The sequence below is a fragment of the Agrobacterium sp. M50-1 genome (assembly GCF_049843495.1).
GTDB classification, from domain to species: Bacteria; Pseudomonadota; Alphaproteobacteria; order Rhizobiales; family Rhizobiaceae; genus Agrobacterium; species Agrobacterium radiobacter.
On the sequence record NZ_JBBHZH010000004.1, the window covers coordinates 498,670 to 555,838 of the forward strand.

52 protein-coding genes, 1 tRNA gene and 1 other annotated feature (2 of these 54 running past the window's edge) are annotated in these 57,169 nt (G+C 59.9%); of the genes, 37 read left to right on the forward strand and 16 right to left on the reverse strand.

What is annotated here, in order from left to right:
- The 3 genes from purN to WDZ78_RS12930 all read right to left on the reverse strand — a co-directional run.
- Nucleotides 1-241, reverse strand: partial view of a phosphoribosylglycinamide formyltransferase gene (gene purN / locus WDZ78_RS12920; protein WP_425673217.1) — the 5' portion only. Its footprint begins 434 nt before the window's first position; the window shows 241 of its 675 coding nt (coding positions 1-241); the start codon lies at nt 239-241; the stop codon falls past the left edge of the window.
- The gene (gene purM, locus WDZ78_RS12925; protein WP_425673218.1) at nt 238-1,311 is read right to left on the reverse strand and encodes a phosphoribosylformylglycinamidine cyclo-ligase; all 1,074 of its coding nucleotides are present in this window, start codon (nt 1,309-1,311) and stop codon (nt 238-240) included. The genes purN and purM overlap by 4 nt, the downstream gene beginning before the upstream one ends.
- A 123-nt stretch (nt 1,312-1,434) precedes the next feature.
- Nucleotides 1,435-2,229, reverse strand: a complete 795-nt coding sequence (locus tag WDZ78_RS12930) for a class I SAM-dependent DNA methyltransferase (protein ID WP_425673219.1) — start codon at nt 2,227-2,229, stop codon at nt 1,435-1,437.
- 241 nt (nt 2,230-2,470) lie between these two features.
- Here WDZ78_RS12930 and WDZ78_RS12935 point away from each other — a divergent pair, with 241 nt between their 5' ends.
- The 4 genes from WDZ78_RS12935 to ppx are packed head-to-tail and all read left to right on the forward strand — an operon-like array spanning nt 2,471 to nt 8,179.
- Nucleotides 2,471-3,628, forward strand: coding sequence for an AI-2E family transporter (locus tag WDZ78_RS12935; RefSeq protein ID WP_425673221.1), 1,158 nt, complete (start codon nt 2,471-2,473; stop codon nt 3,626-3,628).
- 2 nt (nt 3,629-3,630) lie between these two features.
- Complete coding sequence (gene hdaA, locus WDZ78_RS12940) at nt 3,631-4,359, forward strand: DnaA regulatory inactivator HdaA (protein ID WP_020009457.1); 729 nt, start codon at nt 3,631-3,633, stop codon at nt 4,357-4,359.
- Complete coding sequence (locus WDZ78_RS12945) at nt 4,356-6,659, forward strand: RNA degradosome polyphosphate kinase (protein WP_425673222.1); 2,304 nt, start codon at nt 4,356-4,358, stop codon at nt 6,657-6,659. Before hdaA ends, WDZ78_RS12945 begins: the two co-directional genes overlap by 4 nt.
- Nucleotides 6,656-8,179, forward strand: coding sequence for an exopolyphosphatase (gene ppx / locus WDZ78_RS12950; protein ID WP_425673223.1), 1,524 nt, complete (start codon nt 6,656-6,658; stop codon nt 8,177-8,179). Before WDZ78_RS12945 ends, ppx begins: the two co-directional genes overlap by 4 nt.
- 31 nt (nt 8,180-8,210) lie before the next feature.
- Here ppx and WDZ78_RS12955 read toward each other — a convergent pair whose 3' ends face one another.
- From WDZ78_RS12955 to WDZ78_RS12990, 8 genes are all read right to left on the reverse strand, one after another.
- Nucleotides 8,211-8,843: a DapH/DapD/GlmU-related protein gene (locus WDZ78_RS12955; RefSeq protein WP_425673224.1), complete on the reverse strand. Its 633-nt coding sequence runs from the start codon at nt 8,841-8,843 to the stop codon at nt 8,211-8,213.
- 150 nt (nt 8,844-8,993) lie between these two features.
- Nucleotides 8,994-9,341: a hypothetical protein gene (locus WDZ78_RS12960; protein WP_425673225.1), complete on the reverse strand. Its 348-nt coding sequence runs from the start codon at nt 9,339-9,341 to the stop codon at nt 8,994-8,996.
- 174 nt (nt 9,342-9,515) lie between these two features.
- Complete coding sequence (locus WDZ78_RS12965; protein WP_020009451.1) at nt 9,516-9,863, reverse strand: YunG family protein; 348 nt, start codon at nt 9,861-9,863, stop codon at nt 9,516-9,518.
- A gap of 138 nt (nt 9,864-10,001) precedes the next feature.
- Complete coding sequence (locus tag WDZ78_RS12970; protein WP_425673226.1) at nt 10,002-11,360, reverse strand: esterase-like activity of phytase family protein; 1,359 nt, start codon at nt 11,358-11,360, stop codon at nt 10,002-10,004.
- Nucleotides 11,361-11,514: 154 nt separating this feature from the next.
- Complete coding sequence (locus tag WDZ78_RS12975; RefSeq protein ID WP_425673227.1) at nt 11,515-12,543, reverse strand: adenylate/guanylate cyclase domain-containing protein; 1,029 nt, start codon at nt 12,541-12,543, stop codon at nt 11,515-11,517.
- Between the two features lie 184 nt (nt 12,544-12,727).
- Nucleotides 12,728-13,333 (reverse strand): hypothetical protein, encoded by a 606-nt coding sequence (locus WDZ78_RS12980; RefSeq protein ID WP_026363449.1) that lies wholly within the window; start codon nt 13,331-13,333, stop codon nt 12,728-12,730.
- Nucleotides 13,334-13,413: 80 nt separating this feature from the next.
- Entirely contained in the window at nt 13,414-14,574 is a 1,161-nt protein-coding gene (gene rnd, locus WDZ78_RS12985; protein ID WP_003502177.1) for a ribonuclease D, read from the reverse strand.
- Nucleotides 14,575-14,656: 82 nt separating this feature from the next.
- Nucleotides 14,657-15,928, reverse strand: coding sequence for an MFS transporter (locus WDZ78_RS12990; RefSeq protein ID WP_111793932.1), 1,272 nt, complete (start codon nt 15,926-15,928; stop codon nt 14,657-14,659).
- A 191-nt stretch (nt 15,929-16,119) separates the two neighbouring features.
- Here WDZ78_RS12990 and aspS point away from each other — a divergent pair, with 191 nt between their 5' ends.
- The 4 genes from aspS to WDZ78_RS13010 all read left to right on the forward strand — a co-directional run bounded on the left by aspS (nt 16,120) and on the right by WDZ78_RS13010 (nt 22,283).
- Nucleotides 16,120-17,907 carry an aspartate--tRNA ligase gene (aspS, locus tag WDZ78_RS12995; protein WP_020009446.1) on the forward strand — a complete coding sequence of 596 codons (1,788 nt, stop codon included), beginning with the start codon at nt 16,120-16,122 and terminating at the stop codon, nt 17,905-17,907.
- A 1-nt stretch (nt 17,908) separates the two neighbouring features.
- A complete protein-coding gene (locus tag WDZ78_RS13000; protein WP_003502188.1) occupies nt 17,909-18,385 on the forward strand; it encodes an FUSC family protein in 477 nt (158 codons plus the stop codon).
- Between the two features lie 103 nt (nt 18,386-18,488).
- Nucleotides 18,489-20,594, forward strand: coding sequence for a methyl-accepting chemotaxis protein (locus WDZ78_RS13005; RefSeq protein WP_425673228.1), 2,106 nt, complete (start codon nt 18,489-18,491; stop codon nt 20,592-20,594).
- A 77-nt stretch (nt 20,595-20,671) separates the two neighbouring features.
- Nucleotides 20,672-20,727: a sequence feature (sul1 is cis-regulatory element that is thought to sense ions involved in sulfur or methionine metabolism; They are found in Alphaproteobacteria), on the forward strand.
- Nucleotides 20,728-20,801: 74 nt separating this feature from the next.
- Nucleotides 20,802-22,283 carry a SulP family inorganic anion transporter gene (locus WDZ78_RS13010; RefSeq protein ID WP_425673229.1) on the forward strand — a complete coding sequence of 494 codons (1,482 nt, stop codon included), beginning with the start codon at nt 20,802-20,804 and terminating at the stop codon, nt 22,281-22,283.
- A gap of 42 nt (nt 22,284-22,325) precedes the next feature.
- Here WDZ78_RS13010 and WDZ78_RS13015 read toward each other — a convergent pair whose 3' ends face one another.
- The gene (locus WDZ78_RS13015; protein ID WP_020009443.1) at nt 22,326-23,516 is read right to left on the reverse strand and encodes a hypothetical protein; all 1,191 of its coding nucleotides are present in this window, start codon (nt 23,514-23,516) and stop codon (nt 22,326-22,328) included.
- Between the two features lie 229 nt (nt 23,517-23,745).
- On the opposite strand from WDZ78_RS13015, the gene parC reads away from it, so the two are divergent.
- Nucleotides 23,746-25,998, forward strand: a complete 2,253-nt coding sequence (parC, locus tag WDZ78_RS13020; protein WP_020009442.1) for a DNA topoisomerase IV subunit A — start codon at nt 23,746-23,748, stop codon at nt 25,996-25,998.
- Nucleotides 25,999-26,095: 97 nt separating this feature from the next.
- Here parC and WDZ78_RS13025 read toward each other — a convergent pair whose 3' ends face one another.
- The 3 genes from WDZ78_RS13025 to hemB all read right to left on the reverse strand — a co-directional run bounded on the left by WDZ78_RS13025 (nt 26,096) and on the right by hemB (nt 28,602).
- Nucleotides 26,096-26,854 (reverse strand): arginyltransferase, encoded by a 759-nt coding sequence (locus tag WDZ78_RS13025; RefSeq protein ID WP_003502198.1) that lies wholly within the window; start codon nt 26,852-26,854, stop codon nt 26,096-26,098.
- A 177-nt stretch (nt 26,855-27,031) separates the two neighbouring features.
- Nucleotides 27,032-27,490, reverse strand: a complete 459-nt coding sequence (locus WDZ78_RS13030) for an RDD family protein (RefSeq protein WP_020009441.1) — start codon at nt 27,488-27,490, stop codon at nt 27,032-27,034.
- A 98-nt stretch (nt 27,491-27,588) separates the two neighbouring features.
- Complete coding sequence (gene hemB / locus WDZ78_RS13035; RefSeq protein WP_425673230.1) at nt 27,589-28,602, reverse strand: porphobilinogen synthase; 1,014 nt, start codon at nt 28,600-28,602, stop codon at nt 27,589-27,591.
- Between the two features lie 173 nt (nt 28,603-28,775).
- On the opposite strand from hemB, the gene WDZ78_RS13040 reads away from it, so the two are divergent.
- The 12 genes from WDZ78_RS13040 (at nt 28,776) to WDZ78_RS13095 (ending at nt 41,310) form a co-directional block, all read left to right on the forward strand.
- Nucleotides 28,776-29,213, forward strand: coding sequence for a DUF6163 family protein (locus WDZ78_RS13040; RefSeq protein WP_003502204.1), 438 nt, complete (start codon nt 28,776-28,778; stop codon nt 29,211-29,213).
- Between the two features lie 234 nt (nt 29,214-29,447).
- Nucleotides 29,448-29,957 (forward strand): transcriptional regulator LdtR, encoded by a 510-nt coding sequence (gene ldtR, locus WDZ78_RS13045; RefSeq protein ID WP_026363448.1) that lies wholly within the window; start codon nt 29,448-29,450, stop codon nt 29,955-29,957.
- Nucleotides 29,958-30,342: 385 nt separating this feature from the next.
- Complete coding sequence (locus tag WDZ78_RS13050; protein ID WP_020009439.1) at nt 30,343-31,674, forward strand: L,D-transpeptidase family protein; 1,332 nt, start codon at nt 30,343-30,345, stop codon at nt 31,672-31,674.
- 351 nt (nt 31,675-32,025) lie between these two features.
- The gene (gene glyA, locus WDZ78_RS13055) at nt 32,026-33,315 is read left to right on the forward strand and encodes a serine hydroxymethyltransferase (RefSeq protein WP_425673231.1); all 1,290 of its coding nucleotides are present in this window, start codon (nt 32,026-32,028) and stop codon (nt 33,313-33,315) included.
- Nucleotides 33,316-33,327: 12 nt separating this feature from the next.
- Nucleotides 33,328-33,807, forward strand: a complete 480-nt coding sequence (gene nrdR / locus WDZ78_RS13060) for a transcriptional regulator NrdR (protein ID WP_003502218.1) — start codon at nt 33,328-33,330, stop codon at nt 33,805-33,807.
- 2 nt (nt 33,808-33,809) lie between these two features.
- Nucleotides 33,810-35,054: a bifunctional diaminohydroxyphosphoribosylaminopyrimidine deaminase/5-amino-6-(5-phosphoribosylamino)uracil reductase RibD gene (gene ribD / locus WDZ78_RS13065; RefSeq protein WP_425673232.1), complete on the forward strand. Its 1,245-nt coding sequence runs from the start codon at nt 33,810-33,812 to the stop codon at nt 35,052-35,054.
- Complete coding sequence (locus tag WDZ78_RS13070) at nt 35,054-35,665, forward strand: riboflavin synthase (protein ID WP_425673234.1); 612 nt, start codon at nt 35,054-35,056, stop codon at nt 35,663-35,665. Before ribD ends, WDZ78_RS13070 begins: the two co-directional genes overlap by 1 nt.
- A gap of 284 nt (nt 35,666-35,949) precedes the next feature.
- On the forward strand, nt 35,950-36,582 hold the full coding sequence (locus WDZ78_RS13075; protein WP_020009434.1) for a LysE family translocator: 633 nt from the start codon (nt 35,950-35,952) through the stop codon (nt 36,580-36,582).
- Nucleotides 36,583-36,759: 177 nt separating this feature from the next.
- Nucleotides 36,760-37,206 (forward strand): 6,7-dimethyl-8-ribityllumazine synthase, encoded by a 447-nt coding sequence (ribH, locus tag WDZ78_RS13080; RefSeq protein ID WP_020009433.1) that lies wholly within the window; start codon nt 36,760-36,762, stop codon nt 37,204-37,206.
- 4 nt (nt 37,207-37,210) lie between these two features.
- Nucleotides 37,211-37,708, forward strand: a complete 498-nt coding sequence (gene nusB / locus WDZ78_RS13085) for a transcription antitermination factor NusB (RefSeq protein ID WP_020009432.1) — start codon at nt 37,211-37,213, stop codon at nt 37,706-37,708.
- A 21-nt stretch (nt 37,709-37,729) separates the two neighbouring features.
- Nucleotides 37,730-38,953: an MFS transporter gene (locus WDZ78_RS13090; RefSeq protein WP_425673236.1), complete on the forward strand. Its 1,224-nt coding sequence runs from the start codon at nt 37,730-37,732 to the stop codon at nt 38,951-38,953.
- A 218-nt stretch (nt 38,954-39,171) separates the two neighbouring features.
- Entirely contained in the window at nt 39,172-41,310 is a 2,139-nt protein-coding gene (locus WDZ78_RS13095) for a sodium-translocating pyrophosphatase (protein WP_026363447.1), read from the forward strand.
- Nucleotides 41,311-41,385: 75 nt separating this feature from the next.
- Here the strand turns inward: WDZ78_RS13095 and WDZ78_RS13100 are convergent, their stop codons facing one another.
- Nucleotides 41,386-41,916 carry an outer membrane protein assembly factor BamE gene (locus tag WDZ78_RS13100; protein WP_003502231.1) on the reverse strand — a complete coding sequence of 177 codons (531 nt, stop codon included), beginning with the start codon at nt 41,914-41,916 and terminating at the stop codon, nt 41,386-41,388.
- A gap of 270 nt (nt 41,917-42,186) precedes the next feature.
- Here WDZ78_RS13100 and WDZ78_RS13105 point away from each other — a divergent pair, with 270 nt between their 5' ends.
- The 16 genes from WDZ78_RS13105 to WDZ78_RS13180 form a co-directional block, all read left to right on the forward strand.
- Nucleotides 42,187-42,726 (forward strand): ubiquinol-cytochrome C chaperone family protein, encoded by a 540-nt coding sequence (locus WDZ78_RS13105; RefSeq protein WP_425673238.1) that lies wholly within the window; start codon nt 42,187-42,189, stop codon nt 42,724-42,726.
- 8 nt (nt 42,727-42,734) lie between these two features.
- Nucleotides 42,735-43,298 carry a YceD family protein gene (locus WDZ78_RS13110; RefSeq protein ID WP_425673239.1) on the forward strand — a complete coding sequence of 188 codons (564 nt, stop codon included), beginning with the start codon at nt 42,735-42,737 and terminating at the stop codon, nt 43,296-43,298.
- A 99-nt stretch (nt 43,299-43,397) separates the two neighbouring features.
- Nucleotides 43,398-44,459: a phosphate acyltransferase PlsX gene (plsX, locus tag WDZ78_RS13115; protein ID WP_367727976.1), complete on the forward strand. Its 1,062-nt coding sequence runs from the start codon at nt 43,398-43,400 to the stop codon at nt 44,457-44,459.
- Nucleotides 44,460-44,463: 4 nt separating this feature from the next.
- Nucleotides 44,464-45,435: a beta-ketoacyl-ACP synthase III gene (locus WDZ78_RS13120; protein ID WP_026363444.1), complete on the forward strand. Its 972-nt coding sequence runs from the start codon at nt 44,464-44,466 to the stop codon at nt 45,433-45,435.
- Nucleotides 45,436-45,679: 244 nt separating this feature from the next.
- Nucleotides 45,680-46,018, forward strand: a complete 339-nt coding sequence (locus WDZ78_RS13125) for an integration host factor subunit alpha (protein ID WP_003502236.1) — start codon at nt 45,680-45,682, stop codon at nt 46,016-46,018.
- 274 nt (nt 46,019-46,292) lie between these two features.
- Nucleotides 46,293-46,826: a MerR family transcriptional regulator gene (locus WDZ78_RS13130; RefSeq protein ID WP_026363443.1), complete on the forward strand. Its 534-nt coding sequence runs from the start codon at nt 46,293-46,295 to the stop codon at nt 46,824-46,826.
- Between the two features lie 163 nt (nt 46,827-46,989).
- Nucleotides 46,990-47,718 (forward strand): nuclease, encoded by a 729-nt coding sequence (locus tag WDZ78_RS13135; protein WP_425673241.1) that lies wholly within the window; start codon nt 46,990-46,992, stop codon nt 47,716-47,718.
- 135 nt (nt 47,719-47,853) lie between these two features.
- A tRNA-Leu gene (locus WDZ78_RS13140) sits at nt 47,854-47,939 on the forward strand.
- Nucleotides 47,940-48,092: 153 nt separating this feature from the next.
- Nucleotides 48,093-50,597 (forward strand): heavy metal translocating P-type ATPase, encoded by a 2,505-nt coding sequence (locus tag WDZ78_RS13145; protein WP_425673242.1) that lies wholly within the window; start codon nt 48,093-48,095, stop codon nt 50,595-50,597.
- A 12-nt stretch (nt 50,598-50,609) separates the two neighbouring features.
- The gene (locus tag WDZ78_RS13150; RefSeq protein ID WP_425673244.1) at nt 50,610-51,620 is read left to right on the forward strand and encodes a 2Fe-2S iron-sulfur cluster-binding protein; all 1,011 of its coding nucleotides are present in this window, start codon (nt 50,610-50,612) and stop codon (nt 51,618-51,620) included.
- Nucleotides 51,621-51,631: 11 nt separating this feature from the next.
- Nucleotides 51,632-52,120 (forward strand): Cu(I)-responsive transcriptional regulator, encoded by a 489-nt coding sequence (gene cueR, locus WDZ78_RS13155; protein ID WP_020009421.1) that lies wholly within the window; start codon nt 51,632-51,634, stop codon nt 52,118-52,120.
- A gap of 70 nt (nt 52,121-52,190) precedes the next feature.
- The gene (locus WDZ78_RS13160; protein WP_026363441.1) at nt 52,191-53,135 is read left to right on the forward strand and encodes an ABC transporter permease; all 945 of its coding nucleotides are present in this window, start codon (nt 52,191-52,193) and stop codon (nt 53,133-53,135) included.
- The gene (locus WDZ78_RS13165; protein WP_026363440.1) at nt 53,125-54,030 is read left to right on the forward strand and encodes an ABC transporter permease; all 906 of its coding nucleotides are present in this window, start codon (nt 53,125-53,127) and stop codon (nt 54,028-54,030) included. Before WDZ78_RS13160 ends, WDZ78_RS13165 begins: the two co-directional genes overlap by 11 nt.
- A 138-nt stretch (nt 54,031-54,168) precedes the next feature.
- Entirely contained in the window at nt 54,169-55,236 is a 1,068-nt protein-coding gene (locus WDZ78_RS13170; protein WP_425673246.1) for an ABC transporter ATP-binding protein, read from the forward strand.
- Between the two features lie 12 nt (nt 55,237-55,248).
- The gene (locus tag WDZ78_RS13175; RefSeq protein ID WP_425673247.1) at nt 55,249-56,259 is read left to right on the forward strand and encodes an ABC transporter ATP-binding protein; all 1,011 of its coding nucleotides are present in this window, start codon (nt 55,249-55,251) and stop codon (nt 56,257-56,259) included.
- Nucleotides 56,260-56,490: 231 nt separating this feature from the next.
- A protein-coding gene (locus WDZ78_RS13180) for an ABC transporter substrate-binding protein (RefSeq protein WP_425673248.1) crosses the window boundary here: on the forward strand, nt 56,491-57,169 show its start. The gene runs 815 nt beyond the window's last position; the window shows 679 of its 1,494 coding nt (coding positions 1-679); it begins with the start codon at nt 56,491-56,493; its stop codon lies off the right edge, out of view.

Below are 57,169 nucleotides of genomic sequence, written 5' to 3' on the forward strand. Positions count from 1 at the left end.
TGGCACCTTCGTGCTCCGCCTTGCTGGGATAGGTCTTGCGTTCGAAGACCAGCGTCGGAATACCGAGATCCCGTGCCTTTTCCAGCCCGCCCGCAGATGCCTTGTCCGAAATCACGCAGACGATTTCCGCTGGAAAATCCTCTGCCTGACAGGCCTTGGCCAGCGACACCATGTTGGAGCCGCTGCCGGAAATGAAAACGACGACGCGTTTGCGGCCGGACGAGAAGGCGGCGCTCATCATAGGCCGAGAGTGCCCTTGTAGATCGTACCGTGTGCACCTTCTTCACGGGCGACCATGCGGCCGAGCGGGAAAACGGTCTCGCCTTCCGCCGTCAGGGCGTCGGTGACCTTACCGGCATTTTCAGCCGAAACGACCACAATCATGCCGACGCCGCAATTGAAGGTGCGCAGCATTTCCTTCGCTTCAACGCCGCCGGTTTTTGCGAGCCACGAGAAGACGGCCGGAACCTTGATCGCGTCGAGATCAATCTCGGCAGCGAGATGCTTGGGCAGAACGCGCGGAATATTCTCCGGGAAACCACCGCCGGTAATGTGCGCCAGCGCCTTCAGCGCGCCGGTTTCGCGGATCGCCTTCAAAAGCGGCTTCACATAGATGCGGGTCGGCGTCAGCAGCGCTTCGCCAAGCTTCTTGCCATCCGCGAAGGGGGCAGGGGCGTCCCAGCCAAGACCGGAAACCGAAACGATCTTGCGCACCAGCGAGAAGCCGTTCGAATGAACACCGGAGGAAGAGAGCCCGAGAATGACGTCGCCTTCGGAAATATCGCCGGCCGGCAGAAGCTGTCCGCGTTCGGCGGCACCCACGGCAAAGCCCGCGAGATCGTAGTCGCCATCGGAATACATGCCGGGCATTTCGGCGGTTTCGCCGCCGATCAGCGCGCAGCCGGATTCGCGGCAACCGGCGGCAATGCCGGAAACGATGGCGGCGCCCTGATCCGGGTCGAGCTTGCCGGTCGCGAAATAATCGAGGAAGAACAGCGGTTCTGCGCCCTGGACAACGAGATCGTTGACGCACATGGCGACGAGATCGATGCCGACGGTGTCATGGTAGTCAGCGTCGATGGCGATCTTCAGCTTGGTGCCGACGCCGTCATTGGCTGCCACCAGAACCGGATCGGTGAAGCCTGCGGCCTTGAGATCGAACAGGCCGCCGAAGCCGCCGATTTCGCCATCCGCACCGGGACGCCGCGTCGAACGCACCGCCGGTTTGATCTTTTCGACCATCAGGTTGCCGGCGTCGATATCCACACCTGCATCACTATAGGTAAGACCGTTCTTGCCCGACTGGCTCATGGCTCTCGTCTCCGCTGGTTCCTTTGGCGTCGCCATTCGCACGGGACGGGGCCTGATGCAAGGGTTTGAGTGGCAAAAGCTCCGGTTTTTAACGGCTTTGGCGGGGCTTGCCGGATTGAGTGCTCACGATGGCTGCGGAGCGGCGCGACAGACGAGATTGAGCAGGCCGTCATTGGAGGTATCGGAATTTTCCTCTATCGGCCGACCGTTTTCGCCGTAACGCGCGACGATCTCAAAGCCTGCCGCTTCCAGTTGCCGGGTCTGGGCGGCAAGGTCGATGAAATAAAACAGGCCGCTCCAGCGGTGCGCCTGATCCGCGAGAATTGCATATTCCGGCGTCTGCCTTGTCTGAGGCTGCAGGCGCAGATAGTTGATCCAGCTTTGCGGATGCAGCGAATTCACCACCTCGCGCGGGTGCCAGGAACGCCGATGCAGCGGCATGCCGCCAGCCCGCTTCCATTGCCGGTTATGAAACGAAAAGATGAAGTAACCGCCCGGTGACAGAATGCTTCGGACGGCATTGATGATGGCAAGCCGGTCTTCATGGCCGAAGGCGCTTAAGATCGCGAGCGCGCCGAGCACGCAATCGAAACGCTCCGCGCCGAATTGGCCGATCGCCCGTACATCCATGTCCAGAAACGTCGCGGCGGGAAAATTGCGCCGCGCAAGCGCAAGCATGGGCTGCGAGCGGTCAATACCGATATATTCGCCGACCAGCGGCAGAAGCGGTTTCGTCGTTCGGCCGGTGCCGACGCCGAGGTCAAGCAGCCGCTTGCCCGCATAGGCATGGCGGAACTGATCGAGAATGATGCGTTCGGCGGGGTAAAGCTGCTGGTTGTCGTACCATTCGGCGACTTCGGGATTATCGAAGAGGCCGGCATTATAGTCCGCGATGCCATTTTCACTGGTGCTCTGCATCGTGCCCCCGGTCGCCGGTCATGAAGGGCGACGCTGGCCCGTCCGGCAATATTTGATAGTTGTCTAATATTTTCCGCCGGTCAACCTGCCGTTGCGAGAGGTTGACCGGAAATGAGGGGTTTTGTCGCTGTGCGGGCAGTCTCCTTCTGCCGACGCGCCAAAGCGCCGGTCTTGACCATGTGCACATGCCCATCCTATCTCCATCATGGGCAGTGACGGTACGGCGAAAAAGGAAGAACGGATGCAACCCCATGTGAGTGGTATGAACCTGCGCCGGCAGGTGTTTTTCTGGATCGGCGTGCTTGCCGTCTTTATCCTTTTCCTGATGGTCTTCAGCTCCATTCTCCTGCCCTTCGTGGCGGGCATGGCGCTTGCTTATTTTCTCGATCCGGTGGCCGACTGGCTGGAGCGGCGGGGCTTGAGCCGGTTGATGGCGACGGTCGTCATCCTCGTCTCCTTCGTGCTGATCTTCGCACTGTCGCTCATCATCATCATTCCGCTGATTGCCGCCCAGGCCTCGGAATTCATCACGCGCATTCCGCAATATATTTCGTCGCTGCAGCAATTGATCGCTGGCGCGGATACGAACCTCCTGCCGGACTGGGTGAGCAGCCAGATCAACTCGGTAAAGGAGAACTTTTCAAAGCTCCTGACGGAGGGCGCAGGCTTCATCGGGACGCTTTTGACGCAGATATGGAATTCCGGCAAATCGCTGGTCGATGTCATGTCGCTGCTGGTCGTCACGCCCGTCGTCGCCTTCTACCTTCTGCTCGACTGGGACCGGATGATCGACAAGGTCGACAGCTGGATACCGCGCGACTATGTCCATACCGTCCGCCAGATCGCCCGCGACATGGACAAGACCATTGCCGGTTTCGTGCGCGGGCAGGGGTCGCTCTGCATCATTCTCGGGGTTTATTACGCCGTCGGCCTGTCGCTGGTGGGCTTGAATTTCGGCCTGCTGATCGGCCTTTTTTCGGGTCTCATCAGCTTCATTCCCTATATCGGTTCCATGGTCGGCCTCATCCTCGCCGTCGGCGTCGCCATCGTGCAGTTCTGGCCGGACTATATTTATGTCTTCCTGACGCTCGTCGTGTTCTTTTCCGGCCAGTTCATCGAAGGCAACATCCTGCAGCCGAAGCTTGTCGGCAAAAGCGTCGGCCTGCATCCGGTCTGGCTGATGTTCGCCCTCTTTGCTTTCGGTGCGCTTTTCGGTTTCGTCGGGCTTCTCGTGGCGGTGCCGGCTGCGGCGGCGGTCGGCGTGCTTGTCCGCTTCGCCTTGTCGCGGTATCTTGAAAGCGATCTTTACCATGGGCATGCCGCCAACCTTCCCTGGGACACAAATGCGACCCTGGAAGAAGGGGAAACGTCCTCCGGCAAGGTTGACTCTCAGAGCTGACGATGACTGACCAAATCAAAACCGACAATGCCCGGTCGAAGGCCGAGCAGCTGCCGCTCGCATTCTCGCACCAGTCCGCTTCCGGCAGGGACGATCTCCTCGTCTCCGCCTCGCTTGCGGCTGCCGTCAGCCTCATCGATGAGTGGCCGAACTGGCGCTCGCCCGTGGTCGTGCTGGCCGGGCCGCCGGGCTCGGGAAAATCGCATCTCGCCAATATCTGGAAAAATATCAGCGACGCGCGCGACATTCACCCCGAAGCCGGCGCGGATGCCGCGCGTGCGGCCGAAACGGGACCGGTTCTTTTCGAAGATGCCGACCGGCGCGGTTTCGACGAGACCGAGCTTTTCCATGTCATCAACAGCGTGCGTCAGCACGGCACGACGCTTTTGATAACCAGCCGGCAATGGCCGGCGGCATGGCCGGTGACGCTGCCGGACCTGCGTTCGCGCCTTAAAGCCGTGACGGTGGTGGAAACCGGTGAACCGGACGAAGGGCTGCTTGCGCAGGTGCTGGTGAAACTCTTCGCCGACCGGCAGCTTTACATGGATGACAAACTCATAGGTTACATCGTCAATAGAATGGAGCGTTCGCTCGATACGGCGCAGACGATCGTGGACCAAATCGACCGGCTGGCGCTCGCGCGTGGAACGAGAATTACACGTCCGCTGGTAGCTGAGGTCCTCAATGCGATGGACAGCGCGAGAGCGGATAGCGGACTGGACGGCGATTGACTGTCACAGTTCCGTCGTCAAACTGTTATACGGGCAAGAAGGACGATCGCGCGATGCAGCAGGATCACGGGACGGAAATAAGTCAGGGGACGGAACAGGGAATGGACGCTATCGCGCAGGACGACTTCAACAAGGTTCAGCCGGTGACTGAGGGCGAAAGCCTTTGGGACAGCCCGGCGCGTTTCATCAACCGCGAATTTTCCTGGCTCCAGTTCAATCGCCGCGTTCTCGAGGAAACGCTGAACACGGATCACCCGCTTCTGGAGCGTCTGCGTTTCCTTTCCATCTCGGCCGCCAATCTCGATGAATTCTTCATGGTCCGGGTCGCCGGTCTTGAAGGCCAGGTACGTCAGAAGATCACCGTCAAGACGCCCGACGGCAAGACACCGGCCGAGCAGCTCGAAGATATTCTGAAGGAAATCGACAATCTGCAGATGGAGCAGCAGGCTTCGCTTGCCGTTCTGCAGCAATATCTCGCCAAGGAAGAAATCTTCATCGTGCGTCCGGCCGCACTTTCCGATGCGGATCGTACCTGGCTGGGCACCGAATTCGAGGAACGCATTTTTCCGGTGCTGACGCCGCTATCCATCGATCCGGCGCATCCGTTCCCCTTCATTCCGAACCTCGGTTTCTCGATGGGCCTGCAGCTTGACAGCGTTAACGGCCGCGAGCCGATGACGGCGCTCCTGCGCCTGCCGCCGGCGCTCGACCGTTTCGTGCGCCTGCCGGATGACAAGAACGCCATCCGTTACATCACGCTGGAAGATGTGGTCGGCCTGTTCATTCACCGGCTTTATCCCGGTTATAGCGTCAAGGGCTTCGGCACGTTCCGCATCATCCGCGACAGCGATATCGAAGTCGAAGAAGAGGCGGAAGATCTGGTCCGTTTCTTCGAAAGCGCGCTGAAGCGCCGTCGCCGAGGTTCCGTTATCCGCATCGAGACCGACAGCGAAATGCCGCAGTCGCTGCGCCAGTTCGTGGTGCATGAGCTTGGCGTGCCTGATAATCGCGTCGCCGTTCTGCCCGGCCTTCTGGCGCTCAACACCATCTCGGAAATCGTCCGCGCGCCGCGCGACGACCTGAAATTCGAGCCTTATAACGCCCGTTTCCCCGAGCGCGTGCGCGAACATGCGGGCGATTGCCTTGCCGCCATCCGCGAAAAGGACATGGTGGTTCACCACCCATATGAAAGCTTCGACGTGGTCGTGCAGTTCCTGCTGCAGGCGGCGCGCGATCCTGAAGTGCTCGCCATCAAGCAGACGCTTTACCGCACCTCCAATGACAGCCCGATCGTTCGCGCGCTGATCGACGCGGCGGAAGCCGGCAAATCCGTCACCGCGCTGGTGGAACTGAAGGCGCGTTTCGACGAAGAGGCGAACATCCGCTGGGCGCGCGACCTGGAGCGCGCCGGCGTGCAGGTCGTCTTCGGCTTCATCGAGCTCAAGACCCATGCCAAGATGTCGATGGTGGTGCGTCGCGAGGACGGCAAGCTCAGAACCTATTGCCACCTCGGCACCGGCAACTATCACCCGATCACGGCCAAGATTTACACCGACCTGTCCTTCTTCACCTGCAACCCGAAGATCGCCCACGACATGGCGAATATCTTCAACTTCATCACGGGTTACGGCGAGCCGGAAGAGGGTATGAAGCTCGCCATTTCGCCCTATACGCTGCGCGCGCGCATCGTGAAGCACATTAATGAAGAGATCGAGCACGCCAAGCGCGGTGCGCCGGCGGCGATCTGGATGAAGATGAATTCGCTGGTCGATCCTGAAATCATCGATTCCCTTTACCGCGCAAGTGCTGCGGGCGTGGAGATCGATCTCGTCGTGCGCGGCATCTGCTGCCTGCGCCCGCAGGTGGCGGGACTGTCGGACAATATCCGCGTCAAATCCATCGTCGGCCGCTTCCTCGAACACAGCCGCATCTTCTGCTTCGGCAACGGTTTCGGCCTGCCGTCCGACAAGGCGCTGGTCTATATCGGCTCGGCCGACATGATGCCGCGCAACCTTGATCGGCGCGTGGAAACGCTTGTCCCGCTCACCAACCCCACGGTGCACGAGCAGGTTCTTTCACAGATTATGCTGGGCAATCTCATTGACAACCAGCAGAGCTACGAGATACTTGCGGACGGAACGTCGAGGCGCATTGAGGTGCGTAAAGGCGAAGAACCGTTCAACGCGCAGCACTATTTCATGACCAATCCCAGCCTTTCCGGACGTGGTGAAGCCCTGAAATCCAGTGCGCCCAAATTGATTGCCGGGTTGATTTCGTCCCGCAAGAAACAGGCTGAATGACTCGATCAGAAGCACAGGGGCGGCTGACCGGCCTTGCCCCCGTTTCCGTCATAGATATTGGTTCGAACTCCGTTCGTCTTGTTGTATATGAAGGTCTTTCCCGCGCGCCCGCGGTGCTGTTCAACGAAAAGGTCCTGTGCGGCCTTGGCAAGGGACTGGCGCTGACGGGCCGCATGCATGAGGAAGGTGTCAGCCGCGCGCTGATGGCGCTCAGGCGTTTTCATGTACTTTCCGAGCAGGCGCAGGCGCAGAAGCTCTATGTTCTGGCAACAGCCGCGGCGCGTGAGGCGGAAAACGGCCCGGATTTCATTCGTGAGGCCGAAGCCATTCTCGGCTGCGAGATCGAGGTGCTGTCAGGCGAAAAGGAAGCGCTTTATTCCGCCTATGGCGTGATCAGCGGTTTCCATGATCCAGACGGCATTGCGGGTGACCTCGGTGGCGGTTCGCTCGAACTCATCGATATCAAGGGCAAGAGCTGCGGGCAGGGCATCACCCTGCCGCTCGGCGGCCTGCGGCTGTCGGAGCAGTCGGACGGCTCGCTGGAAAAAGCGGCGACGATTGCCAGAAAACACGTCAAATCCTTTGCGAAGCTGTTGGCGGCGGGCGAGGGGCGCACCTTCTATGCAGTCGGCGGCACCTGGCGAAACATTGCCAAACTGCACATGGAAATATCAGGCTATCCGCTGCATATGATGCAGGGTTATGAATTGCCGCTGGAGGAAATGCTGAATTTTCTCGAGGAGGTCATCGTCTCCCGGGATAGCAAGGACCCGGCCTGGCAGGCGGTTTCCAAGAACCGTCGTTCGCTTCTGCCGTTTGGCGCCATCGCCATGCGCGAAGTTCTAAAGGCGATGAAACCCGCAAAGATCGCCTTCTCGGCGCAAGGCGTGCGCGAAGGTTATCTCTATTCGCTGCTGACGGAAGCCGAGCGCGAATCCGATCCGCTTCTGGTTGCTGCCGATGAACTCGCCATTCTGCGCGCCCGCTCGCCGGAACATGCGCGCGAGCTGGCGGACTGGAGCGGCCGCACCTTCCCTGTCTTCGGCATCGACGAGACGGAAGAGGAAAGCCGTTACCGACAGGCGGCCTGCCTTCTCGCCGATATCAGCTGGCGCGCCCATCCGGATTATCGCGGCCTGCAGGCGCTCAACATCATCGCCCATTCCTCCTTCGTGGCGATCACCCATCCCGGCCGCGCCTATATTGCGCTTGCCAATTATTATCGTTTCGAAGGTCTGAACGACAACGGCACTACCGAGCCGCTCGCGGCGATGGCAGGCGACCGGTTGCAGGAACTTGGCAAGCTGCTCGGCGGCCTGCTGCGCGTGGTTTATCTTTTCTCGGCCTCGATGCCCGGTGTCGTTGATCACCTGAAATTCCGCAAGTCCGACAATCCGGACCTCGATCTCGAATTCGTGGTGCCGCACGATTATTGCGATTTCGCCGGCGAGCGGCTGGATGGCCGCCTGCAGCAGCTGGCAAGGCTGACGGGCAAGCGGCTGGCATTCGTCTTCGAGTAACCGGTGAGAGAAGTCTGCTATGCGGCGCGGGTTAGGACCAGCGCTCGCAAAAGGCTTCAATATCGTTCGACTGGAAATCGGAAAGCCGCGTCATGATCGTTTCGAATGGCCAGTCCCACCAGGCGATGGATGAAAGCTTTTCGGCGATGGATCGTGAAAATCGTTCACGAATGATTTTCGCGGGCACGCCGCCGACAATGGTATAGGGCGGCACATCCCTGGTGACGACAGCGCCGGCGGCAAGCACTGCACCGTCTCCGACCGTCACGCCCGGCAAGACGATAACCCCGTGACCGATCCAGACATCGTGACCGATAATGGCGCGGTCCTGCTTGCGCTGGTCGAAAAAGGCGTCGTCGCGCACCGCATCGGCAGAATAATATTCAGGGCAGTAGCTGAAACGATGCATGGATGGCCGGTCCATCGGATGGTTCGGCGCGCCTATCCGGACCTCCGCAGCGATGGCGCAGAATTTTCCGACTATCGCGTCACCGACCATGCAGCGGGGTCCAAGGTAGGAATAATTCCCGAGTTCGACATTGTGCAGGGATGTATCCGCCAGAATTTCGCAGCACTCGCCGACGTTTGAATCTCTTATGCTCGCCGTCGCATGGATGACGGTTTCTGCGATTTTCGGGCGCTTGATTTGCAAAGACGAATCCATTCCAGCCTCCAGATTTGCGCCTGCTTAACCGGGGATGATGAAAGGCCTGTGACGACGGCCAAAGCGGTTCAAGCGGGCCGGCCGTTCCCTCGCAAATGCGGGTCATGTGGTTTGCCCGAAAGAGCGAAATCCTGTTTTTACGGGCGCATGTCACTCATTGGAGATATTGGCGGCGGGATCTCGTTTCTTCCAGTAGTGCTCGGTGATGTTTTGAGCGTTCCGAATGATGTGACCGGCGATTTCAGGGTCTCCGCCCTCGAATGTTTCCGGATCGGCGCCGCATAACAGCAGGAAGAGCTGCTGATGGGCGACGGCGGCAAAATAATCGTGGGGCGGTGGCTGCATGTCTGAATCGACGGCCTGGAATGCCTCGGCGACCTCTTTGCTGGCGCGCTCAAGCGCTGCGTGAATGGCGGCCATCATCGCTGCTTCCTTGCGCTGCAATATGTCATGAACCTGCCGCTCTGCCGGTGTCAGAACCGGACAACTCTCACTCATCGAATGTCTCTCCTGTAGGTGCGACCATTTTGCTGAGCGATATTATCGCATGGATTGTGTCGGCTTTGCGGGAAAGACTGAAATCGAGGTGCTGGAGCATGGCGCAATGCTTGGCCATCGTGCCGGAAAACGCGGATCGAAACGGCAGTGGACTGGTACTGTTTTGTAAAAGGCTCAGCCGTGCCCCAGCGCCTTCCGGATGCAGGCGCTGAGATAGGCATATTGCAGGGGCGTTATCGTCGCCATGGCTTCCGTGCGGCTGGCAAGCCTGTCCTGATAGCCGACAGGAGTATCGAACTGGCTGAAGGTGAAATCCCAGCGCGTGCCTTCAACGATATTGTAAAAATGCTCAGCGCCGCTGACGGCGGTTTTGGCGAGTTCGCCGCCGAAAATATCCTGCACCACCAGCGCGGTGACGCTGCCTTGCCCCCTGGCGGGGTTTTCGCGCGACCAGAGGCTGCTGGTCTCACCCGACCAGCTTTTCTTCAGGGCGTAATAAAGTCTCTCTGAATTGTCCTGCATGAAATGTCTTCTTTTCCGCAAGCATGTTTCGGTTAGAATCTGAGAATCGGAACGGAGCGCCCGGCAGACCTTTGTGTCTATCGGGCGCTCCGTCCGGATCATTCGCCGCTGCAAAAGCGGTTGGCAGCGGCCGTAGTCTTACTTCGCGTCGAGCAGGTCCTTGACCTCAAGCAGGACGAATTCGTTATCATCGGCCTTGTCCAGCGCGCGGCCGGCCGAGAAGGGCAGGTTGTTGTCGTTGCCGACGATGATATGCGTGGCATCGACGCGATCGACATTCTCGATGGTGACGAAAGGCATGTCGTAATAGCCGTTACCGCCGCCCTGGCGCTTCTTGTTGTCGGGGTCGGAGATTTTCAGAAGATCGATATAACCGATCTTGCGCGCGGCCTTGCCGACATTGGCGTCATTGAATTCGATCTTGTAGATGCGCTTCACCTTGGAAGGCACGGCAAAGCAGTTTGCTTCCGGCTTCTTCGGGTCGGCGCAGGCCTTGTCGGCGGTGCCGGCGCCATTGTCACGCTCGATGACCAGCGCGGTGCTGTCATCCAGCATGTTGAAGTCACCGATGGCTTCGCCGCCCTGGGCCAGCGGATAGAGCCATGTGCGGCCGGTCCATTCCTTCTTGGCGGTGTCTAGCTCGATGATGCGCAGTGCGGTTGCGCCGTCTTCGGTCTTCTCCACCTGGCCGTCAGCCATGTAAAGCGGGCCTTCCAGAAGGCCGTAGAGCTTGGAGCCGTCCTTGGAGAGCGCCATCCCTTCATAACCGCCCGAGCGCTTCAGGTTGAAGGCCGCCATCTTCTGCGTGGGGTTGCCGGGCAGGGCGAGAGTGGGGTGATCGGGAGACTTCACCTCGATGTCGCCGGCCTTGGTGGAGATCACGTCGGTCAGCTTGCCGTCACGGGTGAATTTCAGGATGTAAGGACCGAATTCCTCGCCGACCCAGAAACCATCGGCAACGGGCTGAATGGATTCGACGTCGAAATCGGCGCCCGTCAGGTAACGCTTGCTCGAACCTTCGAGAACGATGGGGAAAGGCGCCTTCATGTCGGGATCGGAGAGGAACACGGTTTCAAGCGCGTTGACCTTGCCGGCGTCCCAGTCGAATTTCAGATGGTGAAGCATCAGCATGGCGTCGCTGGAATTGAGCTTGGAACCGAAGCCATTGTCGGAAAGGCTCCAGAAGCTGCCGTCGGGCATGGCCTTGATGCCGGAAAAACCCTGCATCGGCTGGCCGTTGAACGGCATGGAAAGGCCGGTCAGGCGTACGCCATCCTTGCCGGGCACGGTGCCGAGACCTTCGGCGCGCTTGCGATCTGCGGTCGTGAACTTGGCGGAGGTCTTGAGATGTTCAGGCGCGTCAGCAGGTGCTGCGATGATGGTGTTGGCCGGCAGGATGGCGTGCGAGACCAGCTTTGCCGGAAACTCCTGTTCCGCCGCATAAGACGCGGAGGCGAGTGCAAGAATGGCGCAGGACGCAAAAAGAATGTGTTTCATGATGGAGACCCCTCTCAATACCTGTTGAAGACAGGATTGAGGCGATAGGGTCGTCGCATGACAGGCAGGTGATTGCCGTTTGAAGCTTTGATGAATTTTGATGACGGGCGTTGGGTTAAACGAAACGGCGCGGCATTTTGCAGCCGTTTACCCCTCAAACCACGGGGGGCTGGTATTGGCTGAGTGTGCAGACGCCCAGCGTCTGGCCACGGCCTTTCACGGCATGTTCACCCAGATATTCGCTGCGAACGCCTTTCGGAAGCACCAGCTGATGAGCGAGGTCTGCGGATATGAGCACCGGATGACCGAGCATCTTGCTGAGCGATTCGAGACGTGACGTGGTGTTCACCGTATCGCCGAAATAGGTGATCTTGTGATGGTCGACGCCGATTTCCGCCGTGATGACCGGCCCGCCGTGGATGGCGAAGCGCAGGCGCGGCACTTCGCCGAAGCGGGAGAGCCACATGTCCCGGTTGCTTTCAACGGTCGCCTGAATATCGAATACGCAACGCACGCAGGCCGCCCGCCTTATCGCCATGTGATAGGGCCAAGTGATGATGGCGGCGTCGCCAATATAATCATCGATGACACCGCCGTGTTTTCTGACCGGCGCGGCATAACTTGCGAAAATTTCACCCAGAAACTCCTGAGCCTTCAGGTCGCCGTGGGTTTCCGCAAAGGAGGTGGAGCCGACGAGATCGATGAAGATGAAAACGCGGTCTTCGCTGACGGGGCGGCGATAGCGCCCGAGAATGAGATCGATGAAGATATCGCGGCCGAGAAGCTCGCGCACGCGCATGATGAAGACGATGATGCCGCAGACAATGAGGGTGAAAATCAGCGTCTGCAGTTCGGCGTGCACCGCCCGTTTCCAGGTGCCGGGAAATATTCCGCTCAACCACAGGATGGTGCCGCCAAGCCCGAAACCGCAAAAGACGAGGATGGCGTAGATGATGAGGCCGACGGCGATATAGGCGGGTGTCGGCAAAGCGCTGACCTGCCGCGACAGGCCGGGCATGATGTAACCGCGTTCAAAAGCGAGAATCGGTGCGCAGGCGAAGAGCGCATAGGTCGCGCCGATCAGCGCGCCGCCGCCATATTCCAGAAAGGCGTAGGCCACGCCGCTGCCGGCCACGGCAACGAACAGCACCACGTAATCCAGAATGGGCAGCAATTTTCTCATGTCGGTTCTTGATCTCGGGAAGGGGAGGCCCCGCGCTCCCTTCGGGCGAAGCTTCTGTTCAGGTCATATGCGACATTAGTGTGGAAAAAGCGCTGCAAAAAGTGAGCAATCGGTAAGGTTGCATGAAGGATTGGTAAGGCTGTTGCGCTGTTGCCGCAAAATCGGCGTCGCCGTCGCGCTACGTCTAATAGGATGTTCTGTAGTAGACGGTTTCAAGCGGGGATTGCGGCCGGTCGTCCGGCGAGCGGTTCGACCATTTGACGGGAAAGGCGGCAAAACGCAGCTTGTTACCGTCGATCCATGCCCGGTCGAACAGGGTCTCGCCTTTGCGGGCGAAGGTGATGGCGGCACAGGTGCGGCCGTCGACATCGAAGGAAATGTTTTCCTTCCAGCCGCTCAAGCCGCAGCCCATGCCTTTCGGGTCGCGATTATAGTGGTCAACGACGTCGCCGTCATTCGGCGTCATGGTGATGGCGGTGACGGTATGGGCAAAGAGCAGGCTAGCCTGATCTTTCAGGCCGCCATCCAGCGTACCTTCATAACGCACCTGCACCGTGGGCTGCTGGCAGCCGCTGCGGGCATAGATCTGCGAGACCGCGTGCATGCGATTGTCGCGAATGGTGATGCGCGTGACGATGCCGTGTCGGTCGTTCTTGCCGATCTTCAGGCAGTCGGTCGTCCATTCGCCCTGAAGGTCGATCCTCTCTTCGGCGGCCCGGGCGGGAAGAGAGGGAAGAATGCCGGCCGCCGTTAAAAGGGCGGCGAGCAGCAGAGTGTGGGCAGGTTTCATGGCAATACCCTCGAATCGCGCGACCATCGGTAAAGAGATGAGACGCGATGCGGGCAAAATTGCGGAAAAGCAGAGGGCGGTTACGCCTCGCTTGCCGCAACCTCCACCGCCTCGACCTTCTTGCCGGCGAAACGCAATGCCACTTCGCCATTGATGAGCTTCAAGGCCACATCGCCGAAGAGTTCTCGCCGCCAGCCGGTCAGCGCCGCAACGGTCGCCTTCTCGCCTTCGGAGGCGATCTTGTCCAGATCGTCGCTGTTGGCGATGACCTTGGCGGCGACGCCGTGCTTGTCCGCCGTCAGCTTCAGGAGAACCTTGAGCAGCTCCACGGCAGCGCCGGAACCTTCCGGTGCGTGGCTGTGGCGCGGCGCCTTGGGCATTTCCTCTTTCGGAAGCGCCAGCGCCGCATTCACGGTCTCGATGATGGCGGTGCCGGAGGCGGATCGTTCCCAGCCCTTGGGAATGGTGCGCAGGCGCGACAGCGCCTCGGCATCCTTCGGCTGCTGCTGGGCGATTTCAAAGATCGCATCGTCCTTCAGGACGCGCGAACGCGGCACGTTGCGCGAACGCGCTTCCCGTTCGCGCCAGGCGGCGACGAATTTGAGGATGGCAAGTTCCGTCGGCTTGCGCAGACGCGATTTCAGCCGCAGCCACGCATCGTCGGGATGCATGTCATAGGTGTCGCGGGATTCCAGAATGTCCATCTCTTCGGTCAGCCACAGCGAGCGGCCTTCGCGCTCCAGCTGCGCCTTCAGCGCCAGATAGACATCGCGCAGATGGGTCACGTCGGCCAGCGCGTAATCCAGCTGCTTTTCGGTCAGAGGACGGCGGCTCCAGTCGGTGAAACGCGAGGATTTGTCGATCTGCACGTTTTTGATCTTCTGCACCAGCTGATCGTAGGAGATCGAGTCGCCAAAACCGCAGACCATGGCGGCGACCTGCGTATCGAAGATCGGATGGGGAATAAGCCCGCCGAGATGGTAGATGATTTCGATGTCCTGTCGCGCGGCATGGAAAACCTTCACGACATCAGGATTGGCCATCAGTTCGAACAGCGGGGTGAGATCGATACCCTTGGCGAGCGGATCGACCAGCACTTCAAGCGTCGGGCTTGCCATCTGCACGAGACAAAGCTCCGGCCAGAAGGTGGTTTCCCGCAGAAATTCGGTGTCGATGGTGATGAATTCCGATTTCGCCAGTTCCGTGCAGGCTTCGGCGAGGGCGGCAGTCGTTTCAATCATTGCAAATGGCCACTCGTGAAAATTATCCGTCTTACTTTCCCTTTGCCGGGCGCATGTCAATACAAAGCCCGCTTTTGAAGGCTCAAGGATCGTTTTTCTCGGGCGGATTTGGCTCCGGCCCATCGTTTTTGGGCGGCGGGGGGGCGGCGAGCTTCTGGAAATAGGCGGATGTGCGCAAGAGCGAGCGGAACCGCCAGTTCCTCTCCTCAACCGGAACGCCCTCGCGCACCTGCAGCCGGTAGATGGTGTAGGCAATGAAAACGATCTGGATCGCGGCCGTATAGCTGAACAACGCCTTCGGCCCGAACTGGTCGATCAGCACGGAAGCGAGCAGCGGCCCGACGGTTGCGCCCACCGACCAGAAGAACAAAAGCCCGGCGGAAACCATCGCATGTTCGCCCTCTTTCGCATGGTCGTTGCCGTGCGCGGAGCTGAGGGAATAGAGCGGCAACGCAAAGGCGCCGAAGATGAAGACGCCGATGATGTTGCTCCATTCGTCCGTGCCGGCGAAGAAGGCGAGGAACAGGCCGACGATAACAGAACCGGCGGTAGTGGCGAGAATGATGATGCGGCGATCATAACGGTCGGAATAGACGCCGAGCGGATATTGCAGCACCACGCCGCCGATGATGCCCGCACTCATGAAGGTGGCGATGGCGGTAACGGACAAGCCGATCTGTTCGGCATAGATCGGGCCGATATTACGGAACGCCGCCATGCTGAGGCCGACGGCCACGCAGCCGACGACGGCGAGCGGCGAGATACGCCAGACGGCGAAAAGATTGAAGGGAATCTGTTTCGGCGGCGCGGGGTTGGATTTGTCGGCAAGCGAGATCGGCACCAGCGACAGCGTGAGCGCCATGGCGATCAGCGAGAATACGATGGGCCCGTCGATGCCGGCGACGGGAATGATATATTGGGCGAGCGTCACGGAGCCGAGATCGACGAAACGATAGATGGAAAGCGTGCGGGCGCGATTGGAATTCGTCACCTGCGCGTTGATCCAGCTTTCGATCGCGGCGAAAAGACAGGCGACCGCGATGCCGATCACAAAACGCATCGCCAGCCAGAAGAGCGGATGGGTGATGAGCGGCATGGCGATCGATGCGGCTGATGCAACGGCCGCCATGGTGGCAAAGGTGCGGATGTGGCCGATCTTGCGCAGCAGGCGCGTCACCGAAATGCAGCCAAGCGCGAAACCGAGGCTGTAGGCCGCGCTGATGAGGCCGATGGTGCTGGCCGAAAATCCTTCGGAGAGGCCGCGCAGCGCGATATAGGTTCCTTGCAGGCCGTTGCCGCCGATCAGAATGCCGGCGGTGACGAGAAGCGGGATAAGAGGTCTGATCTGGCTCATTGCGGGCCGACTCGGTTTGGCGTGCTGGATTAGCTCTATCTAAAGCGAAGGCAGGGGAAAGGACAGGCTGAAGGCGACATTGTTGCGCTTTGCCTTGACAAATCAGGCTGGCCATGCGCTTTTCCGGCAAATTTCGACAGTGCCGCCCATCTGGCCTCCAACGGGCCCACGACACGTTCCAGGATATAAAAATGCATCGTTACCGCAGCCACACCTGTGCCGCTCTCCGCAAGTCCGACGTCGGCGAAACCGTTCGCCTTTCCGGTTGGGTTCACCGCGTGCGAGATCATGGCGGCGTTCTCTTCATCGACCTTCGCGACCATTACGGCATCACCCAGGTGGTTGCCGATCCTGACAGCCCGGCCTTCAAGATTGCCGAAACGGTGCGCGGCGAATGGGTCATCCGCATCGACGGCCTCGTCAAGGCGCGCTCGGAGGACACCGTCAACAAGGGCATGGCGACCGGCGAGATCGAGCTTTACGCGCAGGAGATCGAGGTTCTGGGCGTTGCCAAGGAACTGCCGCTGCCGATCTTTGGCGAGCCGGAATATCCGGAAGATGTTCGCCTGAAGTACCGCTTCCTCGATCTTCGTCGCGAAACGCTGCACAAGAACATCGTCAAGCGCACGCAGATCATCTCCGCCATGCGTACCGGCATGGGCGAAATGGGCTTTGCCGAATATACGACGCCGATCCTCACCGCCTCCTCGCCGGAAGGCGCGCGCGACTTCCTCGTGCCCTCGCGTATTCATGAAGGCAAGTTCTTCGCGCTGCCGCAGGCGCCGCAGCAGTATAAGCAGCTTCTGATGGTGGCCGGTTTCGACCGCTACTTCCAGATCGCGCCTTGCTTCCGTGATGAAGATCCGCGCGCGGACCGTCTGCCGGGCGAATTCTACCAGCTCGACGTTGAAATGAGCTTCGTGACCCAGGAAGACGTCTGGACCACGATGGAGCCGATGATGACGGCCGTGTTCGAGAAGTTCGCCGAAGGCAAGCCTGTCACCAAGCAGTGGCCGCGCATTCCCTATGACGAGGCGATCCGCAAATACGGCTCCGACAAGCCTGATCTGCGCAACCCGATCGTCATGGAAGCCGTGACCGAGCATTTCGACGGTTCGGGCTTCAAGGTCTTCGCCAACATGATCGCTTCCAACCCCAAGGTTCAGGTCTGGGCGATCCCGGCCAAGACCGGTGGTTCGCGCGCTTTCTGCGATCGCATGAACGCCTGGGCGCAGAGCCAGGGCCAGCCGGGCCTCGGCTACATCTTCTGGAAGGAAGAAGACGGCAAGATCGCCGGCTCCGGCCCGCTCGCCAAGAACATCGGCGAGGAACGTACCGAAGCGCTGCGCACGCAGCTCGGCCTGGAAGCGGGCGATGCCTGCTTCTTCGTCGCCGGTGATCCCGCAAAGTTCTACAAGTTCGCCGGTGAGGCGCGCACGCGTGCAGCCGACGAGCTGAACCTGATCGACCGCGACCGTTTCGAAATGTGCTGGATCGTCGATTTCCCCTTCTTCGAATACAACGAGGAAGAAAAGAAGATCGACTTTGCCCACAACCCCTTCTCCATGCCGCAGGGCGGTCTGGAAGCGCTGGAAGGCGACGATCCGCTTTCCATCAAGGCCTTCCAGTATGACGCGGTCTGCAACGGCTTTGAAATCGCCTCGGGTTCGATCCGTAACCAGTCGCCCGAGCTGATGGTCAAGGCTTTCGAAAAGGTTGGCCTGTCGCAGAGCGACGTGGAAGAGCGCTTCGGCGGTCTTTACCGCGCCTTCCAGTATGGCGCGCCTCCGCATGGCGGCTGCGCCTTCGGTATCGACCGTGTGGTCATGCTTTTGGTCGGCGCCAAGAACCTGCGCGAAATCACCCTGTTCCCGATGAACCAGCAGGCGCAGGACCTCCTGATGAACGCGCCGTCGCCGGCAACGCCGACCCAGCTTCGCGAACTGGCGCTGCGCGTCGTTCCGTCCAAGAAGGACTGATATGTTGAAGACGCTGCTCGACCGTGTTCGCGCAGCCTTCACCCGTGCATTGGCGGCCGCACTTGCGGCCGCTTTTGCGTTCTGGGTCGCGCATCGCTGGCTGGGCCATCCGCAACCCGTCTTTGCCGCAATCAGCGCGCTGATCTGTCTCTCCCCCGGCATCCCAAGCCATGTCCGTCAAGGACTTGGGCTGATGGTCGGCGTCACCATCGGCATTCTCGTCGGGGAAGTCGCTCTTCTCGTCCCGCATGACTTCGCCGAAATCCGGCTCGCCTCGGCGACCTTCATCGCCATGATCCTCGCCACCATGTTCGGCCTGCCGGCGGTCGTGCCGATACAGGCCGGGGCTTCGGCCATGCTCGTTCTTTTGATGGGACCGCAGGTTGCCGGTTTTGTCCGTTTTGTCGATGTAATCGTGGGCGTGGCGACGGGTGTGGTCGTTGCGCTGGTCTTCTTTCGCGAGCGGCTGAAGCTCTAGCGATCTTGTCATAAAACCTTAATTAAACTGACAAATCCGGTAGAGGAGTTCTTAAGCCTTCTCGATCATTCATCCCATCGTGAAATCTGCAAACGAGGGTTGAATGTTTTCGCTGGTCTCGACGTTCAAAATTGCGCATCGCGTATCCATGCTGGCCCTGGCTGCGCTGTGCGGGATCGCCGTCATCGCAGGCATGCTGCTCTGGCAAAGACAAATGGAGGCGCGTTATCGCGTCGCTGAAGAGACGCTGATCGAGCGCGACGGAGTGCTGGCGGCGCTGGAAGACGGTTTGCATGAAAGCCGTCTTCACCAGAGAGACTTCCTGCTGACCCGTGATATGAAATCCGTCGGGCAGTTTGACCAGACGATGGATCAGGTCCGGCAGTCGTTGAGCCATCTTGAAGGCGGCGCGACCTCGCGGACCCGCGCGCGGCTCGAAGCGCTCACTGAGGGCGCGATAGTCTATTCCGATAGCATAAAGGCCCTTGTTGCCAAGAACAGGGAGCTGGGCCTAACTCCCGCGGAAGGTCTTGAAGGCGCCATGCGCAATGGCGTGCATTCCATCGAGAAACTCATCGACGTCGTCGCCAATGCCGAAATCCGCGCCAGCATGCTGATGATGCGACGGCACGAGAAGGATTTCATCCTGCGGCGCGAAGCGGCCTATGTGACGAAACACGCGGCGGAAGTGGAAACCTTCAAGGCGCTGTTGAAGCTGGCATACCGGCCGGGCGCCGAGCGTCAGCGCATCATGGATGCACTGGAAATATATACCGCCTCGTTCCGCTTTTACGCTGCGGCCGTGCTGGAGGAGGAGAAGGCGCGCGAAACTGTCGCCTCCGCCTATAATGCCCTCTTGCCTGTCGTCGCCGAAATTTCCGCCACTTACCGGCAGGAGCGAGATGCAAGCGCTCTCGCGAACAGCGTTGCGGCGGAAAGAACGGTTTCGATCGTCGTCGCCCTTATTGCGCTGACCGTGGTAAGTCTTTTTGCCGGGGTCTACCTCATCGGCCGCTCGATCACCCGCCCGGCGACCGCGATCACGGGGGCTATGCGTCGTCTGGCCGAAGGTGAAACCGAATTTGCCGTTCCCGGTCTCCAGCGTGGGGATGAGTTCGGCGCCATGGCGCATGCGCTGGAAATCTTCCGGCAGGCCGCCATCGCAAAGATCGAACTGGAGGCGCAGGCGCTCGCAGCCCGGCGGCAGGCCGAGACCGAAAAGGCGCTTTTCCAGCTTGAGGCGAAAGCCGAAGCACAGGCGCGGTTGATGCAGGCGACCACCGGGCTTGCGGCGGCGCTTCGCCGCCTCGCAGGCGGCGATCTCTCCTTCGAGCTGAACGAGCCTTTTGCCCCGGATTTCGAGGCGTTGCGCCGTGATCTCAACCAGACGATCCGCCAGCTGGATGCCGCCATGTCCGGTGTCGTGCAGTCGAGCGTAGCCATCAATGGCGGCAGCCAGGAAATCAGCGAGAGCGCTGCCGATCTCGCCCGTCGTACCGAGCAGCAGGCCGCCTCGCTGGAGGAAACCGCCGCCGCGCTGGATGAATTGACGGCGAATATCCGCATCTCGGCGGAGCGCGCCGTGGAAGCCCGCGCAATCGCCCATTCGGCCGACAAGGATGCCAACCGCACGGCCAATCTCGTCGTTGACACCGTAAGCGCGATGGAAAAGATCGAACAATCCTCCGGCAAGATCGGCAATATCATCGGCGTTATCGACGAGATCGCTTTCCAGACAAACCTTCTCGCCCTCAATGCCGGCGTGGAGGCTGCGCGCGCGGGTGAGGCGGGACGCGGTTTCGCCGTCGTCGCGCAGGAGGTGCGGGAACTCGCGCAGCGCTCGGCAAGGGCGGCTGCCGAAATCAAGGCGCTTATCCAGACCTCCGGTAAAGAGGTGAAGGAGGGAGCGCGGTTCGTGCGGGAAACGGGCGCTGCGCTGTCGCGCATCGGCGGCTCGGTGAAGACGATCAACGGCCATATCGAAGCCATTGCCGCTGCCACGCATGAGCAGTCACTGGGCCTTGCCGAAATCAACACCGCCGTCAATCATCTGGATCAGGGCACGCAGCAGAACGCCGCCATGGTCGAGGAAAACAATGCCGCGAGCGCCATGCTGGCGGGCGAGACCGCGCGTCTCAAGGAACTGGTTCATCAGTTCCGGCTGAGCGACGTGGAGGCGAGGGGTTATGGCGGGCGCGAAGCGGCCTGAGACCCGACATCAGTCATCGAAAAGCGGGCGCGTAACTTGCGGCCCGCTTTTTTGCCGTTTATAGCTGGGCCACTCACCACGGACCCGGTGAAATCCCGGGTGGCTCTTCTGGCCGCCGATCCGCCAGACAACGCAAAGCACCGACATTCCTTTTCAATCTACCGGACATGGCTCCGGCCGGTGCGTCATTCTTTGCGAAAAAATCAGATGAACAGATTTCAGACTTACAGACGCGAGTGGTTTTCCAATATTCGCGGCGATCTCCTTTCCGGTATTGTCGTGGCGCTCGCCCTCATTCCGGAAGCCATCGGCTTTTCCGTCATCGCCGGCGTCGATCCCAAGGTGGGGTTGTTCGCCTCCTTCGCCATTGCCTGCGTTTCCGCCTTCACCGGTGGTCGTCCGGGCATGATCTCAGCGGCAACCGCCGCGACAGCCGTCTTGATGGTGACGCTCGTCAAGGAGCACGGGCTGCAATATCTCTTTGCCGCCACCATCCTGATGGGCGTACTGCAAATCCTGGCGGGTCTTGTGAAACTCGGCCGGGTGATGCGCTTCGTCTCGCGCTCGGTCATGACCGGTTTCGTCAATGCGCTGGCGATCCTGATTTTCATGGCGCAATTGCCCGAGCTGATCGGCGTGCCGGTCGAAACCTATGTCATGATCGCCGCAGGACTTGCGATCATCTATCTTTTCCCGCTGGTTACGAAGATTATCCCGTCGCCGCTGGTCGCCATCATCACTCTCACCTGTGTTGCCGTCTTCTCCGGCATGGATATCCGCACGGTCGGCGATCTCGGTGAGTTGCCCTCGACGCTGCCGATATTCGCCCTGCCGCAAGTGCCGCTGACCTTCGAGACGTTACAGATCATCTTTCCCTATTCCGTCGCGCTCGCCGCCGTCGGCCTGCTGGAATCGCTGCTGACGGCGCAGATCGTCGACGACATGACGGATACGGGCAGCAACAAGAGCCGGGAATGCATCGGGCAGGGGACGAGCAACATCGCCTCCGCCCTCATCGGCGGCATGGGCGGCTGCGCCATGATCGGCCAGTCCGTCATCAATGTCAGTTCCGGCGGTCGTGGCCGCTTGTCCACCTTCGTGGCGGGCGCTTTCCTGCTGTTCCTCATTCTGGTGCTTGATGATCTTGTGCGCATCATTCCGATGGCAGCCCTGGTGGCTGTCATGATCATGGTCTCCATCGGCACATTCTCGTGGCGCTCCATCCTCGATCTGCGCCGCAACCCGCCATCATCAAGCATCGTCATGCTGGTCACGGTCGGCACGGTGCTTGCGACTCATGATCTTGCAAAGGGCGTGCTGGCCGGCGTCCTTCTCTCCGGTGTGTTTTTCGCAGGCAAGGTGTCGAAACTCTTCCATGTCCGGCCGGAGCTTTCGGCCGATGGCCGGGAGCGGGTCTATCGCGTCGATGGCCAGATTTTCTTTGCCTCGACGGAAAGCTTCATTGCCGCCTTCGATTTTGCCGAGGAGGTTGAGACGGTGACAATCGATGTCACGCAGGCGCATCTGTGGGATATTTCCGCGGTTGGCGCTCTGGACAAGGTGGTTCTGAAATTCCGCAAGGCCGGCAGGCGGGTTGAGGTGATCGGCGTCAATGAGGCGAGCGCCCACATGATCGACCGCTTCGCCCTGCACGATAAACAGGATGGCGCTGCCGCGCCGCTGCACTGAGTGCAAAAGAAAAGCCCCGGCATGACCGGGGCTTTTTTAGTTTTATTCGTTTGCCGTCACCGTGACGCCGAGCATTTTCGGCAGGGTGTTCGGCGCGCCCATCGCGGCGCCCATGATCATCGGGAAGGGAACCGGCTTTTCCGGCTCTGCCGTGATCGAGAGGTTCTTCGGATTGTCGATATAGGCGTTGATGGCCGCCGACACCATGTTCTGCAGCTCCGGAACATTGAGCGAGGCCATCATGATCGGCGCCATGCCCTTGATGGTCTGGGCAAGCTGGTCGCTCGTCATGCCCTGCTGGCTTGCCGCATAGTCGATGGCGCGTTTGGTGATGCTGGCGTCTTCGAAGCTGATTTCGGCGTTGATGAAGGAAAGCTGCTGCATCAGGCCGAGCATGGCAAGGCTTGCTGCCTGGTCCGCCTGTTCCTTGTTCGGATTGGCGGCCTGCGCCTTTACCGTTTCCTGCATCGACTTGATGAAGGCGAGCGTGTAGCCGGAGAAACCGAACGACATGTTCAGGCGGCCGACATCATCGAGGTCGATGGCGTATTCTTCAACATCGATAGTACCGGAGGCCACTTCCCAGCTGCCGCTCATGGTCATGTCGCCGGAGAGCGCCTGCAGCTTCAGCTTTTCGATCGCGTCCTTGGTCGCAGGATCAGTGACTTCGCTGAGATCGGCCTTGAAACCGGATGCGTCGAGTTCGAAGCCGATAGAGTTCTTGTCATCGCTGACGGACATCGTCGCGCTGGTTTCCTCAAGCGAGAAAGCCGGCTTGCCGTCGACAGAAACGGAAATCGGACCGCTATGGGCTTCATCGTAGAACATCAGGGCGTCGACGGTGCCGGTGGTCGCATCGCCCGGAATGACGAGGCCGGACATGTAGATGTCGCTCGCCTTGATCTCAACCTTGTCCTGCTTGTAGTCGATATTATCGAAACGGGCGTTCTTGATCTTGTAGCCGCCGTTGTTTTCCTCGACGCCTTCGAGCGTGATGTTGCCGACCGGGATCTTCTTGGCCGGATCGGCGGCCGCGTTGAAGGTCACGCTGTTCAGGGTCACCGTCGAGCCGTTGACGGCCACGGAACCGGCAGCGATCTCGCCGCCCTGCGCGGCATAGGCCGCATTGATCTTCTTCAGCACATCCCCGCCATCCAGCGCGAAAGCCGGCGCCGAAAGCGTAAGAAGCGCGGCGCTCGCGAAAAGAACCTGCCGGGTGGATTTCAGTCTCATGATGTTTCTTCCCTCAACGTACGGCTGTACACCGTGTCCGAATTCGAATGTTGATACTTATATTCGCGATTATTCAAAGGTCTATAGGATTTAGATCGATTCCCATGACGGCGGCATTGCGGCATTTGCAACGCGGTTAACAAAAAATCGCATGACAGGGGTGCTTTCATCCACAGGGCACACCCCTGAATTTCTTGCCGGGAATCGGCATTTCCGCTAGTCAAGCACCATGGGAAAAAATCTTGTACCTCCGTCCGGCGGAGACGATAACATTCATCCGGTCGATTTGAAGGCGGCGCTTGAAGAGCGTTACCTTGCTTACGCATTGTCCACGATCATGCATCGTGCGCTGCCGGATGTGCGCGACGGCCTGAAGCCGGTTCACCGCCGCATCATCCACGCCATGAGCGAGATGGGCATCCGCCCCAACTCGGCCTTCAAGAAATGCGCCCGTATCGTCGGCGACGTGATCGGTAAGTTCCACCCGCATGGCGACCAGTCGGTCTATGATGCGCTGGTGCGTCTGGCGCAGGATTTCTCCCAGCGTTATCCGATCGTGGACGGGCAGGGCAATTTCGGCAACATCGATGGCGACGGCGCCGCTGCCTATCGTTACACCGAAGCGCGCATGACCGATGTGGCGGCGCTGCTGCTTGAGGGCATTGGCGAGGATGCGGTGGATTTCCGCGCCACCTATAACGAGGAAGACGAAGAACCGGTGGTCCTGCCGGGCGCTTTCCCGAATCTTCTGGCCAACGGTGCCTCTGGCATTGCCGTCGGCATGGCGACATCGATCCCCCCGCACAACGCCCATGAACTGTGCGACGCGGCCCTCCATCTCATCAAGCATCCTGATGCGACGGTTGAAAAGCTGGTGGAGTTCATTCCCGGCCCCGACCTGCCGACCGGCGGCGTGATCATCGAAAGCCGCGAGAATATTCTCGATGCCTATAAGACGGGGCGCGGCGGTTTCCGCGTGCGCGCCAAATGGGAAACGGAAGATCTCGGACGCGGCGGTTATCAGATCGTCATCACCGAAATTCCGTTTCAGGTGCAGAAATCGCGCCTGATCGAAAAGATTGCCGAGTTGCTGCTCGCCCGCAAACTGCCGCTGCTCGAAGATGTCAGAGACGAATCCGCCGAAGACGTGCGCATCGTGCTGGTGCCGAAGAGCCGCACCGTCGATGCGACGCTGCTGATGGAATCGCTCTTCCGCCTGTCTGACCTCGAAAGCCGCCTGCCGCTCAACATGAACGTGCTGTCGCTTGGCAAAGTGCCGAAGGTGATGGCGCTGAACGAGGTGCTGAGCGAGTGGCTGGCGCACCGCAAGGACGTGCTGGTCCGCCGTTCCCGCCACCGTCTCGCGGCCATCGACCGCAGGCTCGAGATTTTGGGCGGCCTGCTTGTCGCTTACCTCAATCTCGACGAGGTGATCCGCATCATCCGCGAGGAGGACGAGCCGAAACAGGTGATGATGGCGAAATGGTCTCTGACGGACAATCAGGCCGAAGCCATCCTCAACATGCGGCTGCGCAATCTGCGCAAGCTCGAGGAATTCGAAATCCGCAAGGAATTCGACGAACTCAGCAATGAGAAGGCTGAAATCGAGGGGCTGATCGCTTCCGATGACAAGCAGTGGCAGACCGTCGCCTGGGAAATCGGCGAGGTCAAAAAGAAATATGCCAAGGCAACCGAGATCGGCCGCCGTCGCACGCAGTTCGCGGACGCACCGGATGCCGACATAGAGGCCATCCAGCAGGCGATGATCGAAAAGGAACCGGTCACCATCGTCATTTCGCAGAAGGGCTGGATCAGGGCGCTGAAGGGGCACATGTCCGATACGTCGGCCTTGACCTTCAAGGAGGGCGATGGCCCGAAGCTCGCCTTCCCGGCGCAGACCACCGACAAGCTGTTGCTGCTTACGACGGGCGGCAAGGCCTATACGCTCGGCGCAGACAAGCTGCCGGGCGGTCGCGGCCATGGCGAGCCGATCCGCATCATGGTCGATATGGAGAACGATCAGGATATCCTGACGGCCTTCGTCCACGATCCGTCACGCAAGTTGCTGCTGGTCTCCACCGCCGGCAATGGCTTCATCGTGGCCGAAAACGAGATGGTCGCCAATACCCGCAAGGGCAAGCAGATCATGAATGTCTCCATGCCTGATGAAGCCAAGCTCGCGGTGCCGGTGACGGGTGATCATGTCGCCGTGGTCGGCGAGAACCGTAAGCTTCTGGCCTTCCCGCTGTCGCAGGTGCCGGAAATGTCACGCGGCAAGGGCGTGCGCCTGCAGCGCTACAAGGATGGCGGCGTTGTCGACGTGAAATGCTTTGCGCTCGCCGAGGGTCTGAGCTGGTCCGACACGGCCGGTCGTCTGTTCACCAAGGTCGGTGAGGAATTGCGCGAATGGCTGGCCGACCGCGCCACCGTTGGCCGCACCGTGCCGAAGGGCTTTCCGCGCAGCGGGAAGTTTGGTGGGTAATATCTGAAAGACGTCCTCGGAGATTGTCTGGGGGCGTCTTTCCCGCCTTTGTTTCGCTGTCCAAGCCGAACATGTGCTTCAGGACTTGGCGAACCCATTATTCTCCTTCGGGATGGTAAACCTCCCACCCGCGCGGCGTCAGATGCTCCTGCGGATGATAGCGGGTTTTGTACCCCATCTTTTCCGAACCATCGACCCAGTAGCCGAGATAGACATGCGGCAGGCCGAGCGCGCGCGTGCGGGTGATGTGGTCGATGATCATAAAGGTGCCCAGCGAGCGCTTTTCGAGATCGGGGTTGAAGAAGGAATAGACCATAGACAGGCCGTCGCTCATCACGTCGCTCAGCGCCACGGCCAGAAGTTCGCCGCGCTTGCTGGAATCGATGCCGGAGCCGGGTTCGCGCACGCGATATTCGATGATGCGGGTGTTCACATGCGTGTCTTCCACCATGATCGCATAGTCGAGCGCCGACATGTCGGACATGCCGCCGGACTGGTGCCGGTGGTCGAGATAACGGCGAAACAGCGCGAATTGTTCGGTGGAGGGCTCGGCGGCGTGCACCGTGGCCACGACATCCCGATTTGCGGCCAGTACACGCCGCATCGATTTCGTCGGCTGGAACTGTTCGGTGAGGATGCGCACGGACACGCAGGCGCGGCAGTTTTCGCAGGCCGGTCGATAAGCGATATTCTGCGAGCGCCTGAAACCGCCCTGGGTCAGAAGATCGTTCATTTCAGAAGCGCGCGGGCCGACCAGATGGGTGAAGACCTTCCGCTCCATCTGGTTCGGCAGATAGGGGCAGGTGGCCGGCGCCGTAAGATAGAATTGAGGAGAGGGCGTCGCCTGCGTGTTCATCGAACCGTGATCGCCTCCTGCGTCTGTTATGAAAGCGCGCCGCGATTTCACGGGGTTGGCGGCGACGCTTCAAGCGACATGCATAATGCCACAGAATGGCAAAATGACGGAAAACGTCAACTGCGGGATGAGGTATTTGACGCGATGAAAGCCACGTTTCCGTGGCTTTCACCGATATCAGCGCGTTCTGACGATAACGGTGCCGAGCAGGAAGTCGTGAACGAGGCGCGAGCGCTCGGTAAACAGGCCTGCAAGCAGGATCAGCGGCGTCAAAACCGAGTTGATGACCCAGAAAAGCACGATATGCACGGTCGAAAGCAGGAAATCGATTCGCCGCCCGTCCATGCGCGCCATCGCGATCCCCATCGCCCGCATGCCGGGAGTGGCCTGCGACGGACCGCCAAGCGTCATGCCGAAATAAAGCACGGCAACGATGACGAACAGCGCCGGGTAAAGGAAGAAGCCCAGGCCAAGCGTGATCACGCCGAGAAAGAAGACGATGACCGCGGCCGGGATGCACAGAAGCAGAACGATCGCGTAATCGATCACGAAGGCGAAGACCCGCCGGCTCAGGACGCCGCTATAGGCGCGCCAGTCGTCCGGTGCGATATAGGTGGGGTTCTGGTCGAGGTTCATCGGTCGTTTTCTCCTGAGAGGGTATGACAGCGCGGCATGAATGCCGTGTCAGCAGACAATATGGGAAGAAAACGACCGAATACAATAAGCGTCGGCTGTCAGCCCTTTGCCAGTTTGCGTGCGGCCTCGATGGCGAAATAGGTGAGAACGCCATCGCAGCCCGCGCGCTTGAAACAGAGAAGCGTTTCCATCATCACCCGCTCGCCGTCGATCCAGCCATTCATGGCCGCAGCCTTGATCTGGGTATATTCGCCGGACACCTGATAAGCGAAGGTTGGCAGGCCGAAATTCTCCTTCAGCCGCCAGCAGATGTCTAGATAGGGCAGGCCGGGTTTGACCATCAGCATGTCGGCGCCTTCCTCCACGTCGAGTGCTGCGTCGCGGATCGCCTCCATGCCATTGGCTGGGCTGATGTAATAGCTCGCCTTGTCGCCCTTCAGCAGGCCGGCGGTGGAGATGGCCTCGCGATAAGGGCCATAATAGCCGGAGGAAAATTTCGTCGCATAGGACATGATGCCGACATTCTGGTGTCCGGCGGCATCGAGCCCCCGGCGGATGGCGCCGATGCGGCCATCCATCATCTCCGACGGTGAGATAATGTCGGAACCGGCATCCGCCTGCAGGATGGCCGCCTTCACAACCTGTTCGACCGTTTCGTCATTGACGATCTCGTCGCCACGCAGAATGCCGTCATGCCCATGGCTGGTGAAGGGATCGAGCGCGACATCGGTGATCAAGCCGATATTTGGCACGGCTTTTTTGACCGCGGCGGTCGCCTGATTGATGAGATTGTTTGCTTCGAGCGCGTTCGAGCCTGTCTCGTCCCGCAGTTCCATCTCGATATTCGGGAAGGTCGCGATGGCGGGAATACCGAGATCGGCGGCTTCCTTCGCCGCTTCGACCAGCCTGTCGACGCTCATGCGGTTGACGCCGGGCATCGCGGGGATGGGTTCGAGAATATTGCTGCCCGGCACGATGAAGACCGGCCAGATGAGATCGTCAACGGTCAGGCGATTTTCCTGAACCAGACGGCGCGTCCAATCCGCCTTGCGATTGCGCCGCATGCGGCGATGGCCGGTGATCTCGTCGACCAGATGCGTTTTGTCCTGCATGTCAGAATGTCCTTCGGTCAAATTTCGAAAGCTGCATATCATGAAGCGTGGCCCGTGCGAATGCGACAATCTCCCTCATTGCGACACCGCGCCGGCGATCATGCTTTGACAAGGCAGATGGTGGAATTCAATATGGACTGGTCGCCCGCCAATCGAGACCGTATCTTCCGGCCATGGAACCTGATTCTCAACCTCTGCCGAAGCGTCCGCTTGCCGAAATCCTCTTTCTGGTCTTCATGAGACTGGTCGCGGTTTCCTGTTTCTGGTTCGGCCTGCAATATTGGGCGATGCTGACGGGCTACTCGCTTGGCGGCCATGGGCGCTTCGATATGCTGAACCTGCCCTGGCGGGTGGCGGGCAGCGCGCTTGCGGTAATTTTCCCGGTCGCGGCGCTCGGTCTCTGGCTCGGCGCCTCCTGGGGTGCTGTCATGTGGGTCATGGGGGCGGGCGCTCAGATCGCCATGTATAAAGTGTGGCCGCATATCTTCGGCGCCAACACGCTCGTACCCGTGATGCACGGCCTGGTGGCAACCATTTATATACTATTTCTGGTCGCTTTCTGGCTGGATCAGCGCCAAAATGAAGAGCGCGCAAGAATTGATTTACCATAAGAATAAAGCAATTCGGCCCGATTTCAGGCCTGATTTTATCGCTAAGTCATTGATTTATAATGATTGTCTGTGAGCCGTTCCCGCTTCGCCACAAGTTCGGCCCCTTTGGGAAAATGCAGGTAACCATTTGTTAATCGTAGCTTTTAAGTAGAATTTTATGCGCATTGATTAGGTTCTCACTCAAGGCGGGAGACAAACAAACACACCGCCAAACAAAACAGTGAGGCAGTCATGATCAATAGCAAAGTTAAGCCCCAGGCCGTTGTTGCCGATGCACATGAAGATACCATCCGCTCGCTCTACATGGAGTCGCTGCACCTGGTGGAACGTCTCCACCGCCGTCTCCTCGATGTCATCAAGGACGAGTTCGACCGTCAGGGTCGTGATGACGTCAACGCCGTTCAGGCCCTGCTGCTGTTCAACATCGGCAATTCCGAACTGACGGCCGGCGAGCTCCGTTCGCGTGGTTATTACCTCGGCTCGAACGTCTCCTACAACGTCAAGAAGCTGGTCGACCTCGGCCTCATCAACCACCAGCGTTCGCGTGTCGACCGCCGCTCGGTCCGCATCAGCCTGACGGAAAAAGGCCAGGAAATCGCCGAAACGGTTGCCCGCCTTTATGAACGCCACGTCGGCTCGATCGAAAAGGTCGGCGGCATCGGCACCGGCGAGTTCTCCGAAATGAACAAGCTGCTGCAGCGTCTGGACCGTTTCTGGAACGACTCGATCGCTTACCGCCTGTAATAACCGCGACGACCACTGATCGGTCACTGTTTAAGCCGGGGGCATCCTTTTGCTCCCGGCTTGCGGATTCCGCGCCAGGTCACCGCGCATTTTTGCCTGTCAAGTCCGACCCTCAGGCAAGCCTTTCCCCTGTTTTGCAGGCGAACACAGCTTCGTGAGAAGAGGGCCGTGACACGAATCGGCCATATTGATATGGGAGGCGCAAAGGCATAGGAGCCGGCGGTTTCTCCTGCTGTCGTGGCAAGCCTCGACTGCTGTGCCAGACACCAGCGCCAAGATCATGGCGTATCGAGCATTACCGGCCGGCAGACACGTTGTACGTGTTTGTTAATCATATTGATTTAGGCATCGTTGAGAATGCCGAAGAGAGTGGCTGGTAGGTAGAATGACAAAGAAATCCGTTTCCGATTCCGTATCGCGCCGCGCGCTTCTGCGTTCGGCCGTTTCCGTTGGTGCTGCAGCACTTGCCGCGCCGGCCTTTGCTCAGAATGCGCTCAACGATCTCATGGGCTCTTCGCGCCGCGGCAACTGGGATGACCAGTTCGACGCCAATTCATCGCGTTCGGCCGTGGGTGTCGTTTCCAATAACCCGGTTCTCGGACGCGAAGCCCCTGTCTATATGCAGCAGGCGATCATGCAATATCAGCAGATCGTGCAGAATGGCGGCTGGCCGGAAGTGCCCGCGTCCCAGCAGCGCCTCCAGATCGGCGTCTCCGATCCTTCCGTACAGGCTCTACGCCAGCGACTGATGGTATCCGGCGACCTGCCGCGCGAAGCCGGCATTTCCAGCGCTTTCGATTCCTATGTCGATGGCGCTCTGAAGCGTTTCCAGGCCCGTCATGGCCTTCCGGCTGATGGTGTCAGCGGCGAATATACCACGAAGGCGCTCAATGTTTCCGCGCAGATCCGCCTGGCGCAGCTGCAGACCAACCTCGTGCGCATCCAGTCCATGTCGGGCGATCTCGGCCAGCGTCACCTGATGGTGAATATTCCGGCCGCCGCCATCGAGGCGGTTGAGAATGAACGCGTCGTCCTGCGCAACACGGCCGTTGTCGGCCGCGCCAGCCGCCCGACGCATGTCATCAATTCCAAGATTTACGAGGTCATCCTCAACCCTTACTGGACAGCGCCGCGTTCGATCGTCGAAAAGGACATCGTGCCGCTGATGCAGAAGGACCCGACCTATCTGGAGCGGAACAACATCCGCCTCATCGACGGCAAGGGACAGGAAGTTTCACCGACCGCGGTCGACTGGTTCGCGCCGAAGGCCCCGAACCTGATGTTCCGCCAGGACCCCGGCAAGATCAACGCCATGTCCTCGACGAAGATCAACTTCCACAATCCGAACAACGAATACATGCACGACACGCCGCAGCAGGGCCTATTCAACAAGCTGATGCGGTTCGAATCATCCGGTTGCGTGCGCGTGCAGAACGTGCGCGACCTCACGAGCTGGCTGCTGCGCGACACGCCCGGCTGGTCGCGTCAGGAAATGGAACGCGTCATCGCAACCCGCGTCAACACGCCGATCAAGCTGGCGCAGGAAGTTCCCGTTTATTTCGTCTACATCACCGCATGGTCGGCGAAGGACGGCGTTGTTCAGTTCCGTGACGACATCTATGGCAAGGACGGCAATGCCGAACTGGCGCTCAACACCACGGCAGGCATGGAACAGCCGGCCGGCGCGGTGGACGACGATCTCCTGCCGCGCAACTGATCGTCCTTTTCGCCGTCAGCTTGGAATTGTGAGCCAGGGGAGAGGTGGTCGCCGGGAAGCGGCCAACCCCTCCGCCGTCATCCCCGGGCTTGTCCCGAGGCTAATCACCTAGCGTAAAATAGAAGCGTTGCAGATCCTCGGGACAAGCCCGAGGATGACGCGAGTGAGTAGCTCGGCCGCAAATCATCGCAGTGCCGCCTTCATTTTCTGTCGCATCCTGTTTTTCATAAAAACAACTGTCGTTTTTTGTCGCAACGTCGCAGTTTGACGGGCAAATCTCGCTGCCCGTATTGCTCTTGACCGGGCAGGGCGCTAAGACGCCATCGCATTACTGTTTCAGGAGCCTTCACCATGTCGAACACAGATGCTTTCTTCTCCCGTCCGCTTGCCGAAGTCGATCCGGATATTTTCGGCGCGATCGAGAAGGAACTGGGTCGCCAGCGCCACGAGATCGAACTGATCGCCTCGGAAAACATCGTTTCCCGCGCCGTGCTCGAAGCGCAGGGTTCGATCATGACCAACAAATATGCGGAAGGTTATCCGGGCAAGCGTTATTATGGGGGCTGCCAGTTCGTCGATATCGCTGAAGAGCTTGCCATCGAGCGCGCCAAGAAGCTGTTCGGCGTCAACTTCGCCAACGTCCAGCCGAATTCCGGCTCGCAGATGAACCAGGCCGTGTTCCTCGCGCTCTTGCAGCCGGGCGACACTTTCATGGGTCTCGACCTGAACTCGGGAGGCCATCTGACGCACGGTTCGCCGGTCAACATGTCCGGCAAGTGGTTCAACGTCGTGTCCTACGGCGTGCGTGAAGGCGACAACCTGCTCGACATGGACGAAGTGGAGCGCAAGGCCAAGGAAACCCGGCCGAAGCTTATCCTTGCCGGCGGCACCGCCTATTCGCGTATCTGGGACTGGAAGCGCTTCCGCGAGATCGCCGATGAAGTCGGCGCTTATCTCATGGTCGACATGGCCCACATTGCGGGTCTCGTTGCCGGTGGCCAGCATCCGTCGCCGTTCCCGCATTGCCACGTTGCCACGACGACGACGCACAAGTCGCTGCGCGGCCCGCGTGGCGGCATGATCCTCACCAATGACGAGGATCTGGCCAAGAAGTTCAACTCCGCCGTCTTCCCCGGCCTTCAGGGCGGCCCGCTGATGCACGTCATCGCCGCCAAGGCGGTTGCCTTCGGTGAAGCGCTGCAGCCGGAATTCAAGGATTATGCCGCACAGGTCGTCAAGAACGCCAAGGCATTGGCCGAAACGCTGGTCGAAGGCGGTCTCGATGTCGTCTCCGGCGGCACCGACAACCACCTGATGCTGGTCGACCTTCGCAAGAAGAACGCCACCGGCAAGCGGGCGGAAGCAGCGCTCGGCCGCGCCTACATCACCTGCAACAAGAACGGTATTCCTTTCGATCCGGAAAAGCCTTTCGTTACCTCTGGCGTCCGTCTCGGTACGCCGGCCGGCACGACGCGCGGTTTCAAGGAAGCGGAATTCCGCGAAATCGGCAAGCTGATCGTCGAAGTTCTCGATGGTCTGAAGGTCGCCAATTCGGATGAAGGCAACGCTGCCGTTGAAGCTGCGGTGCGTGAAAAGGTCGTCGGCCTGACGGACCGTTTCCCGATGTATCCGTACATGTAAGGAAAAGAGACGATGCGCTGCCCATTCTGCGGTTCCGAAGACACACAGGTCAAGGACTCGCGTCCGGCGGAGGACAATACCTCCATCCGCCGGCGGCGCATCTGCCCGGATTGCGGCGGCCGCTTCACGACCTATGAGCGCGTGCAATTGCGCGAGCTGATGGTCATCAAGAAAAGCGGCCGCAAGCTGCCCTTCGACCGGGAAAAGCTGGTGCGGTCCTTCGAGATCGCGCTGCGCAAGCGCCCGGTTGACCGGGACCGGATCGAGCGGGCCGTCTCCGGCATCGCTCGTCGTCTGGAAAGTTCCGGCGAGACGGAAATTCCCTCGGAAGAAATCGGCCTGCAGGTTCTGGAAGCGCTGAAAAGCCTCGATGATGTGGCTTTCGTGCGCTACGCCTCGGTTTATCGCGATTTCAGCCATGCCGAAGACTTCGAGAACGTGATCGCCGAAATCAACGCCAAGATCGCCCGTGATACGGACGGTGGAGCATAGACGTGACGAGCCGTGCCGATGACGAAAGATTCATGGCGCGGGCCATCGAGGTTTCGCTTCGCCACCAGGGGCAGACGCTGACCAACCCCTCGGTCGGCTGCGTTCTCGTAAAAGACGGAAAAATCATCGCTGAAGCGGTCACCGCCGTGGGCGGTCGTCCCCATGCCGAACGGCAGGCGCTGGAAATCGCCGGCGAGGCGGCCCGTGGCGCCACCGCCTATGTAACGCTCGAACCCTGTTCCCATTGGGGCAAGACCCCGCCCTGCGCCAATGCGCTGGTGGAATACGGCGTCGCCCGTGTCGTGGTGGCGGTGGATGATCCGGATGAACGCGTTTCCGGGCGTGGTTATGCGATATTGCGCGATGCGGGCATTGTCGTGGAAACCGGCCTGCTCCGCGACGAAGGCAAGAGAGCGCTTGCCGGTTATCTCACACGTCAGATGAAAAAGCGCCCACATGTGATTCTGAAGCTTGCCATTTCTGCCGATGGCATGATCGGCAGAAGAGGCGAGGGGCAGGTGGCCATTACAGGGCATGAGGCTCGCCACGCCGTGCATGAACTCCGGGCGCGCTGTGATTGCATCCTTGTGGGTATCGGGACTGCGATTGCGGATGATCCGGAACTGACAGTGCGCGTTGCCGGTTTGGAGGAGCGTTCGCCGGTGCGCATCGTGCTAGACCGACATTTTGAATTGCCGCTGACATCGAAGCTGGTGAAGACGGCGCGCGAAGTTCCGGTGGTGATTGCGGCGTTACCCCCCTCTGCCCTGCCGGGCATCTCCCCCTCAAGGGGAGAGATCGGCAAGGGGCCGGCCGCTCGCTCACATTTTGACCCCGTTTCTCGGTCTCTGACAGTCGATGTCGGGCAAGACAGCGCCCCATCGATCTCCCCCCTTGAGAGGGAGATGCCCGGCAGGGCAGAGGGGGGTAACCCAGAGCTCAAACGCCAACTCCTAACAGACGCCGGCGTCCAAATCCTGCAAGCCCCAACCCTCGAAAACCTCCTCCACATCCTCGCCGAAAGCGGCATGTCGGAACTTCTGGTCGAAGGCGGCGCTTTTGCCGCAAAATCATTCCTTGAAGCTGATCTGGTGGACCGTATCATGCTGTTCGAAAGCCCTGTCGTGATCGGTGAGGGCGGCATTGAAACGCCGCTCGGCCGTGCCGATATCACGGGCGATTATGCTCTGATCAGCGAAATCGCCTATGGGCCGGATCGCTGCTTCGATTATGAAAGGCCGATTTGATGTTTACCGGAATTGTCACCGACGTCGGAACCGTTTCCGAGCTGGAAGCTCTTGCCGAAGGCATTCGTCTGCGGGTGGCGACCAACTATGATCCCAAGACCATCGATATGGGCGCGTCCATCTCCCATGGCGGCATCTGCCTGACGGTGACGAGGCTGCCTGATGATGGCAGCAACGAGCGCTGGTACGAGGTCGAGGCATGGGAAGAGGCGCTGCGCCTGACGACGATCGCCAGCTGGCAGAAGGGTACTCACGTCAATCTCGAGCGGGCGCTCAAGATTGGCGACGAGCTTGGCGGCCACATCGTCTCCGGCCATGTCGATGGCAAGGCGGAAATATTGGCTGTCGAACCGGAAGGTGAGGCGGTGCGTATCCGCCTGCGCGCGCCTGCGCATCTGGCGAAATTTGTGGCGCCCAAGGGTTCCGTGGCGCTGGACGGAACCTCGCTGACTGTCAATGCCGTCGAAGGCACGGATTTCGACGTGCTGTTGATCCGCCATACGCTGACCGTCACCACATGGGGCGAACGCCAGCCGGGCGATTTCGTCAATTTCGAAGTCGACACCATGGCCCGCTACGCCGCAAGGCTTGCGGAATTTCCGTCGGCATAAACCGAAAAAGGTGGCTTGGCGGGTTATCATGCTCGCTGACGCCTCCTCCTCCCGTCATTGCGGCCCTGAGCCGAAATCCAGCCAGCCCAAGTCCTTGGGCTGAAAGGGATCGTCGCCGCGCAGACGCGCATCGACTGGATACCGGCTCAAGCCGGCATGACGGAACCGAAGCGACGAGTAGGCCAAATCGCATATTGGGCGCTGCCTTGCTTCCGATGAAGCTCAAAACACTATAAGACGTCCCTTCAACCGTTTCATCCAAACGGGGGTAGGGGACATACATCATGCCGTCTTTTGAACTGCTGACAGCCTTTTTCGTAACCACCGCTTTGTTTGCCTATATCCCCGGTCCGGCCATGCTTTATGCGGCGGCGCAGACCATGGCGCGCGGCCGGTTTGCCGGGTTGATGGCGGTGCTTGGCATCCATGTCGGCTGCTATTTCCACATTGTCGCCTCTGCCGCAGGGCTTTCGGTGCTGTTTCAGGCCGTTCCCTGGCTTTATCTCGCCGTGAAGCTCTGCGGCGCGCTTTATCTCGTGTGGCTCGGTTTCTCGATGCTGCGCAGCAAGCTTGAAGGTGAGGCGGTCAATCTGACCATCGAGCCGAAGTCGGCGCGCCGCGCCTTTATCGACAGCATCATCGTCGATGTGCTCAATCCGAAGACCGCGCTGTTCTTTCTGGCCTTTCTGCCGCAGTTCGTCGATCCGGCAGCAGCCTTTCCGGTCTGGCTGCAATTGCTGATCCTCGGCATCGCCGTCAATTTCATTTTTTCCTCGGCAGATCTGGTCGGCGTGCTTCTGGCAGGAGCGATGGTCGGGCGTTTGAAGCGTTCCAGCGCGGTGCAGGTGCTTGCCCGCCGCGCTGCCGGAACGGTGCTGATGGGGCTCGGCGTCCATCTGGCCTTCCAGAAAACCTGATTCTCGGGAAGCTGCGCCGGGAGGTTAAAAACCCGGCCAAATGCCCCGCAAACGCGGCCCCTTGCGCCGCTGATATATGAAATTACTTGCCAAAAACAGCCAGCCGTGGTTTGACCGCCGCAAAAGCCGGTATGATCCGGCGTTAAGCTTTTCGGGAAAATCCCCAGGAACCCTCAGATGTCCAAACCTCATCTTCTTATCGTGGAAGCACGTTTTTACGACGATATGGCCGATGCTCTTCTCGAAGGCGCGAAGTTTGCGCTTGATGAAGCCGGCGCCACCTATGACGTCATCACCGTTCCCGGCGCGCTGGAAATCCCTGCCGCGATCGCCATGGCGCTTGACGGCGCCGACAATGACGGCACCGAATATGATGGTTTTGTTGCGCTTGGCATGGTCATTCGCGGCGAGACTTACCATTTCGACATCGTTTCCAACGAATCCTCCCGCGCCCTGATGGACCTCGCGGTCAGCGAATCGCTGCCGATCGGCAACGGCATCCTCACCGTCGAGAATGACGAGCAGGCCTGGGCGCGTGTACGCCGCTCCGACAAGGACAAGGGCGGTTTCGCCGCCCGCGCGGCGCTGACCATGATCAAGCTCAAGAAAAAACTGGGTGGCTGAACGCATGTCGAATGTTGATAATGGCGGCGAACCGCGCCAGCCTTCGGTAAAGCCCGCCAACCAGCGCGGCGCGGCCCGCCTTGCGGCTGTGCAGGCGCTTTACCAGATGGATGTCGGCGGAACCGGCGTGATGGAAGTCGTTGCTGAATATGAGGCGCATCGTCTCGGCCAGGAAGTCGACGGCGATACCTACCTGAAGGCGGACCCTTCGTGGTTCCGTTCGATCGTCTCCGGCGTCGTGCGCGATCAGACGAAGATCGACCCGCTTGTGCGCTCCGCACTTCTGGAAGACTGGCCGCTGTCGCGCCTCGATGCCACCGTGCGCGCCATCCTGCGTGCCGGTGCCTTCGAAATTCTTGAGCGCAAGGACGTGCCGGTCGCGGTCATTGTCACGGAATATGTTGAAATTGCCCGTGCTTTCTTCGAGCATGACGAGCCCAAGCTGGTGAATGCGGTTCTGGACCGCATTGCCAAGCAGGTGCGCGGCGAGGCAAAACGCTGAAGTAAAACAGGTGAGGAAGAGATGAGCGCAGTTTCCGTCCCCGGACTTGAAGTTCAACTGGACGAAGCGAAGCGCAACGTCTTCCTCCTCACCATGGCGCAGGCGATCATGGGATCGGCCGCGCCCTTGAGCTTTTCGGTCGGCGCGCTTGCCGGTTATCAGCTGCTCGGTGCGGACAAGTCACTGGCGACCGCGCCGCTCACCGGCTTTAATATAGGCGTTGCGCTCGGCGCGATCTGCGTGGCGGCCGCCGCCCGCTTTCTTGGCCGCAAGGCAGGCTTCATGGTCGGCGCGCTGATGTGCTCCATCGGCGGCGGCATTGCTGCGGCGGCGCTCTTCCGCTCGGATTTCTGGCTGTTCGCCGTCGGCCTGCTGCTGATCGGCATTTCTGGCGGTTTCACGCAAAAAATCCGCTTCGCCGCGGCCGATGCCTCTCCTTCCTTCTACAAGCCGAAGGCGATCTCCCGGATTCTGGCCGGCGGCATCATTTCCGCCATCGTCGGGCCCCAGCTTGCCATCTTCGGCAAGGATTTGCTTGCGCCGGTCACCTTTGCCGGCGCCTTTCTGGCCCTCGTTCCGCTCGGCCTCGTTTCGATCGTCATTCTGGCATTTCTGAAATTGCCTGACCCCAAGGCTGCCGCCGCCCATGCCGACCCGGTAAGGCCGCTTTCGGAGATTGTCCGCACGCAGCGTTTCGCCACCGGCATGATCTGCGGCATCGGCTCTTATGCCTTGATGACCTTCATGATGACAGGCGCACCGCTTGCCATGGTGGTCGGCTGCGGTTTCCCGACCGAACTCGCCACGCTCGGCATTCAGTGGCACGTTCTCGCCATGTTCGCCCCGAGTTTCTTCACCGGCATGCTGATTTCCCGATTCGGTGCGGAAAAAATCGTCGCTTCCGGCCTCATCGTGCTGATGGCCTGCGCCATTGTCGCGCATATGGGCATAGAGCTGTGGAATTTCTGGGCGGCGCTTATCCTGCTCGGCCTCGGCTGGAATTTCGGCTTCATCGGCGCAACCGCCATCATCACGTCAAGTTACCGCCCGCATGAGGCGGACAAGGTGCAGGGCTTCCACGATATCGTGCTTTTCGGCACGGTGGCGCTGTCGTCCTTCTCTTCCGGCAAGGTGTTTACGGCCTGGGGCTGGTCGGTGATGAACCTCGTCATCTGGCCGGTTGCCGGGCTTTGCCTCCTGCTTGTCCTGTCGCTCATCCTCACAAAGCAAAAAAAAGCCGCCTGAGTTCTGCGCCGCTCTCTACGCCTTTCAAGTTTCAGGCAAATTTGTGGGCTTGACGCGGCACCTTGCGCCAACGCAATCTCCGCTCCGAGGACATTTTTCCTTGGGAGGGGAACAAATGCCCAAGACGGGATTTGGGACAGGCCGTCCGCATCTCCCTGCACAAGGTTTCGCCGCGCCGGGGAGGGAGTGAGACCCGGCCTTTTGGGAGGTAAGTGCGCATGACCGTAATACCCATAGTAATTTTATGCGGTGTCCTGTCCGTGGTTTACGCGGTATGGGCCACCAAAAGCGTTCTCGATGCCGATCAGGGCAACGAGCGTATGCGTGAAATAGCAGGTTTTATCCGTGAAGGTGCGCAGGCTTATCTCACCCGTCAATATCTCACCATCGCCGTCGTCGGACTGATCGTCGCTGTTCTTGCCTGGTATCTGCTGTCATCCATGGCGGCCATCGGCTTCCTCATCGGCGCGGTGCTTTCGGGTGCGGCCGGTTTTGTCGGCATGCATGTCTCGGTGCGCGCCAATCTGCGCACCGCGCAGGCGGCGTCCCACAGCCTTTCCGCCGGTCTCGATATCGCCTTCAAGTCGGGCGCCATCACCGGCATGCTGGTCGCAGGCCTCGCGCTGCTCGGCGTCTCCATCTATTATTTCGTCCTGACCTCGGTGATGGGTCATCCGGCCGGATCGCGTGAGGTGATCGATGCTTTGGTGTCGCTCGGCTTCGGCGCATCGCTGATCTCCATCTTCGCCCGTCTCGGCGGCGGCATCTTCACCAAAGGTGCGGATGTCGGCGGCGATCTCGTCGGCAAGGTCGAGGCCGGCATTCCCGAGGACGATCCACGCAACCCGGCAACGATCGCTGACAATGTCGGCGACAATGTCGGCGATTGCGCCGGCATGGCGGCCGACCTCTTCGAGACCTATGCCGTCTCTGTCGTTGCGACCATGGTTCTGGCCGCGATCTTCTTTGCGGGAACGCCGATACTGGAAAGCGCCATGGTCTATCCGCTGGCGATTTGCGGCGCCTGCATCCTGACCTCGATTGCCGGAACCTTCTTCGTCAAGCTCGGCACCAACAATTCCATCATGGGCGCGCTCTACAAAGGGCTCATCGCCACCGGCGTTTTCTCAGTTGCCGGTCTTGCGGTCGCTACTCATGCGACGGTCGGCTGGGGAGTGGTGGGCACGGTGGCCGGAATGGAGATCACCGGCACCAACCTCTTCTTCTGCGGATTGGTCGGCCTCGTCGTGACGGCGCTTATCGTCGTCATCACCGAATATTATACCGGCACCAACAAGCGGCCGGTCAACTCCATCGCCCAGGCGTCGGTCACCGGTCACGGCACCAACGTCATCCAGGGCCTTGCGGTCTCGCTGGAATCGACGGCGCTGCCCGCCATCGTCATCGTTGGCGGTATCATCGGAACCTATCAGTTGGCCGGCCTGTTCGGCACCGGCATCGCGGTCACCGCCATGCTTGGTCTCGCGGGCATGATCGTGGCGCTCGACGCCTTCGGCCCGGTGACTGATAATGCCGGCGGCATTGCCGAAATGGCCGGTCTTGACCCCGATGTGCGCAAGGCGACGGACGCGCTGGACGCCGTCGGCAACACCACCAAGGCCGTCACCAAGGGTTACGCGATTGGTTCGGCCGGTCTCGGCGCGCTGGTGCTGTTTGCGGCCTATTCCAACGACCTGTCCTATTTCGCCGCCAATGGCGATACCTATCCCTACTTCAAGGACATTGGCGAAATATCGTTCAGCCTCGCCAATCCTTACGTCGTTGCCGGTCTGCTGTTCGGTGGCCTCATCCCCTATCTCTTTGGCGGCATCGCCATGACGGCGGTGGGCAAGGCGGCAAGCTCGATCGTGGAGGAAGTGCGCCGCCAGTTCCGCGAAAAGCCGGGCATCATGGCCGGAACGGAAAAGCCTGATTATGGCAGGGCCGTGGACCTGCTGACACGCGCGGCGATCAAGGAAATGGTGATCCCGTCGCTCCTGCCGGTTCTGGCGCCGCTCGTCGTTTATTTCGGTGTGCTGCTGATTTCGGGCTCCAAGGCCTCGGCCTTTGCTGCACTTGGTGCATCGCTGCTCGGTGTCATCATCAACGGCCTTTTCGTGGCGATTTCCATGACCTCGGGTGGCGGTGCATGGGACAACGCCAAAAAGAGCTTCGAAGACGGTTTCATCGACAAGGACGGCGTGCGCCACGTCAAGGGTTCGGACGCCCACAAGGCGTCTGTGACCGGTGACACGGTCGGCGACCCCTACAAGGACACCGCCGGTCCCGCCGTCAACCCGGCGATCAAGATCACCAATATCGTGGCGCTGCTGCTGCTTGCTGTTCTTGCCCACTGAGAGCTAAGGTTCCGACAAATGAAAAAGGCCCGGGGAGCGATCCCCGGGCCTTTGATTTTTCCGTTCCTGCCGAGGTCAGGGGGTGTTGTTGCCCTGACCGAGAATGCTCTTGGCGATGTTGGCTCCGGAGGTGCCGCCGGAGAGCAGCTGCTGCAGGAAGGTGAGGTCCTTGCCGCCGGTCGGCGTGGTGCGCGAAATCGTGTCGAAGACCTTGCCGTCCTGCAGCGTGTAGTTGGCCTTGCGCTCGATGACGCCGTCCTTGTTGAAATAGATCGCAAGAATGTTCTGTTCGACCAGCGCCGGCTTCATGAAGGCCGCGCGGCGCACGCGCTTCTGCGAGATGTAGTAGAAAACCTCGTTGCCGAAGGTCGCAGTGGTGGAGGGCGTGCCCATGGTCAGCAGAACCTGCTCACGGCTGGAACCCTCAGGGATCAGCTGGAGCGACTGCTCGTCCATGACATAGCCGTTATGGAACACATCGGTTGTGCTGCTGCAGGCGGAAAGCAGGCCGGATGCGAGCACGATTGCGATGGCGGTCTTGCTCAGAATTTTGCCGTGACTTGCGGATTTCTGCTTGCTCAACTGCTTTTCCCCGACTGCGATCATGAATGGCACCTTCCGGCATTGCGTGGTGCACAGTGTCTGTGCACATGATTGTGTCAATCCGGGGACGGAAAATCCCGATCACCCCCCAAATTCAATGCTTTCCCGGCCTTTTGGAACTCCCCCGGTTCTCTTCGACTGTTTCAGCCCAAAGACGAACGTGACCGTGACAGCATTGCAATTCGTGGATGCTTCGGTAAACCAGCTTTGACAATCATGCAACAAGTGCGATGGGCGGTAAGCGAATTCACCCGTCCGGTTCGGAAAAAAAAGATGATATTCGGGCTGTTCAAGAAGAAAAACAACAATCGCGCCATAGTTGACCGGCAATATGCGACCTTGACGGCTGCCGCCCGCACGCCCGGATTTTATCTCGACCTCGGTGTGCCCGACACGGTCATGGGCCGTTTCGAGATGCTCTCGGCGATCATGATTCTCTATTTCCGCCGCACCAAATCATCCGGTGTCAGCGGGCAGGAAATCGCCCAGGAGATCGTCGACGCCTTTTTTCAGGATATCGATCATTCCATCCGTGAGCTGGGAATCGGTGACCAGGGCGTGCCGAAACGCATGAAGAAATTCGCCGGCATGTTTTATGGGCGGCTCGAATCCTACGCGGCGGCGCTGGATGCTTCCGACCGCCCCGCTCTTGCCGCAGCGCTCCGGCGCAATATATATCCGCAGGTAGACGACAAGGCCCCCGATATGGAGGGGTTGGCGGGCTGGATGATGGAAGCATCCGCAGCCCTTGCCGCCCAGTCCGAAGACACAATAGCAACCGGAAGCCTGACGCTGCCCTTGCCTGTACGATGAGGTTCACGATGAACGCGCGACACGCCGCAAATGACGACCTGCCTTTTTCCTATCCCGTAAAGGTAGGCCATATTTCCGCCAATCCCGTCAGGATTGGTCTCGAAGCCAGTGCCGAGGAACTGAAGGCGCTGGCGAAATTCTGGGATGTGGTCTCCGTCGAATATCTGAAGGCGGAGCTGCAGGTTTCCCGCTGGAAGAAGGATGGCGTGAAGATCAAGGGTGAGGTGCATGCGGCTGTGACCCAATCCTGCATCGTTACGCTGGAGCCGGTCTCGAGCAAGATCGACGAGACCGTCGAGCAGATTTTCGTTCCGGAAGGATCGAAACTGGCGCGGATGGTCACCAACGAGGAAGGCGAGATCGTGCTTGATCCTGATGGCCCCGATATTCCCGACCAGTTCACCGGCGACAGCATCGATGTCGGCGCCGTGGTTGCCGAATTTGCCGCCCTTGCGATCGATCCCTATCCGCGCAAAGCGGATGCGGAATTTGCCGAAGCGACTAAAAAAGAGCCCGAAGAAGAAAAGCGCCCATCGCCCTTTGCCGTGCTGAAAGATTGGAAAAAAGACTGAATGGCCCCGCCGGGCTGAAATAATTTTATTGTAACAAAGGCCGGAAAAGGTATTTTCGCGCAAAACCGCCTGAGTGGCGGCAAGAAGGATAAGGGACGAGTGATCAGAATTGCAATTGACGTCATGGGTGGCGATTTCGGCCCAGATGTTGCCATACCCGGTGCCGCCAAGGCGCTTGAACGGCACAACGATGTAACTTTTCTGCTCTACGGGCAGAAGAGCAAATGCGACCCCATTCTGGCACAATATCCCGCACTTCGGGAAAAGTCGGTCTTTCACGATTGTGAAGTCTCGGTCAGCATGGACGAGAAGCCGAGCCAGGCGCTGCGCCGCGGCCGCTACGTCTCCAGCATGTGGCGCGCCATCGAGGCGGTGAAGCTCGGCGAAGCGGATGTCGCCGTTTCCGCCGGCAATACCGGCGCGCTGATGGCCATGGCGAAATTCTGTTTGCGCACCATGGCGCGGGTGGAACGACCGGCGATTGCCGGCATCTGGCCGACGCTGAAGGGCGAAAGCATCGTGCTCGACATTGGTGCGACGATCGGCGCCGATTCCCAGCAGCTTCTGGATTTTGCCCTGATGGGCGGCGCCATGGCGCGCGCGCTTTTCGATATCGACCGCCCCACCGTCGGCCTGCTCAATGTCGGCGTCGAGGAAGTCAAGGGTCAGGAAGAGGTGCGCGAGGCCGGACGGCTTATCCGCGAGGCCGATCTCGGCACCATCGACTATCGCGGTTTCGTTGAAGGCGACGATATCGGCAGGGGTACGGTGGATGTTGTGGTGACCGAAGGTTTTACCGGCAACATTGCGCTCAAAGCCGCAGAAGGCACCGCACGCCAGATCACCACGCTCCTGCGTGAGGCGATCTCCCGCAGCTTCTTCGCCAAGATCGGTTATGTCCTGGCGAAAAGCGCCTTTGATGTACTTCGCGAAAAAATGGACCCGCGCAAGGTCAATGGCGGCGTATTTCTGGGTCTGAACGGCATTGTCATCAAGAGCCACGGGGGTACGGACGCCGTTGGTTTTGCGTCGGCTGTCGATGTCGGCTACGACATGGTTCACAACGGCCTGACGGCCAAGATTGAAAATGATCTGAAGATTTACCACGCAAGACGGCTTCCGCCCCCGGCGCCCGAAGCTCTCGTGGCTGACGAGGAATAAGGGAATGATCCGCTCTATAGTCCGTGGTTTCGGGGCAGCGCTTCCGAAGCGTGTCATGACCAACAGCGAAATTGAAGGTGTCGTCGAAACATCAGACGAATGGATCGTGCAGCGCACGGGCATCAGGCAGCGCTATATCGCCGGCGAAGGTGAAACGACCGCGTCCCTCGGCGAAGCTGCCGCGCGTGCCGCGCTCGACAATGCCGGCCTGACACCTGATGATATCGACCTCATCATTCTGGCCACCTCGACCCCTGATAACACCTTTCCGGCAACGGCCGTGAACATCCAGAACCGTCTTGGCATGACCCATGGTTTCGCCTTCGACATGCAGGCGGTCTGCTCCGGTTTCGTTTATGCCGTGTCGACCGCCGATCTCTATATTCGCGGCGGCATGGCCAAGCGTGTCCTGGTGATCGGTTCCGAAACCTTCTCGCGTATCCTCGACTGGAAGGACCGCACAACCTGCGTTCTCTTCGGTGATGGCGCCGGCGCGCTGATTCTGGAAGCCGGCGAAGGCGAGGGGACGTCGGACGATCGCGGCATCCTCACCGCGCAGCTGCGCTCCGACGGTTCGCACAAGGAAAAGCTCTATGTCGATGGTGGACCTTCCACGACAGGCACGGTCGGTCATCTGCGCATGGAAGGCCGGGAGGTGTTCAAGCACGCCGTCGGCATGATCACCGACGTGATCGAACAGGCCTTCGAGGCCACGGGCACGACGTCCGATGACCTCGACTGGCTGGTTCCGCATCAGGCCAACAAGCGTATCATCGACGGATCGGCGAAGAAGCTCAACATCGACCCGGAAAAGGTCGTCATCACTGTCGATCAGCACGGCAATACCTCGGCCGCCTCCATTCCGCTGGCGCTTGCCGTTGCGGCCGGCGACGGACGCATCAAGAAGGGCGATCTTGTCATGCTGGAAGCCATGGGTGGCGGCTTCACCTGGGGCGCGGTGCTGCTGCGCTGGTAAGGGCGTGATTTGCGCGTTTTCCGGGGCATCGGCGCGAAATCGGTTGTGATTTTCGCGCTCACGCCCCGGTCAGAACCGCCCGGGCGAGCCGAGCCTGTGTCAAAACCGTATCAGTCAGTCTAAGCCCTTGCACTGATTGCCGAAAGCCTCAAATGAATCTGGAACAATCCCTTGACCGGTCGCCACAAGGGAAATAATCTCGGCGGCTCCTAGAGAAAAATTCATACACGGTTTGTGGGGAAAAATGGCCGGGAAGACAGTGACACGCGCAGATCTTGCAGAATCTGTGTTTCGTAAAGTCGGGCTGTCCCGCACCGAATCCGCCGAACTGGTCGAGACGATCATCGACGAGATATGCAATGCGATCACCCGCGGCGAGGTCGTCAAGCTCTCGTCCTTCGCAACTTTCCAGATCAGGGAAAAGAACGAGCGCATCGGCCGCAACCCGAAAACGGGCGAGGAAGTTCCGATTTCGCCGCGCCGCGTCATGACCTTCAAGGCCTCGAATGTGTTGAAGCAGCGCATTCTGAAGGCCCATACGGCTCGCAAGGCCAAGCAGAAGGGCCAGAAGGCGGGGGCGTAATCCCTCACTCAAGGTCGCAGAGACACGCCTTTTTTGCCATATAGCAAGCCTTTTTCCCCATTCTTCTTGTGAACATACTTGAATTTCAACGTGCAAGCCGTTGAAATCCGGTCGACTCACATCATAATCAATTTTAGTGATTTGTATCTTGCCGCAACGGCGTCGGCGCGGGGTCGTTACCGATTTCGCGTGGTGTTTGACCGGCGGGTGAAAAGCGTTCTCGTTCAGTGTCCGGCCGGATGCATGATTCTCCGGTTCGGATGGGAGTGGAAATTTGGATAAAAGCCCCGACGCGTTTCGGACGATCAGTGAAGTGGCGGATGAGCTGAACCTGCCGCAGCATGTGCTGCGTTTCTGGGAAACACGCTTTCCGCAGATCAAGCCGATGAAACGGGGTGGGGGCCGCCGTTATTACCGCCCTGACGATATCGATCTTCTGAAGGGTATCCGTCATCTTCTTTATGACCATGGCTACACCATCAAGGGCGTGCAAAAACTCCTGAAGGCCAACGGCAACCGCTTCGTTGCGGCGATCGCCTCCGGTGATCTCGCGACCATGGAAGCCATCATGGCGGCGAGCGGGGAAAAGGAAATCGCCGAGCCGCGCGTCGTTGATACCGATGGGGACGAGGTGGTCGGCCGTCCGAAGGCCAAGCCGAGCGGCCGGTTTTTCGGCTTCGGCGGCGGCAACAGCGATGCCGAAATATCGGTCGGCAAGTCGAGCATCGGCAAGGACGATCAGGCGCTTTTGCAGGAAGCCCTGTTCGATCTCCTCGAATGCAAACGCCTTCTCGATCAGGTTCGCTAACAATTTATCCACAGCTCTTTTAAGCGTTTCCCATGCGGGAATTCGAGAAAACAAAGAGTTAGGGCGTTTCACCGTTTCTCTGAAAAACGAAAACGCTCGGGAATGCCAACTTTTCGGAAACTCCTTTGGCCGATAATGCGGCTCCGTTGAAAGGAGTCCGATCGTGAGCAACCGAAAACCGACAGCGCGACGCCGCACGGCGAAGAAATCGAGCGGCGGCAGCGTTTGGCCATGGGTGTTGATGCTGGGCGTCGTCGCCGGCGGCATTCAGGCTTACGAACATCGCGACAGTCTTCTGCCGCAGCGCCATGTTGCGAAGGCGACATCTCCGGCCACGAATTCCCCGAAAGTCGCGACAACCGCCAAGCGCGATACGGTCACGACAGAGAAAGTCGCATCCATTCGCCCCGCATCGCCGGCTCTGCCCGGCAACGGACCGGTACCGCCGCGCCCGATCGCCATGCCTTCCGCCTCGCAGCCGAGCCAGGTCGCAGCTATCCTGCCGGAAACGCGTCCTTCGGTCGAAAAAATCTCGCTCGGCGAAAAAAGCGGCGCCTTTGCCTTTTGCGGCCGCTCAGGCCTCAATAATTGCGTGGCCGACGGCAACACTTTCTGGATGAAGGGCGTGAAGATGCAGCTCGCCGGCATCGAGGTTCCGCAGATCGACCGGGCGCGCTGCATGGAAGAGCGCCAGCGCGGTTTCGTTGCAAAGGTCAGGCTTCGCGACATGCTGAATGCCGGCGCCTTCGATGTGAGCTCTTCCGGGACCGCGGGCGGGCAAGCCACGGAACGTAAACGGCTTTCGCGTTCGGGCGTATCCTTCGCCGATCAACTCGTGCGGGAAGGGCTCGCCCACCCGGCATCGGCAAAAAATCAGTCCTGGTGTGGCTAAGGCCCAATTGACCGAAACGGTCCGGCCTGTGTAGATGAGGCTCAGTCGCGTTTGGGATCGAGGCCTCGTGCCGGACACCCGAAGGATGACGACTTTTTGCAGCGACTTGACCGCAATGGTGCAAGGCGCGGCAATGCGGACGTGGCGAAATCGGTAGACGCAGCAGACTTAAAATCTGCCGACCATTGGTCTTGCGGGTTCAAGTCCCGCCGTCCGCACCATCAACTTTCCTTGATCTTCCATCTCTGCCAATAAAAAACGCCCGTTCACGGGTGCGTCGTCTCTTCTTGAAAATCATCAACAAGACCCTATTGACCTTGCCACGATGGGAAGCCCTATCTTTTTTTTAACACAAGAAAAGAGGGGTCATACGCATGTCACAAATGGAGATCCGGGCGAGTCATCAGATTGCGATCGATGGCATGACATGCGCCTCCTGTGTCGGCCGCGTGGAAAAGGCGATCGCCAAGGTGCCGGGTGTTTTGAAGGCCTCGGTCAATCTCGCGACGGAACGCGCTGACATCTCCTTTTCCGGACCGCCCGACGTGCCGGCCGTGATCGCGGCGGTCCGGAATGCGGGTTATGGCGTCGAAGAAAAAACCATTGAGCTTGATATCGAAGGCATGACCTGTGCCTCCTGCGTCGGTCGTGTTGAAAAGGCGCTGAAGGCTGTTTCCGGTGTTTCCAATGCGACCGTCAATCTCGCGACCGAGCGCGCCACCATCCGCGTGGCCGGCAATGCGGCCTCCGCCGCCACCTTGGCGGAGGCGATCAAGCGGGCGGGCTATACGGCGAAGGAAAACATCGCCGACAAGGCCGGTGATGTCGAGCAGGATAGACGTGCCACGGAACTGCGCAGCCTGAAAATCAGCCTTGCCGTGGCCGCTGCGCTGACGTTGCCAGTCTTCGTGCTGGAAATGGGCTCGCATCTGGTGCCCGCCATCCATGAGTTCGTGATGGAAACGGTTGGCATGCAGGAAAGCTGGTATCTGCAATTCGTATTGACGACACTGGTCCTGTTCGGGCCCGGCCTTCGCTTTTTCAAAAAGGGCATACCTGCGCTGCTGCGGCTGGCGCCGGATATGAATTCGCTCGTCGTACTTGGCACCGCTGCCGCCTGGGGATTTTCGGTGGTGGCAACCTTCCTGCCCGAAATCCTGCCGCGTGGCACGGCCAATGTCTATTATGAGGCAGCAGCGGTCATTGTTACGCTCATCCTTCTTGGTCGTTTCCTGGAAGCGCGCGCCAAAGGCCGTACCAGCGAGGCGATAAAGCGGCTTGTCGGTCTGCAGGCGAAGTCCGCCCGCGTGCTGCGCGATGGCGAAACCGTTGATGTGCCGTTGCAGGATGTGCGCACCGGCGATGTGATCGTCGTTCGCCCCGGCGAAAAAGTGCCGGTTGATGGGCTGGTTCTCAGCGGCTCTTCTTATGTCGATGAATCGATGATCACTGGCGAGCCGGTCCCGGTCACCAAGGCGACGGGTTCCGAGGTTGTCGGCGGTACGGTGAACCGCAATGGCTCCTTCACTTTCCGCGCCACCAAGGTGGGCGCCGACACGCTGATCGCCCAGATCATCCGCATGGTGGAGGAGGCGCAGGCCGACAAGCTGCCCATTCAGGCGCTGGTCGACAAGGTCACCAACTGGTTCGTACCGGCCGTCATGCTGGCCGCACTCGCCACCTTCACCGTCTGGTTCATCTTTGGGCCTGATCCGGCCTTGACCTTCGCGCTCGTCAACGCAGTTGCGGTTCTCATCATCGCCTGTCCCTGCGCCATGGGCCTTGCCACGCCGACGTCGATCATGGTCGGCACCGGCCGCGCCGCCGAAATGGGCGTGCTGTTCCGCCGTGGCGATGCGCTTCAGACGCTGCGCGATGCAGACGTGATCGCCGTTGACAAGACCGGCACGCTGACGCTCGGCAAGCCGAAGCTGGTGCATTTTACCACGACCCAGGGCTTCGATGCGGATGAGGTGCTGCGCCTCGTCGCATCGCTGGAGAACCATTCCGAACATCCGATTGCCGAGGCGATCGTCGAGGCTGCGAAACATGGCGGCCTGACGCTTGCCAATGCGGAAGGTTTCGAAGCGACCCCCGGTTTTGGTGTTGCAGCCATGGCTGACGGCCGCAGGGTCGAAGCGGGCGCAGACCGGTTCATGACGAAGCTCGGTTATGACGTCGCGATGTTTGCCGATGAAGCCGAAAGGCTGGGCAGGGAAGGGCAGTCGCCGCTTTATGCCGCCGTCGATGGCAGGCTGGCCGCGATCATCGCCGTTGCCGATCCGATCAAGCAGACGACCCCGGAGGCGATTGCGGCGCTGCATGCGCTGGGCCTCAAGGTCACGATGATCACCGGTGACAATCGCCGCACTGCCGAAGCCATAGCCCGCCGTCTCGGCATTGATGAGGTGGTGGCGGAAGTGCTGCCCGACGGCAAGGTCGAGGCGGTCAAGAGGCTCGCCGCCGGCGGGCAACGTGTCGCCTTTGTCGGCGATGGCATCAATGATGCGCCGGCGCTTGCTGCGGCCGATGTCGGGCTTGCCATCGGCACGGGCACGGATGTCGCGATTGAAAGCGCCGACGTGGTGCTGATGTCGGGCGATCTGCGCGGCGTCGCCAACGCCATCGCGCTCTCCAAGGCGACCATCCGCAATATCGGCCAGAATCTGTTCTGGGCCTTCGCTTACAACGCTGCTCTCGTTCCCGTGGCGGCCGGAATATTGTATCCTGTCAACGGCGTTCTGCTGTCGCCTGTCCTTGCTGCCGGAGCCATGGCGCTTTCCAGCGTCTTCGTATTGACGAATGCGCTGCGCCTGAAAAGCTTCCGTGCACCGCTGGTGGACAGACCGGCGGGCATGCAGCTCGCAGCGGCCGAATAGGAGGCGGATGTGATGACGCCTGGCAACACAATCTATCTGCCGCAGATCGGGCGCAGCATCATGGCGGCGCAGGGTGAAACCGTGCTTCAGGCCGCATTGGCCGCTGGCGTCACTTATCCGCATGGCTGTCGCATGGGCCGCTGCGGGGCCTGCAAATCGCATCTCATTTCCGGCGAAATCGATCTTCTCAAGCACACGCCCTTCTCCTTGACCGAAGAGGAAAAGGCCGATGGCCTGACGCTCGCCTGCCGGGCCGTGCCGTTAAGCGAAATGACGATCAGCTGGCTCGATGGGGCGGATGAGATCGCCGATATTCCGACCGGCCGCTTTGAGGGCGTGGTTGCGGAAGCGGTGGATGCGACGCATGATATCAAGCTCATCCGCATCCGGCTCGACGAGCGCGGGCAGTTTGCCTTCAAGCCTGGGCAATATGTGCGCCTGCTTTATGCGGACTGTTCGCCGCGTGACTACTCCATCGCCAGCCGGGTGGATGAGGAACTGATCGAATTTCACATCCGGCACGTTCCCGGCGGCATGACGAGCGGCCGTATCTTTTCGCGCGTCAGGGCGGGTGATCCCGTGACGATCGTGGGGCCTTTCGGTTCTTCGTTCCTGCGGGAGAAACATTGTGGGCCCGTCCTCGGCATCGCCGGCGGGTCGGGGCTTGCCCCCGTCAAGGCGGTTGTCGAGGCAGCGCTTGCAACGGGCCGTGAACGCCCGGTTCATGTCTATTTCGGCGCGCGCGCGCAGCGTGATCTCTATATGCTCGACCGCTTCGGGGACCTTGCAGCGCAGCATGGCAATCTGAACTTCGTTCCGGTTCTCTCGCATGAAGACCATGCCGATATCAGGTGCGGTTATGTCGGTGCGGCCGTGGCGAGTGATTTCGACGATCTCGATGGCTGGAAAGCCTATATTGCCGGACCGCCGGCCATGATCGAGGCGACGGTGCCGCAGCTTCTGGCGCGCGGCATGCGCGCCACAGACATTCATGCAGATGTATTTTTCACCCCGGAAAGATAGGAGCAGGATCAATGAACATTGGCACAGCCGCCACCGCCTCCGGCGTTTCTGCAAAGATGATCAGGCACTACGAGATGATCGGTCTGATCAAATCGGCAAACCGCACGGATTCCGGGTATAGGGTCTACACGGCCAATGATCTGGAAACGCTGCGCTTCATTCGCCGCGGACGCGATCTCGGTTTTTCCATCGAAAAGATCAGGCAGCTCATGACCCTGTGGCGCGATCCGGGTGGCGCCTCCTGTGATGTCAAACGCATCGTCATGGAACATGTCATCGATCTGGAAGCGAAGATGCATACGCTTCGGGAGATGGCGGACACGCTTCGAAACCTTGCAACCTATTGCCCCGACAATGGCGAGCCGGAGTGCCCGATCATTCATGATCTGGCCCATTCCGAAGATGTCGATTTTGCACCGGTGGCTGTCGTGCCCAAACGGTCCGGCATGCTGAAGGGTACGTCCGGGCCGGTGATGGATTTACAGCGCCTGGCGAAATAAGCGGCCGCCTCCTTCGGGGGCGAGCGTCGATTGCAGTGGAAATGCCAATTGCGGTGAAGGAGACAAGGCCATGTGGATACAGATAATACAGCGCTTCCTTATTCTGTGCCTGATGCTGGCGATCGTCTCCGTCATCGCGTTTCTTTTGCCCTATATGGCGGGCGGTGATCCGGCCCGCACTATCCTGTTTTCACGCATGCGCGACACCGCGCTCGATCCACATGCGGTGGAGGCGCTCCGGGCCAGTCTCGGGCTCGACCGGCCGCTTTATGTGCAATATTTCGCATGGCTGTCGAATGCGTTGCGTGGCGACCTTGGGTTTTCCTTTACCAGCAGCCAGCCTGTGGCCGCCGAGCTTATGCGGTCGCTCTGGGTGTCGGTGACACTGGCGCTGACGGCGCTGGCGTTCGCGATCGCCGTCGCCCTGCCGCTCGGCACGCTGGCGGCGATGCGTCCGGGTGGGCGGCTGGACAATTTCGCGACGCTGATGATCCAGACTTTCGTCGCAACGCCGGAATACTGGTTCGCGCCCATGTCGGCACTGGTCTTTGCGCTCTATCTCGGCTGGTTGCCGTCGGCGGGATGGGATAGCTGGCGTTCCCTCGTGCTTCCGGCGCTGACCCTGACATTGCGGCCGCTCGCCTATTTCACGCAGGTGACACGCGCCGCCATGGCCGAGGTTTTACGCGCGCCCTATATCACGGCGGCGCGCAGCCGCGGCCTTGGCATGCATGGCACGGTGATGCGCCACGGCATCCGCAACGGTTCGCTGCCGGTGGTTACTTTCTTCGCCCTGTGGCTTGCGGGCCTGCTTGGCGGATCGGTGGTCGTGGAAGTGATCTTCGCCATTCCCGGCATGGGCCGGCTTCTCTACGACGCCGTCGTCAATCGCGACATCCCGATGCTGCAGGGCGGTTTCATCTGCATCGTGGCCCTGTCCATTCTGGTCAATACCCTGGCCGACAGCTTCTATGTCCTGATCAATCCAGCAATGCGAGGTCACCATGACCATTAGCCACTTTCCGAGCGCGCCAGTCGCCGCCATGCCGATGACCATGCCCAAGCGCCCCTCGAACCTGTCCCGGTTCACGGATTTCATCCGCTGCCGTCACTGGACCTTCTATGCGGGCGCGGCGATCTTTCTCGTCATCATCCTGCTGCTGGTCATCGCGCCGTGGATTTCGCCCTATGATCCTGCAAAGCAGAACCTGCGTCTGCGGTTGAACGCGCCAAGCGCCCTCTACTGGCTGGGAACGGACCACCTGGGCCGCGATGTGCTCAGCCGGCTGCTGATCGGCGGCCGCTTCACGGTCACCATTGCCGCCATCACCGTCATTCTGTCGGTCGTGATCGGAACCTTCATCGGCATTATCAGCGGCCGCAGCCGCGGCATCCTCGACGAGGTGCTGATGCGCATCGTGGACCTGCTCATCGCCATACCTGATGTGGTAATCGCGATTTTCCTCGTGGCCATCTTCGGCCCGGGATATGGAACGCTGATCGCGTCGCTGACGATCGTCGGCTGGACACCTTTTGCACGGCTGGCGCGGGGACTGACGCTCTCGATCAATTCACGCGAATATATCCGCGCAGCCGAGGTGCTAGGCTGTACACGGCGCTTCATCATCTTCCGGCATATTATTCCGAACACGATCTGGCCGATTGCGGCGGTGGCGTTCCTGCGCTTTGGCCACAAGCTGATCACGGTTGGCGGGTTGTCGTTTCTGGGCCTTGGCGTACAGCCGCCGGCCGCCGACTGGGCGCTGATGCTGGCCGACGCGCAGGCCTATGCGGAGCGGATGCCCGTTCTCGTTATCGCACCGGGTCTGGCGATCTTCCTTGCAGCGCTCAGCGTGACGTGGATCGGCCATGGCCTCAATCTGGAAACAAAGAAAACCAACGGTCATTGACGCCTGCGGGCGGGCAATGACGGATTTGACGATTGTCAAACATAGATGACGCAACGGAGCTAGAAGGAGAGTAATATCGTCTGAAGCCGCATGAAAATACGTAATGCCTCCGATTCAATAAAAATAAGGGGAACTCTTATGAATATCGAAGGACAAACGCTTGCCAGGACGGCCATGTCTCCCGAATGCGCACCGCTTCTGGAGATCGAGGACCTGCACGTTTCTGTGCCGGCGCAAAACGGCCGCAAGTTTGTTATTTCGGGCCTGACGCTTTCCGTCAACGCCGGCGAAGTCGTCGCTCTCGTCGGCGAATCCGGGTCAGGCAAGAGCATGACGGCGCTATCGCTGATGCGACTTTTGCCGCAGGGCGCGGAAATCAATTCCGGCCGCATTTCCTTTGCCGGGCGCGATATTCTCGCTCTTTCATCCTCAGAACTCGACGCGCTGCGCGGTGCCGATATCAGCATGCTGTTCCAGCAGCCGCAGGCCATGCTCGACCCGACCAGTCGGGTGAGGACGCAGGTTGCCGAGCCGCTCTGGATACACCGTAAAATGAGCCGGCACGCGGCTCTCGACCGGGTCGTCGGCCTCCTGTCCGATGTCGGCATTCCCGATCCGTCGGCGCGGGCGCAATGCTTTGCGCACGAGCTTTCCGGCGGCATGGCGCAACGTGTCATGATTGCCGCCGCACTGTCAGGCAATCCGCAGCTTCTGATCGCCGACGAACCGACGACGGCGCTTGATGTCACCGTTCAGGCGCAGATACTCCGCCTGCTTGATGACGAACGCCGCAAACGCCGGCTTGCCACGCTGCTGATTACCCATGATCTCTCGGTCGTTGCCGCTTTCGCGGACCGGATCGCGGTGATGTATGCCGGCCGCATCGTCGAGGAGGGGCCGACCCAGGCGATCCTCAAGTCGCCGCAGCACCCCTATACCAAGGCGCTTATCAGCTGTTCGCTTTTGACCACCGACAGCGAGGGTCAATTGCTGACGATTCCCGGCTCGAGTGCGCAGGCCCATGACATGTCCTGCGGCTGCCGGTTTCATCCGCGCTGCGCACTTGCCAACTCGGCAGGCATGGGCGGCCGCTGCATGGCGTCGGAACCCGATCTGAATGCCTTGCCCGAAGGGCGCAAGGCGCGGTGCTGGGCGGTCGGTCACGATCATGCCGCTCATGACCATGCCAGCCACACAGTCTGCTGAGGGAGGGCGACAATGTTATCGACAGCGACGACACAGACCCCGCCATCGGAGGAAAACAAGAACCGGCCCTTTGTGGTCGCGAAGAACCTCTGCAAATATTATCCCATATCGGGCTTCGGTCACCGTGTGGTGAAATCGGTCGATGATGTTTCCCTGACGATCGGCGAGGGGGAAGTGCTTGGCCTTGTTGGTGAATCCGGATGCGGCAAAAGCACGGTTGCCGGGCTGATCACGCGGCTGACCCACGCAACGAAAGGCGAGGTCAGCATCGGGCAGAACGATATGCTGCACATGCAGGGCGAGGCGCTCCGGCGTATGCGCCGGGTCGTGCAGCTGGTGTTTCAGGACCCTTATTCCGCACTCGATCCGCGCATGCGCATCGGCCAGAGCATGGAAGCGCCGCTTGCCCAGCATGGCATCGGCACGCGCGAGGAGCGCACGGCCCGGGTTTTCCGGATGCTGGAAGAGGTCGGTCTCGACGGCTCATTTTTTGATCGTTATCCGAGCCAGTGTTCCGGCGGCCAGTTGCAGCGCGTCGTCATCGGCCGTGCGCTGCTTCTCAATCCGAGCTTCCTCGTCTGCGATGAGCCGACATCGGCTCTCGACGCCTCGATGCGCACACAGATCCTGAACCTTCTGATGGACATGAAGCGCCGTCACGGTTTGACGGTTCTGATGATTTCTCATGACCTGCGCGTGGTGCGTTATCTCTGCGATCGCATCGCCGTGATGTATCTCGGGCGCGTCGTTGAAATCGCTGACCGGGAGGAGCTTTTCCGGGCGCCGAAACATCCCTACACCAAGGCGCTCATAGCATCGTCAATGCTGGACGAGACCGGGCTATATGCACCGGAAATGCTTCTGGACGGTGATTTGCCGAGCCCTCTCAATCCTCCTGATGGATGCAAATTCCACACCCGATGCAAATATGCGACCGAGATATGCGGTGAGGTAGAACCCGTTCTGGAAGGCGTTTCCGGCGAACATTTTGCCCGCTGCCACCGCTGGCGGGAATTGGGCTGACGGATAACGCAGTTACAGTTTTCTGTTGCTGTAAAAACAGATGAATTGTGTGTTTGCGAACTAATATCGGAATAAAATTCCGAGTATAAAACGTAAAATGAATAATATTCGAATGGATAATCGTGAGATATCCATAGGGTATTATTGTTGTCTTCGTATTTGTTTGAGTGAAATTTCGAGAAAATTTACGAACTGTGAGCGTTGTCATCAAAAATAAAAGGGGAATCTTCTATGATGAAGCACGCACTTTTGGCGACGTGCGCCGTTGTGGTCTCGTTTGGGACGCAGGCGGCGACAGCCGGAACGATTACCTATGACGATTATACCGGCGTCAAGACCGGCTGGCAGATGGCTTCCGACGACGCCTATCTCGGTTCGCGCGCAGGGTGTTTCGAAAGCCTGGTCCGCGTCGGTTATAACACCGCACTGGAGCCGGGGCTGGCCGAATCCTGGACGCAAACCTCACCGAAGGTTTGGGAATTCAAGCTGCGCAAGGGCGTGAAGTTCCAGAACGGCGAGCCGCTTAATGCTGCGGCCGCGGTCAATGCACTTACCAATCTTCTCAAGGCGCCCGTTCCGGCCCGCGCCTTTTCGCCCAAGCTGATCGCTGCCGTCGATGCTGGTGGCGACGATATCGTGAAGATCACGACCATCGAGCCATCGGTGCTGCTGCCGGCGCAAATGGCAAGCCCGGCGACTTCGATCCTCGCGCCATCCGCCTATAAGGATGGCAAGGTGGATCCGATCGGAACCTGCACCGGCCCCTTCAAGATCACCAAGGTCGATGCCAACCAATTTATGGAACTGACCGCGAACCATGACTATTGGAACGGCATGCCGAAGCTTTCGGGCGGCCGCGTGAACTTTATTCCGGATGCCGATACGCGCGCCACTCAGATCAGAAGCGGTG

Excerpts from the sequence above, each read along its gene's own strand:
- purM (WP_425673218.1), bottom strand. The coding sequence starts at position 1,311 with ATGAGCCAGTCGGGCAAGAACGGTCTTACCTATAGTGATGCAGGTGTG.
- WDZ78_RS12930 (WP_425673219.1), bottom strand. The coding sequence starts at position 2,229 with ATGCAGAGCACCAGTGAAAATGGCATCGCGGACTATAATGCCGGCCTC.
- WDZ78_RS12935 (WP_425673221.1), top strand. The coding sequence starts at position 2,471 with ATGCAACCCCATGTGAGTGGTATGAACCTGCGCCGGCAGGTGTTTTTC.
- hdaA (WP_020009457.1), top strand. The coding sequence starts at position 3,631 with ATGACTGACCAAATCAAAACCGACAATGCCCGGTCGAAGGCCGAGCAG.
- ppx (WP_425673223.1), top strand. The coding sequence starts at position 6,656 with ATGACTCGATCAGAAGCACAGGGGCGGCTGACCGGCCTTGCCCCCGTT.
- WDZ78_RS12955 (WP_425673224.1), bottom strand. The coding sequence starts at position 8,843 with ATGGATTCGTCTTTGCAAATCAAGCGCCCGAAAATCGCAGAAACCGTC.
- WDZ78_RS12960 (WP_425673225.1), bottom strand. The coding sequence starts at position 9,341 with ATGAGTGAGAGTTGTCCGGTTCTGACACCGGCAGAGCGGCAGGTTCAT.
- WDZ78_RS12965 (WP_020009451.1), bottom strand. The coding sequence starts at position 9,863 with ATGCAGGACAATTCAGAGAGACTTTATTACGCCCTGAAGAAAAGCTGG.
- WDZ78_RS12970 (WP_425673226.1), bottom strand. The coding sequence starts at position 11,360 with ATGAAACACATTCTTTTTGCGTCCTGCGCCATTCTTGCACTCGCCTCC.
- WDZ78_RS12975 (WP_425673227.1), bottom strand. The coding sequence starts at position 12,543 with ATGAGAAAATTGCTGCCCATTCTGGATTACGTGGTGCTGTTCGTTGCC.
- WDZ78_RS12980 (WP_026363449.1), bottom strand. The coding sequence starts at position 13,333 with ATGAAACCTGCCCACACTCTGCTGCTCGCCGCCCTTTTAACGGCGGCC.
- rnd (WP_003502177.1), bottom strand. The coding sequence starts at position 14,574 with ATGATTGAAACGACTGCCGCCCTCGCCGAAGCCTGCACGGAACTGGCG.
- WDZ78_RS12990 (WP_111793932.1), bottom strand. The coding sequence starts at position 15,928 with ATGAGCCAGATCAGACCTCTTATCCCGCTTCTCGTCACCGCCGGCATT.
- aspS (WP_020009446.1), top strand. The coding sequence starts at position 16,120 with ATGCATCGTTACCGCAGCCACACCTGTGCCGCTCTCCGCAAGTCCGAC.
- WDZ78_RS13000 (WP_003502188.1), top strand. The coding sequence starts at position 17,909 with ATGTTGAAGACGCTGCTCGACCGTGTTCGCGCAGCCTTCACCCGTGCA.
- WDZ78_RS13005 (WP_425673228.1), top strand. The coding sequence starts at position 18,489 with ATGTTTTCGCTGGTCTCGACGTTCAAAATTGCGCATCGCGTATCCATG.
- WDZ78_RS13010 (WP_425673229.1), top strand. The coding sequence starts at position 20,802 with ATGAACAGATTTCAGACTTACAGACGCGAGTGGTTTTCCAATATTCGC.
- WDZ78_RS13015 (WP_020009443.1), bottom strand. The coding sequence starts at position 23,516 with ATGAGACTGAAATCCACCCGGCAGGTTCTTTTCGCGAGCGCCGCGCTT.
- parC (WP_020009442.1), top strand. The coding sequence starts at position 23,746 with ATGGGAAAAAATCTTGTACCTCCGTCCGGCGGAGACGATAACATTCAT.
- WDZ78_RS13025 (WP_003502198.1), bottom strand. The coding sequence starts at position 26,854 with ATGAACACGCAGGCGACGCCCTCTCCTCAATTCTATCTTACGGCGCCG.
- WDZ78_RS13030 (WP_020009441.1), bottom strand. The coding sequence starts at position 27,490 with ATGAACCTCGACCAGAACCCCACCTATATCGCACCGGACGACTGGCGC.
- hemB (WP_425673230.1), bottom strand. The coding sequence starts at position 28,602 with ATGCAGGACAAAACGCATCTGGTCGACGAGATCACCGGCCATCGCCGC.
- WDZ78_RS13040 (WP_003502204.1), top strand. The coding sequence starts at position 28,776 with ATGGAACCTGATTCTCAACCTCTGCCGAAGCGTCCGCTTGCCGAAATC.
- WDZ78_RS13050 (WP_020009439.1), top strand. The coding sequence starts at position 30,343 with ATGACAAAGAAATCCGTTTCCGATTCCGTATCGCGCCGCGCGCTTCTG.
- glyA (WP_425673231.1), top strand. The coding sequence starts at position 32,026 with ATGTCGAACACAGATGCTTTCTTCTCCCGTCCGCTTGCCGAAGTCGAT.
- nrdR (WP_003502218.1), top strand. The coding sequence starts at position 33,328 with ATGCGCTGCCCATTCTGCGGTTCCGAAGACACACAGGTCAAGGACTCG.
- WDZ78_RS13070 (WP_425673234.1), top strand. The coding sequence starts at position 35,054 with ATGTTTACCGGAATTGTCACCGACGTCGGAACCGTTTCCGAGCTGGAA.
- WDZ78_RS13075 (WP_020009434.1), top strand. The coding sequence starts at position 35,950 with ATGCCGTCTTTTGAACTGCTGACAGCCTTTTTCGTAACCACCGCTTTG.
- ribH (WP_020009433.1), top strand. The coding sequence starts at position 36,760 with ATGTCCAAACCTCATCTTCTTATCGTGGAAGCACGTTTTTACGACGAT.
- nusB (WP_020009432.1), top strand. The coding sequence starts at position 37,211 with ATGTCGAATGTTGATAATGGCGGCGAACCGCGCCAGCCTTCGGTAAAG.
- WDZ78_RS13090 (WP_425673236.1), top strand. The coding sequence starts at position 37,730 with ATGAGCGCAGTTTCCGTCCCCGGACTTGAAGTTCAACTGGACGAAGCG.
- WDZ78_RS13095 (WP_026363447.1), top strand. The coding sequence starts at position 39,172 with ATGACCGTAATACCCATAGTAATTTTATGCGGTGTCCTGTCCGTGGTT.
- WDZ78_RS13100 (WP_003502231.1), bottom strand. The coding sequence starts at position 41,916 with ATGATCGCAGTCGGGGAAAAGCAGTTGAGCAAGCAGAAATCCGCAAGT.
- WDZ78_RS13105 (WP_425673238.1), top strand. The coding sequence starts at position 42,187 with ATGATATTCGGGCTGTTCAAGAAGAAAAACAACAATCGCGCCATAGTT.
- WDZ78_RS13110 (WP_425673239.1), top strand. The coding sequence starts at position 42,735 with ATGAACGCGCGACACGCCGCAAATGACGACCTGCCTTTTTCCTATCCC.
- WDZ78_RS13120 (WP_026363444.1), top strand. The coding sequence starts at position 44,464 with ATGATCCGCTCTATAGTCCGTGGTTTCGGGGCAGCGCTTCCGAAGCGT.
- WDZ78_RS13125 (WP_003502236.1), top strand. The coding sequence starts at position 45,680 with ATGGCCGGGAAGACAGTGACACGCGCAGATCTTGCAGAATCTGTGTTT.
- WDZ78_RS13145 (WP_425673242.1), top strand. The coding sequence starts at position 48,093 with ATGTCACAAATGGAGATCCGGGCGAGTCATCAGATTGCGATCGATGGC.
- WDZ78_RS13150 (WP_425673244.1), top strand. The coding sequence starts at position 50,610 with ATGACGCCTGGCAACACAATCTATCTGCCGCAGATCGGGCGCAGCATC.
- cueR (WP_020009421.1), top strand. The coding sequence starts at position 51,632 with ATGAACATTGGCACAGCCGCCACCGCCTCCGGCGTTTCTGCAAAGATG.
- WDZ78_RS13160 (WP_026363441.1), top strand. The coding sequence starts at position 52,191 with ATGTGGATACAGATAATACAGCGCTTCCTTATTCTGTGCCTGATGCTG.
- WDZ78_RS13165 (WP_026363440.1), top strand. The coding sequence starts at position 53,125 with ATGACCATTAGCCACTTTCCGAGCGCGCCAGTCGCCGCCATGCCGATG.
- WDZ78_RS13170 (WP_425673246.1), top strand. The coding sequence starts at position 54,169 with ATGAATATCGAAGGACAAACGCTTGCCAGGACGGCCATGTCTCCCGAA.
- WDZ78_RS13175 (WP_425673247.1), top strand. The coding sequence starts at position 55,249 with ATGTTATCGACAGCGACGACACAGACCCCGCCATCGGAGGAAAACAAG.